Source organism: Trinickia sp. (genome assembly GCF_051953955.1).
Classification (GTDB): domain Bacteria; phylum Pseudomonadota; class Gammaproteobacteria; order Burkholderiales; family Burkholderiaceae; genus Trinickia.
Map to the genome: position 1 here is coordinate 1 of NZ_JBQCIF010000075.1, position 48,533 is coordinate 48,533.

45 protein-coding genes, 1 tRNA gene and 1 riboswitch are annotated in these 48,533 nt (G+C 64.5%); of the genes, 25 read left to right on the plus strand and 21 right to left on the minus strand.

Annotated features, from left to right (window positions below; genetic code table 11):
• Positions 1-1,363, plus strand: a 1,363-nt coding sequence (locus tag ACTHNZ_RS14075) for an efflux RND transporter periplasmic adaptor subunit (RefSeq protein ID WP_440543113.1), incomplete at its 5' end; no start/stop codon positions are given.
• Positions 1,364-1,574: 211 nt separating this feature from the next.
• The gene (locus ACTHNZ_RS14080; protein WP_440543114.1) at positions 1,575-3,140 is read left to right on the plus strand and encodes an integrase; all 1,566 of its coding nucleotides are present in this window, start codon (positions 1,575-1,577) and stop codon (positions 3,138-3,140) included.
• A 276-nt stretch (positions 3,141-3,416) separates the two neighbouring features.
• Here ACTHNZ_RS14080 and ACTHNZ_RS14085 read toward each other — a convergent pair whose 3' ends face one another.
• Entirely contained in the window at positions 3,417-4,652 is a 1,236-nt protein-coding gene (locus ACTHNZ_RS14085) for a multidrug effflux MFS transporter (RefSeq protein WP_440543115.1), read from the minus strand.
• Positions 4,653-4,830: 178 nt separating this feature from the next.
• Between ACTHNZ_RS14085 and ACTHNZ_RS14090 the strand changes: the two genes are divergently transcribed.
• The gene (locus ACTHNZ_RS14090; RefSeq protein ID WP_440543116.1) at positions 4,831-5,757 is read left to right on the plus strand and encodes a LysR substrate-binding domain-containing protein; all 927 of its coding nucleotides are present in this window, start codon (positions 4,831-4,833) and stop codon (positions 5,755-5,757) included.
• Here the strand turns inward: ACTHNZ_RS14090 and ACTHNZ_RS14095 are convergent.
• From ACTHNZ_RS14095 to ybgC, 12 genes are all read right to left on the minus strand, one after another.
• Positions 5,747-6,040, minus strand: coding sequence for a helix-turn-helix domain-containing protein (locus ACTHNZ_RS14095; RefSeq protein ID WP_440543117.1), 294 nt, complete (start codon positions 6,038-6,040; stop codon positions 5,747-5,749). The genes ACTHNZ_RS14090 and ACTHNZ_RS14095 overlap by 11 nt on opposite strands.
• Before the next feature lie 231 nt (positions 6,041-6,271).
• A complete protein-coding gene (locus tag ACTHNZ_RS14100; protein WP_440543118.1) occupies positions 6,272-8,542 on the minus strand; it encodes a multicopper oxidase family protein in 2,271 nt (756 codons plus the stop codon).
• 239 nt (positions 8,543-8,781) lie between these two features.
• The gene (locus tag ACTHNZ_RS14105) at positions 8,782-9,198 is read right to left on the minus strand and encodes a hypothetical protein (protein ID WP_440543119.1); all 417 of its coding nucleotides are present in this window, start codon (positions 9,196-9,198) and stop codon (positions 8,782-8,784) included.
• A gap of 383 nt (positions 9,199-9,581) precedes the next feature.
• A complete protein-coding gene (locus ACTHNZ_RS14110; protein WP_440543120.1) occupies positions 9,582-9,863 on the minus strand; it encodes a hypothetical protein in 282 nt (93 codons plus the stop codon).
• A gap of 252 nt (positions 9,864-10,115) precedes the next feature.
• Positions 10,116-10,191, minus strand: a tRNA-Lys gene (locus ACTHNZ_RS14115).
• A 70-nt stretch (positions 10,192-10,261) separates the two neighbouring features.
• Positions 10,262-11,011 (minus strand): tol-pal system protein YbgF, encoded by a 750-nt coding sequence (ybgF, locus tag ACTHNZ_RS14120; protein WP_440543121.1) that lies wholly within the window; start codon positions 11,009-11,011, stop codon positions 10,262-10,264.
• 22 nt (positions 11,012-11,033) lie between these two features.
• A complete protein-coding gene (pal, locus tag ACTHNZ_RS14125; RefSeq protein WP_440543122.1) occupies positions 11,034-11,537 on the minus strand; it encodes a peptidoglycan-associated lipoprotein Pal in 504 nt (167 codons plus the stop codon).
• Positions 11,538-11,556: 19 nt separating this feature from the next.
• Entirely contained in the window at positions 11,557-12,849 is a 1,293-nt protein-coding gene (gene tolB, locus ACTHNZ_RS14130) for a Tol-Pal system beta propeller repeat protein TolB (RefSeq protein WP_440543123.1), read from the minus strand.
• A 113-nt stretch (positions 12,850-12,962) separates the two neighbouring features.
• Positions 12,963-13,958: a cell envelope integrity protein TolA gene (gene tolA, locus ACTHNZ_RS14135; protein WP_440543124.1), complete on the minus strand. Its 996-nt coding sequence runs from the start codon at positions 13,956-13,958 to the stop codon at positions 12,963-12,965.
• The gene (tolR, locus tag ACTHNZ_RS14140; protein WP_440543125.1) at positions 13,955-14,404 is read right to left on the minus strand and encodes a protein TolR; all 450 of its coding nucleotides are present in this window, start codon (positions 14,402-14,404) and stop codon (positions 13,955-13,957) included. Before tolR ends, tolA begins: the two co-directional genes overlap by 4 nt.
• A gap of 10 nt (positions 14,405-14,414) precedes the next feature.
• A complete protein-coding gene (gene tolQ, locus ACTHNZ_RS14145; RefSeq protein ID WP_440535537.1) occupies positions 14,415-15,092 on the minus strand; it encodes a protein TolQ in 678 nt (225 codons plus the stop codon).
• A 152-nt stretch (positions 15,093-15,244) separates the two neighbouring features.
• Positions 15,245-15,715, minus strand: a complete 471-nt coding sequence (gene ybgC, locus ACTHNZ_RS14150) for a tol-pal system-associated acyl-CoA thioesterase (protein WP_440543126.1) — start codon at positions 15,713-15,715, stop codon at positions 15,245-15,247.
• 189 nt (positions 15,716-15,904) lie between these two features.
• Positions 15,905-16,004: riboswitch (ZMP/ZTP riboswitch) on the plus strand.
• A gap of 159 nt (positions 16,005-16,163) precedes the next feature.
• On the opposite strand from ybgC, the gene glyA reads away from it, so the two are divergent.
• The 7 genes from glyA to ACTHNZ_RS14185 all read left to right on the plus strand — a co-directional run bounded on the left by glyA (position 16,164) and on the right by ACTHNZ_RS14185 (position 21,105).
• Positions 16,164-17,411 carry a serine hydroxymethyltransferase gene (gene glyA, locus ACTHNZ_RS14155; RefSeq protein WP_440543127.1) on the plus strand — a complete coding sequence of 416 codons (1,248 nt, stop codon included), beginning with the start codon at positions 16,164-16,166 and terminating at the stop codon, positions 17,409-17,411.
• 6 nt (positions 17,412-17,417) lie between these two features.
• The gene (gene nrdR, locus ACTHNZ_RS14160) at positions 17,418-17,897 is read left to right on the plus strand and encodes a transcriptional regulator NrdR (protein ID WP_440543128.1); all 480 of its coding nucleotides are present in this window, start codon (positions 17,418-17,420) and stop codon (positions 17,895-17,897) included.
• Positions 17,898-18,055: 158 nt separating this feature from the next.
• Positions 18,056-18,649 (plus strand): GspH/FimT family pseudopilin, encoded by a 594-nt coding sequence (locus tag ACTHNZ_RS14165; RefSeq protein WP_440543129.1) that lies wholly within the window; start codon positions 18,056-18,058, stop codon positions 18,647-18,649.
• Positions 18,646-19,125 (plus strand): type IV pilus modification PilV family protein, encoded by a 480-nt coding sequence (locus tag ACTHNZ_RS14170; protein WP_440543130.1) that lies wholly within the window; start codon positions 18,646-18,648, stop codon positions 19,123-19,125. Before ACTHNZ_RS14165 ends, ACTHNZ_RS14170 begins: the two co-directional genes overlap by 4 nt.
• Positions 19,122-19,991 (plus strand): PilW family protein, encoded by an 870-nt coding sequence (locus ACTHNZ_RS14175; RefSeq protein WP_440543131.1) that lies wholly within the window; start codon positions 19,122-19,124, stop codon positions 19,989-19,991. Before ACTHNZ_RS14170 ends, ACTHNZ_RS14175 begins: the two co-directional genes overlap by 4 nt.
• Before the next feature lie 97 nt (positions 19,992-20,088).
• Entirely contained in the window at positions 20,089-20,628 is a 540-nt protein-coding gene (locus ACTHNZ_RS14180) for a pilus assembly PilX family protein (RefSeq protein ID WP_440543132.1), read from the plus strand.
• Positions 20,629-20,643: 15 nt separating this feature from the next.
• The gene (locus tag ACTHNZ_RS14185) at positions 20,644-21,105 is read left to right on the plus strand and encodes a type IV pilin protein (protein WP_440543133.1); all 462 of its coding nucleotides are present in this window, start codon (positions 20,644-20,646) and stop codon (positions 21,103-21,105) included.
• Positions 21,106-21,203: 98 nt separating this feature from the next.
• Here ACTHNZ_RS14185 and ACTHNZ_RS14190 read toward each other — a convergent pair whose 3' ends face one another.
• From ACTHNZ_RS14190 to ACTHNZ_RS14205, 4 genes are all read right to left on the minus strand, one after another.
• Positions 21,204-21,698, minus strand: coding sequence for a DUF3318 domain-containing protein (locus ACTHNZ_RS14190; RefSeq protein WP_440543134.1), 495 nt, complete (start codon positions 21,696-21,698; stop codon positions 21,204-21,206).
• An 82-nt stretch (positions 21,699-21,780) separates the two neighbouring features.
• Positions 21,781-22,170 (minus strand): phage holin family protein, encoded by a 390-nt coding sequence (locus tag ACTHNZ_RS14195; protein WP_440543135.1) that lies wholly within the window; start codon positions 22,168-22,170, stop codon positions 21,781-21,783.
• Positions 22,171-22,315: 145 nt separating this feature from the next.
• Positions 22,316-22,618, minus strand: a complete 303-nt coding sequence (locus tag ACTHNZ_RS14200) for a DUF883 family protein (RefSeq protein WP_440543136.1) — start codon at positions 22,616-22,618, stop codon at positions 22,316-22,318.
• A 293-nt stretch (positions 22,619-22,911) separates the two neighbouring features.
• Positions 22,912-23,727 carry an EAL domain-containing protein gene (locus tag ACTHNZ_RS14205; RefSeq protein ID WP_440543137.1) on the minus strand — a complete coding sequence of 272 codons (816 nt, stop codon included), beginning with the start codon at positions 23,725-23,727 and terminating at the stop codon, positions 22,912-22,914.
• Between the two features lie 209 nt (positions 23,728-23,936).
• Between ACTHNZ_RS14205 and hmgA the strand changes: the two genes are divergently transcribed.
• Positions 23,937-25,295, plus strand: a complete 1,359-nt coding sequence (gene hmgA / locus ACTHNZ_RS14210) for a homogentisate 1,2-dioxygenase (protein ID WP_440543138.1) — start codon at positions 23,937-23,939, stop codon at positions 25,293-25,295.
• 17 nt (positions 25,296-25,312) lie between these two features.
• Positions 25,313-26,635, plus strand: a complete 1,323-nt coding sequence (gene fahA / locus ACTHNZ_RS14215; RefSeq protein WP_440543154.1) for a fumarylacetoacetase — start codon at positions 25,313-25,315, stop codon at positions 26,633-26,635.
• Between the two features lie 83 nt (positions 26,636-26,718).
• Here the strand turns inward: fahA and ACTHNZ_RS14220 are convergent, their stop codons facing one another.
• On the minus strand, positions 26,719-27,537 hold the full coding sequence (locus tag ACTHNZ_RS14220) for a crotonase/enoyl-CoA hydratase family protein (RefSeq protein WP_440543139.1): 819 nt from the start codon (positions 27,535-27,537) through the stop codon (positions 26,719-26,721).
• A 172-nt stretch (positions 27,538-27,709) separates the two neighbouring features.
• Between ACTHNZ_RS14220 and ACTHNZ_RS14225 the strand changes: the two genes are divergently transcribed.
• Positions 27,710-28,261: a plasmid fertility inhibition factor family protein gene (locus tag ACTHNZ_RS14225; RefSeq protein WP_440543140.1), complete on the plus strand. Its 552-nt coding sequence runs from the start codon at positions 27,710-27,712 to the stop codon at positions 28,259-28,261.
• Positions 28,262-28,510: 249 nt separating this feature from the next.
• Positions 28,511-29,728 (plus strand): pyridoxal-phosphate-dependent aminotransferase family protein, encoded by a 1,218-nt coding sequence (locus tag ACTHNZ_RS14230; RefSeq protein WP_440543141.1) that lies wholly within the window; start codon positions 28,511-28,513, stop codon positions 29,726-29,728.
• A gap of 71 nt (positions 29,729-29,799) precedes the next feature.
• Here the strand turns inward: ACTHNZ_RS14230 and ACTHNZ_RS14235 are convergent, their stop codons facing one another.
• The 3 genes from ACTHNZ_RS14235 to ACTHNZ_RS14245 all read right to left on the minus strand — a co-directional run bounded on the left by ACTHNZ_RS14235 (position 29,800) and on the right by ACTHNZ_RS14245 (position 33,382).
• Positions 29,800-30,441, minus strand: coding sequence for a hypothetical protein (locus ACTHNZ_RS14235; protein ID WP_440543142.1), 642 nt, complete (start codon positions 30,439-30,441; stop codon positions 29,800-29,802).
• 106 nt (positions 30,442-30,547) lie between these two features.
• Entirely contained in the window at positions 30,548-31,942 is a 1,395-nt protein-coding gene (locus ACTHNZ_RS14240) for a selenium-binding family protein (protein WP_440543143.1), read from the minus strand.
• A gap of 231 nt (positions 31,943-32,173) precedes the next feature.
• On the minus strand, positions 32,174-33,382 hold the full coding sequence (locus ACTHNZ_RS14245; RefSeq protein ID WP_440543144.1) for an MFS transporter: 1,209 nt from the start codon (positions 33,380-33,382) through the stop codon (positions 32,174-32,176).
• A 294-nt stretch (positions 33,383-33,676) separates the two neighbouring features.
• Between ACTHNZ_RS14245 and xdhA the strand changes: the two genes are divergently transcribed.
• From xdhA to ACTHNZ_RS14300, 11 genes are all read left to right on the plus strand, one after another.
• Entirely contained in the window at positions 33,677-35,206 is a 1,530-nt protein-coding gene (gene xdhA / locus ACTHNZ_RS14250) for a xanthine dehydrogenase small subunit (RefSeq protein ID WP_440543145.1), read from the plus strand.
• A 99-nt stretch (positions 35,207-35,305) separates the two neighbouring features.
• Entirely contained in the window at positions 35,306-37,720 is a 2,415-nt protein-coding gene (gene xdhB, locus ACTHNZ_RS14255) for a xanthine dehydrogenase molybdopterin binding subunit (RefSeq protein WP_440543146.1), read from the plus strand.
• On the plus strand, positions 37,717-38,271 hold the full coding sequence (gene xdhC, locus ACTHNZ_RS14260; protein WP_440543147.1) for a xanthine dehydrogenase accessory protein XdhC: 555 nt from the start codon (positions 37,717-37,719) through the stop codon (positions 38,269-38,271). Before xdhB ends, xdhC begins: the two co-directional genes overlap by 4 nt.
• A gap of 283 nt (positions 38,272-38,554) precedes the next feature.
• Entirely contained in the window at positions 38,555-39,670 is a 1,116-nt protein-coding gene (locus tag ACTHNZ_RS14265; RefSeq protein WP_440543148.1) for an NADH:flavin oxidoreductase/NADH oxidase, read from the plus strand.
• A 122-nt stretch (positions 39,671-39,792) separates the two neighbouring features.
• Positions 39,793-41,352 (plus strand): TAXI family TRAP transporter solute-binding subunit, encoded by a 1,560-nt coding sequence (locus ACTHNZ_RS14270; protein WP_440543155.1) that lies wholly within the window; start codon positions 39,793-39,795, stop codon positions 41,350-41,352.
• Positions 41,353-41,418: 66 nt separating this feature from the next.
• A complete protein-coding gene (locus ACTHNZ_RS14275) occupies positions 41,419-42,060 on the plus strand; it encodes a 2-hydroxychromene-2-carboxylate isomerase (RefSeq protein WP_440543149.1) in 642 nt (213 codons plus the stop codon).
• Between the two features lie 35 nt (positions 42,061-42,095).
• Positions 42,096-43,043, plus strand: a complete 948-nt coding sequence (locus ACTHNZ_RS14280; RefSeq protein ID WP_440543156.1) for a LysR family transcriptional regulator — start codon at positions 42,096-42,098, stop codon at positions 43,041-43,043.
• 319 nt (positions 43,044-43,362) lie between these two features.
• Positions 43,363-43,845 carry a type VI secretion system baseplate subunit TssE gene (gene tssE / locus ACTHNZ_RS14285; RefSeq protein WP_440543150.1) on the plus strand — a complete coding sequence of 161 codons (483 nt, stop codon included), beginning with the start codon at positions 43,363-43,365 and terminating at the stop codon, positions 43,843-43,845.
• Positions 43,846-43,903: 58 nt separating this feature from the next.
• Positions 43,904-45,754: a type VI secretion system baseplate subunit TssF gene (tssF, locus tag ACTHNZ_RS14290; protein ID WP_440543151.1), complete on the plus strand. Its 1,851-nt coding sequence runs from the start codon at positions 43,904-43,906 to the stop codon at positions 45,752-45,754.
• Between the two features lie 22 nt (positions 45,755-45,776).
• The gene (gene tssF / locus ACTHNZ_RS14295) at positions 45,777-47,639 is read left to right on the plus strand and encodes a type VI secretion system baseplate subunit TssF (protein WP_440543152.1); all 1,863 of its coding nucleotides are present in this window, start codon (positions 45,777-45,779) and stop codon (positions 47,637-47,639) included.
• Between the two features lie 181 nt (positions 47,640-47,820).
• Positions 47,821-48,533, plus strand: a 713-nt coding sequence (locus tag ACTHNZ_RS14300) for a type VI secretion system Vgr family protein (protein WP_440543153.1), incomplete at its 3' end; no start/stop codon positions are given.

The following is a 48,533-nucleotide window of genomic DNA, read 5'->3' on the forward strand; positions in this document are numbered from 1 at the left end:
GCTGACCGAACTGACGCTGGCCGCGTTCGCTACGTTGGCGTGGAGCCTATTGCCGGACGGGCCGGTGCGCGCGGGTGCGTTCCTACTGGCAACGACGACGTGGATCGGCACGCTGACGATCAATGCCAGTCCGTTCATGCGTTTCGACGGCTACTTCCTGCTGTCCGATTGGCTCGACATGCCGAATCTGCACGACCGCGCTTTTGCCTTCGGCCGGTGGTGGATGCGCGAGCGGCTGTTCGGTCTGCGCGATCCGCAGCCCGAGCCGTGTGCGCCGCGGCGCCGGCGCTTCTTGATCGGGTTCTCGTTTGCGACTTGGCTCTATCGGCTCGTGGTGTTCTTCTCGATCGCCCTGGTCGTTTATCACACGTTTTTCAAGGCGCTGGGACTGGCGCTGTTTTGCGTCGAGTTCGGGTGGTTCATCGCGCGGCCGATCGTGCGTGAAGTGACGGCGTCCTGGCAGCACCGCACCGCGTTGCGCTGGTGCCGCGAGACGCGGCGCACCGCGGCGGTGGGCGCAATGTTGCTCGCGTTCGTCGTGCTGCCGTGGCACGGTGGGGTCGGCGCGCCGGCCGTGCTCGGACCGTTGCACGCGCAAGGGCTCTATGTGCCGGAAGGCGCATACCTCACCGACGCGCCGATTGCGCGCGACGGGCAGCGAGCGCGTGCGGGTGACGTGCTGGCCGTGCTGGCGTCGCCTGATCTCGTACATAAGCTGAAGGCGGCGCAAGCCGATGAAGCATTGCTGCGCTGGGAAGTCGAGCAGCAGGCGTTCGATCAGCGGCTGCTCGAGCAGGGCGTGGCGCTGCATCGCCGCTGGGATGCGGCTCGGCAAACGGTCGCGGGGCTCGAGGCGGAAGTCGCGCAATTGACGCTGCGCGCGCCGTTCGACGGCCTCGTGCAAACCGATGAAGCGCTGGCCCCCGGCACTTGGCTGCCGCGTGGCGAGCACATATTCGACGTCGTCGGGGCTAAGGGCGTGAAAGGCGAAGCGTTCATCGGCGAGAACGATGCGGCGCGTGTCGCGCCCGGTGACCGCGTGACGTTCGTTGCCTCGTTGCCTGAAACGGGCGCAGTCGATTGCGTGGTGACGGCAGTGGATCGCGTCAACCTCGGTACGCTCGATGTGCCTTCGCTCGCGAGCGTCTATGGCGGGCCGCTGCCGGTCCAGCAGCAGCCGGGTACGCACCAACTCGTGCCGTTGGCGGCAACCTATCGCGTGCGAATCGGCGAGTGCCCGGCGGGCAACGCGTGGCCGCGCGAGATCACCGGTACGGCGACGATCGGCGGCGCACGGCAAAGCTTCGCTTGGCGTGGACTCAAATGGCTTGCGTCGGTGTTCGAACGCGAGGGTGGGGCTTGACAGTGACAGGGGATAGAGGGCGGCGTGCCGACTATCTGTCCAATCCAAGTGCGCAAGAATAAAGGCCCTGCGTATGCAGGGCCCTCAAGAATTGGGGGCTTGAGCCGATGGGATGCAGCAAATGTGCTACCACACCCGTACGGGTCGCGCCCCACGTAGACTGTGGATCAACGCTAGTTTGCCCGTTGACCGAACGCTAATACTATCTCGTATGCTCACAGTCGTCAATTCGCTGGAGAAAACCGCTGTTGTAAGGCTTTTAGAGTTTCTTTCGGACCGAAAGCCCTGGTATCGGTGCTTATGGGGCATCGACGTCGTGTTAGCCATGGATGAGCTGTACGAGGCCTGTGCTGTTGTGAGACAAGGCCATCTCAGTGAAGCGGCAATTAGGCGGATGGCGTCTTCGATCCAGAAACGAGTTGGGGTGCATCCTGCCTTTACCGAATCGGAAAAGCAGTTTCTGCGTCAGCAAATGCAGCAAGTGCCGCGCGCTGACAGCGCGGCTCACTTCGGGATTCGAGAGCTTTCCGTTCGCGTCGCAGCCGATTACCTCGCGCGATGGGGGAGGGCAGTCGCTGCAGGGAAGTTCACGGTCGAGCGCTTCGCTCGCAGCGTTGCCGCTCATCTGCTCGATTCAGGGTTTGCGGGTCAATATCTACACGACATCATTAAGGCTAGGCTCGCTGCGCCGGAGCCCATCACGCTGCCAGAGCTTTGCGATGCGCTGCAGGAGGAGATGTCGGCAAACCCTTTGCGGGAGTTCGACGTGTTGCTGGCCTTTGCCACTATTCCGCAACTGCCCAACGGCGTGCCCTCCTCATGGCTGCAGGGCGCGGCCGTCACGGCGTGGCTGAGAGAACAGGGCTTCGACACAGCCGGAGTCCGATCCCCGGTAGCGATGGTCGTCAAGGTGCAGGCCAGAGATGACATTGGCGCCGCGCAAGCCGCGCGCGACGAGGCTGACCGCTACGCCGCTCGCGCTCTTATTGCTACAGGGGAGCCATTGAACCGCATCCCGATGCTTTGGGTCAAAGGGAGTGCCGCCCCGGTCTTCATGAAAAGGGACTCCAGAGGCGTGGGGGTAAAGGAGCTGTTTCGAGAGGACCGCGTTTTTTCGGCCGATGCGAGCCAGAGTGTGGATGCTGCGCTGGAGCTGCTGGCGCATCTGGAAGGCAGTTCTCCGCCGGCCGCGGTGGCCGGCGGTTGGGGCGCGATCGAAGGGTTACTCGCCGACCCGAGTGACCGCGCCACCGCGGCGGACAATCTTGCCACGCTCGTCACGTGTTCTTTTCCGCGTGCTGAACTCACGGCGTTGTCTTATCGTGCGCAGTATCGGCACCCTGACCAGTGCGCAGAGCTCGAGAGCAGCCAGACAAATCGCGAGCGCTCCCGCATCGTGGCCAAGATGATCATCGACGGACGGATGCCGGAGATGCCGGGGGTTTCGGACCAGGCGGCCGTGGCTCGATTGAAGAAGCTGTTTGCGAATCCCGGCCATGAGTTGCAGACCATTCGCGAAGCGATCGGGGAGTCGTTTCACCGGCTTTATCGGCAGCGTAACTTGATCCTTCACGGCGCTCGCCTCGATAGCGTGGCGCTTACCGCTAGTCTTCGCACAGTAGCGAAGCTCGTCGGTGCCGGAATGGATCGCATCACGCACGGACACTATGTTCAAAATTTGAGGCCACTCGAGTTGGTCGCCAAGGCCAACCTGGCGCTCGCGCTCGTCAGTCGAGAGTCGCCATTGGCCTGCGTAGACTTGCTGGAAGTCAATTGATCCGGCACCAGTGGTCTTTTGTCTTCATAGCGGCCTATGCAGAGCTCGGTTTCCCCGTAAAAGCCGAAATCGGTCTGTCGACCGTCCGCTTCAATCCCGCCGAGAACGCCTTCATCCCTTCGATGAGCGATCAACGCCGTGACCCACTACGTTTGGCCCGGGCGGGCCGTGCGCGAGCGGGGATTCAGCGTGCGGCATACCGTGTTCGGTTTAGCGATGCATCAAGCCGCAGCCGTTTTCTGGGCATTGTGCCAACTAGTGAACCGCCGTCAGCCGTTACGCGGTGCTCTTGGCGGAGCAAACGATCGTCGCGCTCCGACGCGGCATCCGCGACCAGCGCAGCAAGAGCGGAAACCCGACGCATCCGATAGCGGCGACGGCGGTGACGAACGCGGCGAGGGAAGCGACGGTGCCCGGCAGCGCCGCGACGAGGTAAATGGCGAGCGAGCCCGCGATCATGTGCATCGCGCCCATGAGCCCCGAGGCGGCTCCCGCGTTGTCGGGAAAGCTCGTGACGCCGCCCGCGAACGAGAGCGGCAGCATGAAGCCATTCGCCAATGCCACGACCGACATCGCAAGAATCATCGGCACCGGTGTCGTCCCATGGAGCGCACCGGCGAGGAGCAGGCACAGCGCGCCGGCCGCGAGTATCGCGAGCCCGACGCCGATCAGCCGGTCGATGCCGTACGTCTTGGCGAGTCGCCGAGAGATCAGATTGCCGGCGATATACGTGACCGACAGGCTCATGTAGCAGTAGCTGATCGTCTTCGTCGATAACCCCATGCCGACGAGAATCACCGGTGAGGCCGCCAGATATCCGAGATAGACGGCATAGCCGACGCACAGATTGAGCGCGTACTGCCAGAACTGCGGCTTGACGAGCAGCATCGGATAGCTGAGGAACGTGCGCGCCACGTTGCTGTGGCGTGCCGTCTTCGGCACCGTCTCGGGGATATAGGCGATGAGCAGCAGCGCGGCGATGACGCCAAGCGCGGCCGTGAAGAGGAACGGCGCACGCCACGACACGTAGGCCGTGATGTAGCCGCCGACGAGCGGAGAGAGCGCCGGCGAAGCACCGACGATCGGCATGATCGTCGTGAACGTGTGAGCGGCCTTCTTCGTATCGAAGATGTCGCTGACGATCGCTCGGCCGATCACCATGCCGGCGCCCGCGCCGAGCGCCTGGATCACGCGTGCGAGCCCGAATGCCTCGACGTTCGGGGCGAGGGCGCAGCCGATCGAGGCCGCCGCATAGAGCAACATGCCGCCGATGACGAGACGGCGCCGTCCATAGGCATCGGAGAGCGGCCCGTAGAGCGCCTGCGCGAGCGCGAGGCCGACGATGTAGACGCTGAACGTGTGCTGCAGCGACGAGATCGGCGCGCCGAAGGCGTGCGCGGCGAGCGGCATCCCGGGCAGGTTGATGTCGGAGGCGACGAGTCCGCTCGCGCTCAGCAGCACGAGCGTGACGAGCAGCACGCCTTGAGGGATGGCGATACGAGACGGGTTCATGGCAATGGTTCCTTTTCTTGCGATCTTGCCGGCTGTGGAGGAGCGCCAGTCGTGGAGGACGGGGGCGAAGCTCGCGTGCGCGGGCCGAATGCATCGGGTACAGGATCGAAGCTTAATGAGGGGATATAATGCAGTCCAAGACTTAATGCGTCAGACTTGATGCAAAAAAGGACATAACATGGAACTGCAGCAGCTCCGGTATTTCGTGGCGGTGGCGGAAAGCGAGCACGTCGCGCGTGCCGCCGAGCGGCTTCATATTTCGCAATCGCCGCTCTCCCGCCAGATCCGTCAACTCGAGGATCATCTCGGGCTGCAACTGTTCGAGCGCGTCAAGCAACGCGTGCGGCTGACGCCGGCCGGGCGCGACTTCCTGGAGCAGGCGCGTGATCTGTTGAGTCGCGCCGAGCGGATGGAGGACCGGGCACGGCAGGTCGGCAAGGGCGAGGCCTGCTCGCTGTCGATCGGCTATTGCGAAGGCATCATCCACAACGGGCGGCTGCCGGCCGCGCTGCGCCATTTCCGCTCGGCGCACCCGCGCGTGAGCCTGAAGTTGGCCGCCATGCGCTCGGGCGAGCAGATCGATGCGCTCGAGCGCGCGCTGATCGACATCGCTTTCGTCTACAACTTGCCGAAGCCGAGCGAATCGCTGGCGAGCCGCCTCTTGACGAGCGAGCCGTTCGTCCTCGCGCTGGCCGACGACCACCCATTGGCGAAGAAGAGCATGATCGCGCCGAGCGATCTCGACGGCATGCCGTGGATCGCACTGCCGAAATCGATCAACCCGGCAGCGCGCGAGCGCTTTCTCGACGCCTGCGCGGCCAGCGGCTTCACGCCCGATATCCAATTCGAAGTCGCGCAGGTGTCGACGACGCTCGGGCTCGTCAGCGCGCGGCTCGGCGCAGCGGTCATGCAGGCGAGCATGCGGCGGATGAGCCCGCCCGGCGTCGTATTCAAGCCGATCGATTGGCTGCCGCTCTCTGTCCACATTCACATACTGTGGCGCGCCCGGGCACAAACGGCAGGCATGCGCCATTTCATGCGAGCGCTCGAAGAGACGGATGGGCAGACGAGCGAGGGAAGCGGCATGAGCGCCGTCAGCGCTTGATTAGGTTGTTCGAATAGGCGAGCGCTACCGCATGGCTGCGGCTCGATGCGCTTAGTTTCGTGCGGATGTTCGCGACGTGAAATTTGACCGTGCGTTCGCTGATGCCGAGAATCGCCGCGATCTCCCAGTTGGTCTTGCCTTCCTTCAACCAATCGAGCACCGTGCACTCACGATCGGTCAGCGGCGCGAATCCGGCAGGCGGCGCGCTCGCGATATCGATACGGACATCGGCGTCGCGCGGGGGGAACGAGACCGGGCGGTGCGGCCCTTCGACATTGCTCATCGCTCATCACTCCTCCGTATGCTTGGAAGCAGCATATAGCGGAGGAACCCGTTCACGCCATCGGCGGGCTCACATGGAGGCTATGTGCGATTTGCGATGCTGCTCGTCGCGCCGTGTCGTGTCGTGTCGTGTCGAAGACGCGGGCGCATCGCAAGACGGCAGCGACCCGAAGGCCGGCGCCGATTTGCCGATGACCCCAATGCTCCTCGGCCCATGCCCTCCATGCCGCCGTCACTTCGCCACGATCGTTTCAGCGTCGTTGTTGCCGGCTCCGCAGATCGGCGCCGAGAGCGCGAGCTGCGTCGAGGGGCGCCTGCCGTAGCGCAGCGCGTCCACGAACCCGGCGACGTCCGCCTTCGCTCTCGCGAGTGGCGTGGCAATGCGCGAGATGAACGCCTGGGAGGGCGTAATGATCTGAACGTTGCCCATCATCCCCGCATCCTCATGGTCGAGCACATGGCAGTGCATGACGAACTCGCCTGTGAAATCCTTGTACTGCGTGCGCATGACGACCGTGTACCCGGGCTTGATGAAGACGGTGTCCAGAAACACGCCGTGCAGCGAACAGTATTGCCGATCGCCCGTGGCAAGCTCCGCAGCCGTGCAATTGCCGCTCGAATCGTAGATCGAGACGCCGTGCGGGTCGAGAATATCGACGACCTCGAACGGATTGACGTGAATGTGGAAGACGTGACCGCCGTTGGCGCCGGCCGTCAGGTGCCACTCGTCAGTCGTGCCCAATACGCCGGTGTAGTCGATGCGCGACGGATCGTAGGTCTGGCCGTTCATCGTGAATTGCGGTGCGCCGCCCGCGAAGCCGACGTTCATGACCATCGGCACTTGCTTATCGATCGGTCCGACGAGCGGCTTTTCCGGCGCGAAGACATGGGTGTCGAGCGTGCGCAGATCGGCGAGCACGTCGGCCGGCAGATCGCGATTTGCGTCGACGAGACGATTGCGCACGTATTGCCAGTACTTCGAATGGCCAAGGCCATCGGGCGCGTAGTCGGGAATGTCGTTGCCCGGGCCGACGCGCAGGAAGGCGAGCAGGCGCCGATCTTTCACTTTGCTCGCGCCGGCCTGATAGGCGATCGTGGTGGCGGCATCGGCCGCTTCGTCGAGCACGCAGTAGAGGCCAGGCCTCGGAAACGCCGTCAGCACGTCGCGGCGATAGCCGGGATTGAGCGTCGTCACGTCTTGTTCGACCATCGCGCTGCGCGTCAAGCCGTCGTCGGCGATGTCGATCTGCTTCACGACTTCGCCGCTGCACAACTGATCGAGCGTCGTTACGCGTTGTGCGGGGCTGCGCTGGCCGGAGAGAAGCGCGCTGGCCGCTTGCGTAGCTTCGTTGACGTCTTGCGCATTGGCCGCCGCCGCATTGGTGCGGCCCAGTGCGGCGAGGTTCGCTTGGACGACCTTCAGGTTGATCGTATCGCGAGCGCCGCCGTGAACGAGTCGCCAACGCTGGATTTGGCCTGCTGGCAAGAATCCGTTGGCGGACGGGAACAGCGGCTGCACGACGCCGTTGATCTGCGTATAGCGGCCCGAGATCGCCCACGTCGAATTGTGCTGCCCCGCGTGATCCGCGCGCGGATCGGCGACGAAATTCAACTGCCCCGTGTAGTTGCGCAACTCGCCGACGCTCCCGGACGGGCAGAGCCATTCGAAGGTCGTGGGATCGGCGAGGGGCACGGTGGCTTGTGCGTTGGCGAAACAGCCGTATTCGATTTGCTGGAACAGGAAAACGTGCTCGGGGAACGACGTTCCCCAGCGTTCGTGAAGGATCGTGTCGATGTCGGCCATGCCGCCGTTCGCGGCACGACGCGCCGCCGTGCGATGACCGCGGACGATCAGCACGCCTTCCATGCCGCTCGCGGCGTCGATGGCGACCGAGCCGTGATGGTGCGAGTGATACCAGAACGTCCCGGCCGGATGATCGGCCGGGATCTGATAGACGTAGTTGGCCGAATCGCCTGGCGGCACGCTGATGAACACGTTGTCGCTATTGCCCGACGGCGAGACGTGCAGACCGTGCGTGTGCAGGTTGACCGTGTTGAAGCAGTGCGGCGTGTCGTGGGCGGCGTTGGGCGGGCAGGTCGTAGCCGATTCGGGCGGCAGCGTGTTGTTGAGCCGCACCTTGAGCGTTTGCCCTGGAACGACGTTGATCGTCGGGCCTGTGGGGCAGCCGTTGTAGCCACGCACCCTGACCTGATCGTAGGCGTTCGTCGACGGGTTGTAGATGCTGTACGACGAGTAGCTTGCATCGAGCGTAACCGTGCGGGAAGTGTCGGCGACGTAGCCAGGGCCGCTGCAGCGTGCCGGGATGGCCGTTGGCTGGGTACTCGCGCGCATGAGCGGCTGCGCTGAAGCGGGGGCGGCGCCCGGTGCGCCCTCCAAATCGACGAACGAGCGAGCCGAACTGGGCGCTGCCGATGCGAGCGTGGCGAGCGACAACGACGCGCAGGCCGCCACCGCGGCAATGACCCGAGTGAGTGACCGCATGAATAAACTCCGCGTAGCGATTTCTTGTGGGGAGTGTTGCAAGCGCGGTGTGCGGGAAATGCGATTGCCGCCGCGGTTACCACCGATTGCTCGGCAGGAAGGCTAGCAACCCGGTCATCGAAAAAAAATGGATGTACTTAAAAGCAATATTTGTTGTCCGAAAAATGCGCTTTTGTTTGGGCGACTAGGGCGACTAGGGCGCGGGCGAAGAAGGCCCCGCCAGGGTGGCCGGGTCGTCGTTAGGCGCCGGGGAAGTAGAGCTTGACGAGTGCGAGGGCGACGCCAAGCAATCCTGCTCCCTCGATCATGGGAATCCAGCGCGTTTGGAGGTTCAGCTTGCGCGTTTCGGATTCGAGCTTCGACTTTTCGGCGTCGGCCTTCAGCTTTTCGGATTCGAGCTTCGACTTTTCGGTGTCGAGCTTCGACTTTTCGGTGTCGAGCTTAGACTTTTCGGTGTCGAGCTTAGACTTTTCGGCATCGGCCTTCAGCTTCTCGGATTCGAGCTTCGATTTCTCGGTGTCGAGCTTCAGCTTTTCGGCATCGGCCTTTAGCCTCTCGGCGACGAGCTTCATGGTTTCCACCTGCAGCTTGTGGATGTCCGCGTGGAGCCTTGCGATCTCTGGGTCGGCCATCGGCCTGTCCATCGTGGTGTCCATGTTCGTCCTTCAAAAATTGGCGGGGCGCGGACGCGAAACTTCTCGGGCGTCGTGCTCGGCGCTATGGGTGCCGGACTCTGCGATCGAGTAGTCCGGTAGCGCCAAGCAGTGTGACGCAACGGGAGGAGAAGCGGCTATGGTGGACGTTTTTTCGGACGAAGTGACGTGGTCAAGCGCTTCGATTCTTGACGGGATGTCCTTATGCTCGCAATACAGTCGTGACCGATGACCGCCTTGCGAAACCAGGCTGGATCAGGACGCGGTTACTCGGGATGCCAGAGAGGCCGTATGTGGCCGCGGCATAGTCTCTACTTCTGGCTCGCGTTAAAAGCGGGAGGATTACCGAGTAACCCGCGGTATGAGATGGGGGAGGTATTCCAGCATCAGTTGCTGAACGACCTCGGCCTGTAATGGACCGTGAAGCGCTCTAGTGTGTTCTCTGTATCAGTCGAGCGCGGCCCGAGACTCTTCTGAGCATTTGAGGCAGTTTGGCGAATGAGGTACTCGCGGCCCGATTGTTGGCGCCAGAACATCGATCCGCTCACGCTGCTTGCTTCTTTTCGCGTGCGCTCTCGCTCGACGAAGACCGACTGCGCATCGATGTACTGGCGTCGCGCATCTTCCTCGATATCGGTGATCAGGTACTTTTTCAGTAAAGTTTCCATGTTTTTGAACTTATGCTGAAAACGTAAAATAATCAAATGGATGGGCTAGCCGGTGGCGCTGGAAACGATACCTTGGGTATGCTGGCCGAGGCCATGCGTCGCGGAAAATGGGATACGGCGGAGATCGAGGCGACCACGAACATTGGCAACTGAGCTGGGACACCGGCTCGCCGGTGCGTCAATGCGGTTGACACTTCATTGACAGTCGGAAAAGAAAAAGGGGTTGCGCTCACACGCAACCCCTCGACTTCTTGGTAGGCCGTACTGGATTCGAACCAGTGACCAACGGATTAAAAGTCCGCTGCTCTACCAGCTGAGCTAACGACCCAAAGAGGCGAGATTATATCGGCCCCGACTGGGCTCGTCAACATCGAACCCGGAGCCGCGACCCTCTGCCACTACTTGGTCTGCGCGAGCTTTTGCTGCGCCGCTTGCGCGACGTCCGATCCGCTGTACTCCGACAGGATCTGCTGCAACGTCCTGCGAGCCGCGGCCTTTTGCCCCTGCTCGAGTTGGTTGTTCGCAATCGCCAGCAGTGCCTCCGGCGCCCGCGGATGCTGCGGATAGTTCTTCACGATGCCCTGCCAAATGGCCGTCGAGCCCTTGTAGTCGTGCAGCGCATACAGCGCGTTGCCGAGCCAGTACTGCGCGGTCGGCTGATAAGGGCTCTGCGGATATTTGGCGATGAAGCTGCGGAATGCCGCCGCCGCACCTTTGAAATCGCCGCTGCGAAACTGCTGCGAGGCCGCGTTGAACGCATCCGTTTCACCAGGCTGCACCGTGCCTTGGACGCCGTCGACCGTCTGCGTCTGCGGCTCGAGCTTCTTGAGCCGCCCATCCAGATCGGTGTAGTAGTCCTTTTGCTGCTTCTGCAAGGTCGCGACCTGGTTCGCCAGATCCTCATTTTGTCCCCGCAGCGTCGCGATCTGCTGATTGAGCTGATCGAGGCGCCCCTGCTGATCGATCAGGGTGCGCTGTGCCGCGGAAAGCTGAGTCGTGAGGTTATCCGTCTTCGCGCGCAAGTCGAGAATGGCTTGGCGCGCCTGGTCATCGTCGAACAGACCGGCGTGGGCCGGCCCCGCGACAAACGCCGAGGCGGCCACGCATGCGGCTGCGGTACCGCGCAGCCAGGAGAAACGGTGCGTCATACGCGTTGTCACCCGTTACGAATTACTGATAGATGATATCCGCACGGCGGTTTTGCGCCCACGAAGCTTCATCATGACCGAGCGCCACCGGCTTTTCCTTGCCGAGGCTCACGGCTTCGATTTGCGACGCAGGCACGCCGTCGGCTTCCAGCGCTTGCGCCACGGCTTGCGCACGCTTCTGACCCAGCGCGAGGTTGTACTCGGCCGTGCCGCGCTCATCCGTGTTGCCTTGGATCAGGATGTGGCGTGCCGGGTGGCTCGTCAGGTAATGAGCATGCGCTTGCAGCAGCGACTGGTATTCGTCCTTGACCGAGTAGCTGTCGAAGTCGAAGTACACGCTGCGCTTGGCCAGCGGGCTGTTCGGGTTGTTCAGTTCGTCAACCGTCACGGGCGCGACCGCGTTCGGGTTCGGTTGCGTGCTGACCGCGCCTTGCGTCGGGTTCTCGTTCAGCTTCGTGCCCGAGTGGCAAGCTGCCAATGCGCTAACGAGTGCCACGGCAAACGCGATACGAAGTTTGGACTTCATTTTTTACTCTCCTTGTGTGTCATTGCATAAAAGGACCCCAAGACGGCTCGGTCACAGTGCCGCCCCGAACGGACAAGATCTGCCGCGTTCGACCATCGGTCGAAACAGCGGCCAACACGCCACGGCCGTTCACCTGAGTGGCGTAAAGAATGTACTGACCATTCGCCGCGAAGCTCGGCGATTCGTCATGTGTCGTATCGGTCAGCGCCGTGGCGACGCCGGTCTCCAGGTCCTGGACATATAGCTTGAACGCCCCGCCCACGCGCGAAATATAGGCGAGTTCCTTGCCGTCCGGGCTCACGCGCGGGCTCGTATTGTAGTTGCCCGTGAACGTCACGCGCTGCGCCGCGCCGGCGCTTTCGCCTTGCGCGGGCATCTTGTAGATCTGCGGCTGGCCGCCCCGGTCGCTCGTGAAGTAGATCCACTGGCCGTCGGGCGAGTAGAACGGCTCCGTATCGATCGACGTGCTGTGCGACAGGCGCCGCAGGCCCGTCCCGTTCGCATTGACCGCGTAGATCTGCGTGTTGCCCGTCAGCGTCAATGCAACGGCGACCGTCTTGCCGTCCGGCGACCAGGCGGGCGCGCTGTTGCTGCCCTTCTGATCGGAGATGATCACGCGGCGCCCCGTCGGCAGATCGTGAATGTAGACGATCGGCTTGCGCTTTTCGAACGAGACGTAGGCCACCTTCGTGCCGTCGGGCGACCAGGCCGGCGAGATGATCGGCTCGGGGCTCGAGAGTGCGATATGCGCGTCTTGGCCGTCCGAGTCGGAAATCTGCAGTTGATAACGGTTGCCGACTTTGACGACGTACGACAGCCGCGTCGCAAAGACGCCGCGCGTGCCGAGCAGCTTCTGATAAATGTAATCGGCGATCTTGTGCGCGGTCAGTCGCATGCTGTCCGCGGGCGTCGTGAACGACAGGCCGCCGAGGCTCTGCCCCTTGACCGTGTCGTACAGCCGGAATCGCACGTCGTACTGGCCGTTCGCATTGCGCTGCACGCTGCCCGCGACGAACGCGTTGGCGCCCTTGGCCTTCCAGGCGCCCAAATCGACGGAATCGGTTTCGGAGACGGGCGTGGAGCCGGCATCGACGATCGAAAACTTGCCGCTGCGCTGCAAGTCCTGACGCACGATTTCACTGATGGATTGCGGCGCACCCGTTTCGCCCGCGAAGTTGGCCGTCGCGATCGGATACTGCGTGGAGCCGACGCCCGTGACGAGAACGTTCAGTTGGGCGTGCGCCGCACCGGCCGCCGCGATCAGGCACGATGCCAACAAAGTCCTCAAGCCTAGCTTCGTCATCAAACTCATGCTGGAAATCCCAAAAAACGAAAAAATGGCACGACAGCAAAGAGACTACGCAATGCAGGAATCGTTCCTGACGGGGTCGGGTTCGTCGAGTCCGCCGGCATGGGGCTTGCCGCTCAGCCCGCCGGCCGCAACGTGATCAGGAACGACGCCGGCGCTTTCCCGTTGACGTCGAGCGGCATCGGGTTGGACGCGTTCACGGCGTTCAGCGCGGCCTGATCCCACTGCGGATTGCCGCTGCCTTTCTGGATCGAGGCCGACAACAACTGCCCGTCTGGCGCGCAGTGGACCGAGACGACAGTCTCGAGGCCCGCCGTTTCGCCCGCCCAAATGATGTTGGGCCGCACGCGCCGCCGCACCTTGTCGGAATAGCCGGGCGAAGCGGCCGTGCCGCCCGACCCGCTGCCAGTTCCGCTCTTCGCGAGGCCATTGCCCCCTTCGGTTTGGCCGGCCATGCCCTGCAATTGCGCGAGCCGTGCGCGCCGCTCCTGCTCGAGCTGCTGCTTCTGTTTGGCTTGCTGCTGGGCCAATGCCTTCGCCTTCGCGGCTTTTTCGGCGGCAGCCTTTTCCGCCTCGGCCTTTTTCTGCGCTTCCAACTGCTGCTGTTTCAGTTGCGCCTGCTTTTGCTGCTCCTGCTGCTCGCGTTGCTTCTCGGCCTGCGCCTGCTGCTGCTTGAGCTTTTCCGCCGCGGCCTTTTGCGCCGCGAGTTGCGCGGCTTGCTGGCGGGCGAGCGCTTCCTGACGTTTGGCTTGCTCCTGCTGCTCTTGCAGCGCCTTTTGACGCTGCTCCTCGGCCAGCTGAGCGGCGCGTTGCGCTTCCTGCTCTTTGCGCTTCTTCTCCTGCAACGCGATATCGGCTTGCTCTTGGTCGACGGGCGGCGCCGGTTGCACGCGTACGGGCGGAGCGGGGGGAGGGGGTGGCTGCGTCGGCGTGGGGGTGACGTCGGTCCAAAGCTCCGCCTCGGCACCGGCCGGCGTGCTGTTTTGCCACTGGATGCCGTGGTAGAGGAAGAGCCCGAGCAACACGTGCATCACGAGCGCCAGCGCGAATGCGCGCCAGGTGCCGCGCTCGCGAGGCGGTTGAAGCGGATAAGTGGACTTCTTGCGGTTCATTGCGATTTGACGAGCAGGCCCACGCGTTTGACGCCGCGCGCCTTCAAGTCGGACATCACGTTCATGACCGCGTCGTACTGCACGGTCTTGTCGGCGGCGATCACGACCGGTTGGTCGGGATGCGAAGCCTGTCGCTCGGTGACGAACGCGTTCAGATCGGCGCGCGTCATTTGTTGCTCCTCGGAGCCGCCCGAGTCGTCCTTGTAGCGCACGCTCATCTTGCCGTCGGCACGGATATCGACGACGACGGGGGGCGTTTGCTGCTGGGGCGCGGCGCCGCCGACCGTGGGCAGATTCACGATCGAGGGCGCGACGAGCGGCGCCGTCACCATGAAGATGACGAGCAGCACCAGCATGACGTCGATGTACGGAACGACGTTGATGTCGGCCATCGCGCGGCGCGAACGGCCGCTGCGCATGCTGGATCGGTTGGTGGTGCCGGCCATCGCGTGCTCCTTAGTGCGCCTGGCGCTGCAAGATGTTCGAGAACTCTTCGATGAACGTTTCGAAGCGAATCGCGAGGCGATCGATGTCGTGCGCGTAGCGGTTGTACGCGACGACGGCCGGAATCGCCGCAAAGAGGCCAATGGCGGTGGCCGTCAGCGCTTCGGCGATGCCGGGGGCGACGTTGGCGAGCGTGGCCTGCTGCACGTTCGCCAGACCGCGGAACGCGTTCATGATGCCCCACACAGTACCGAACAGACCGATATAGGGGCTCACGGAGCCGACCGACGCGAGGAACGCGAGGTTGGCCTCGAGCACGTCCATCTCGCGCTGGAAGGCGGCGCGCATCGCACGGCGCGCGCCGTCGAGGATTGCGCCCGGATCGTTGATCCGTCTTTCCTTGCCTTTCAAGAACTCGCGCATGCCCGATTCGAAGATTCGCTCGAGCCCGCCGATCGTGTGGCGATTGTTGGCCGCGCTTTGATAGAGCGCCTGCAAATCCCCGCCCGACCAGAAATCGCGCTCGAATTGCTCAGTTTGCGCCCGCGCGCGCCGGATGGCAAACCACTTGCGGAAGATGAACGTCCACGACATCAGCGACAGCAAGAGCAGCAGCCCCATTACCGCTTGCGCGAGCACGCTCGCGTTGAGGACGAGAGTAACGATCGACAAATCTTGTGCGTTGTTCATAAATGTATGCTTATGCGTCAGAACGGCGAGGGTCGCTGCAAGCTGCGTAAAGGGTATTGGTTGGCTGCTTGAAAGCCTTGTCGCATCAGGGCGGAGCCCGGCTCGGTATCGACCGGCACGATACTAGTTCATGACGTAGTCCTCAACGGAATTCAGGCGTTTGCCGTTGACACGCCCTCGATAAATGCATTGGGATCGCGGCGCAGTGCCTCCGAAACCGATACGGGCAGGGCGACCGGCTTGAGCGTGGCGAGATCGACGCAGCCGACGCGGATCTTGCCGACGGCAAGTAGCTCGCTGCCGCGCCGCGCTTCTTGGACGAACTCGACGCTGGCCTTTCCGAGGCGCTCGATGCGGCTCGTGATCGTCAGGGTGTCGTCCAGCCGCGCTGGCGCACGATATTGCACGGCCGTTTCGCTGACGATGAAGACGATGCCGTTGCCCTCGGCCAGCCTGCGCTGATCGACGCCGCACGCCCGAAGCCATTCCGTGCGTGCTCGCTCGAAGAACTTCAGATAGTTCACGAAAAAGACGATGCCGCCCGCATCGGTGTCTTCGTAGTAGACGCGGATCGGCCAATCGAAGCTGAATTGCACGCCGCGATGGTGGGTTGGCTGGTTCATGGCGCGGTATTTTACCGGATGCGCGGGTTGGCCTCGAAATTGCGTGAGGCGACGCGGCCAAGACGCGGCTAGGCGCCCCCTGGGCTACCCGAGCTAGGTGCCCGGAGCTACGAGCCCCGAGCTACGCGCCCCGAGCTACGCGCCCCGAGCCAATTGCCTATTGGTTGCGCTTCACATACACTAACGCGCTCATCCCTGCGTGACTGGCGATAAAACCCTCCGGGGTCAAGGTGGAGCGACCCACCGTGAAGCGCAGGGTGCCGTTTTGCCGTTCGCCTGGGCAGCCGAGTCATGGGGCGCCGACGTTCGCGTCGCCCGCGGTTGTCTTGCCCGCGCAACGGAATCATCCGCCACGTCCGGGCTGGCCTTCCGCCAGCCGCGCAAGCGTACGGCCTGTACGTATTCCGCGCACGATTCGGCCAACCTGTTCACCCTTAACGGAACGCGTATGTTTGACAGAGCCCAAAGCACCATCGCCAATGTCGATCCTGAACTCTGGAACACCATCCAGCAGGAAAACCACCGCCAAGAAGAGCACATCGAGCTCATCGCGTCGGAAAACTACACGAGCCCGGCCGTGATGGCCGCGCAAGGCTCGCAATTGACGAATAAATACGCCGAGGGCTATCCGGGCAAGCGCTATTACGGCGGCTGCGAATACGTCGACGTAGTGGAGCAGCTCGCGATCGATCGCGTGAAGGCGCTGTTCGGCGCCGAGGCGGCGAACGTGCAGCCGAACTCGGGCTCGCAGGCCAATCAGGGCGTGTTCTTCGCGATGCTCAAGCCCGGCGATACGATCATGGGCATGAGCCTCGCGGAAGGCGGTCATCTGACGCACGGCTCGCCCGTGAACATGTCGGGCAAGTGGTTCAACGTCGTGAGCTATGGCCTGAACGCGGCGGAAGACATCGACTACGACAAGGCCGAGGCATTGGCGAACGAGCACAAGCCGAAGCTGATCGTGGCCGGCGCGTCGGCGTTCGCGCTGCGGATCGATTTCGAGCGCCTCGCTAAGATCGCGAAGTCGGTCGGTGCCTATCTGATGGTCGACATGGCGCACTACGCGGGCCTGATCGCGGCTGGCGTGTACCCGAACCCGGTGCCGCACGCGGATTTCGTCACGACGACGACGCACAAGAGCCTGCGCGGCCCGCGCGGCGGCGTCATCCTCATGAAGGCCGAATTCGAAAAGCAGATCAACTCGGCGATCTTCCCGGGCATTCAAGGCGGCCCGCTCATGCACGTCATTGCCGGCAAGGCCGTCGCGTTCAAGGAAGCGCTCTCGCCCGAGTTCAAGACGTACCAGCAGCAAGTGGTGGAGAACGCGCGCGTGCTTGCCGAGACGCTCGTGAAGCGCGGCCTGCGCATCGTCTCGGGCCGTACGGAAAGCCATGTGATGCTCGTCGATCTGCGCGCCAAGAAAATTACGGGCAAGGCGGCGGAAGCCGCGCTCGGTGCGGCGCACATCACGGTCAACAAGAACGCGATTCCGAACGATCCGGAAAAGCCGTTCGTGACGAGCGGCATTCGCCTGGGCTCGCCCGCGATGACGACGCGCGGCTTCGGCACGAAGGAAGCCGAGCAAGTGGGCAACTTGATCGCCGACGTGCTCGAGAATCCGGAAGACGCCGCCACGATCGAGCGCGTGCGCGCGCAAGTGGCCGAGCTCACGAAGCGGTTCCCCGTTTATCGCTGATCGCCCATGCGCTGCCCCTTCTGCCGGCACGAAGATACGCAAGTCATCGACTCACGCGTATCGGAGGACGGCGCCGCGATTCGGCGGCGCCGCCGCTGCCCCGCCTGCGACAAGCGTTTCACGACGTACGAGCGGGTGGAGCTCACGCTGCCGGCCGTCGTCAAGAAGGATGGCAGCCGCAGCGAGTTCGACCGCCGCAAGATCGCCGCGAGCATGCGGCTTGCGCTGCGCAAGCGGCCTGTGTCCGCCGAGGCGATCGATGCGGCGGTGGCTCGCATCGAATACCAACTGCTCGGCAGCGGGGAGCGCGAAGTTCGCAGCGAGCGGCTCGGCGAGCTCGTAATGAACGAGTTGCTCCAACTCGACAAGATCGCCTACGTGCGTTTTGCTTCCGTGTACCGGCGCTTCGAAGACGTGTCCGAATTCGAGGACGTGATCGAGGAGTTTCGCCGGCCCAAGCAAGAGAAGGCCGCGCGTAAGCGGTAGTTCGTATCCGTAAGCGGGCGCCCAAAAGATTGATGCAATCAATCGATGCACCATTCTCGGCCGCACGCGCACTCGCGCGCTACTAGGCCGAACGGAGGATGGTGCCGTGTGCGTACTCCCGATAGATTGGCGACATGCCGATGCGGGAGTGATGCAACATGCAACAACGATTCAAGGGAGGCTGTGGCGGCGGGCCTTGGCGTAAGCGGTCGCGTTGCCGCGGGTTCTCGCTCGTCGAACTGCTGATCGTCACTGTGCTCGCGGCATCCGCAGCGGTGTTGGCGGGTCCGATGTTCTCCGAGTGGCAGGCGCGTGATCGTGTGGACGGTGCGGCCAGGGCGCTGCTCGCGAGCCTGACGTTCGCTCGCGGCGAGGCCATCGCCCGCGGAACACCCGTGTTCGTATGTCCAATCGGCAGCGTGGCGCGCTGTCCGACAGTGGGGCACGCTTGCGCTCGCAATGCGCCGCCGTGGTCGTGCGGATGGGCTGTGATCGCGGAGCAGGCGGGCGTCGGCAAAGCGTTGCGCGTTCATCCACGCTTGACCGGGGTTTCGATCGCCGCGGCGCGAAGTGCAGTTGCATTCACGCCGCCTGCCGGCCAAGTGATCGGCGGCTTTCGCCACTTTGAATTCACGGCGGTAGGCGTTCGCGTCAGAGGCAGCGAGGCTCGATTGCGCCGATGCATTCGCATTGCAGCGGGTGGGCGCACGAGGCTCGCACAAGGCACTTGCAAGGAGCCGGCCGGAGCATGAGTGCGGTCCGAGCGAATGGCTTCCGTGCGACGGCTCTTCCCCCGCGAGTCGTCGGCGCCCGAGGGGGCCCGTGCACAGGTGCCTCGCTGCTCGAAGTGCTCGTTGCCATTTCGTTGCTCGCGATCTCTCTTCTTGGCCTCGCGGCGGCTCAACTCGCGGCGCTGCGCGACGCCGATGCGCAGTCCGAGCGCGAGCGTGCCGTTTGGATCGCGGTGTCGATTGCCGAAGCGAAAGACTCATCCGTGCGCCCCGCGGCCATTCCAGGGCGCTGGCATGCGCACGCGGCTCAGGTGTTGCCCGCTGCGCGCGTTTCGATCGTCGAAGATACGAAGGATATCGGTGCGGTCGTCGTGCATTGGGAAAACGCCGTCAGGGCATCTGAGCAAGCATGGTCATCGAATGGCGGTGCTTGCGCGCGTTTAGAGGGACACGCGTTTGCGAATTGCATCGCATTGCCGTTCGCGAGAGGCGAATGATGGCGCCCGTCGCGAATGCCAACGGGAATGCGACTGCGACTGCCGCCGCTGAACCGAGGCAGCGGCGTCAGGCGGGGTATCTGCTGCTCGAATGGCTGATCGCGGCAGCGCTAGGGCTCGTCGTCCTCGCCGGCGCGCTGACGCTGTATCGCATGCAGCATGAGTCGTTCATGCGTGCTGCTGACGCTGCCCGGATGCGCGAAGCGGGTGCTGCCGCGCTGACGCTCGTTGGGCAACAGATCCAAATGGCCGGGTATGCGCCTCTTGATCAGCCGGCGCTTCGTGTGCGCGTGACGCCGGGCCTCATCGGCTGTCAGTCCGCGTTGCCTGCTGTCGGCATGACTCACGAGAACGTTGGCTGCATGAGCGAGTCGTCGGATGGCGCCGGCTCCGATGCAGCGATCGTGCGCTATGCGGACGACGGGGTGGCCACCTGGCCCGACGCGTCCGGTGAACCGACCGATTGTTTGGGCCAGGGCGTGCCGCGCCACGGTGGCCACGCTGTGATCGTCAATCGGTTCTATGTCGGGCGGCCCAATCGGCGAGCCGAACCCGAGCTCTATTGCGTGGGCAACGGAAGCGCGCGCGGTCCGCAACCCATCGTCGAGGGCGTCGATCGCATGGAGCTGCGCTATTGGTTGCGCGGCGCGGACGAGCCGGTACGAGCAGACGCCGTTGCGTCCATGCAGTGGGCCGACGTCGTGGCGGTCGATCTGTGCGTCGTCGTGCGCGGGCGGCGAACAAGCGCGGCTCGCGGTTTCATCGATTGCCGGGGGAGGCAGGTGCCAAGCTGGGACGGGCGCGAAAGGCTCGCGTTGTCGCGACATCTTGCCCTCCGTAATCCAGCAGGGGGCGCAGCGCCATGAATCGGCCGAAAAGACATCGGCCAGAGGGCGGCGCGCCGTGAGCGCGCGGAGACGAGCGGTGCGCCGACGATGGCGGGCGGACGCTGACCAAGGCGCAATGCCACCGCAGGCTGCCGCTATCGCCGGCCAGCGTGTGCGCGTTTGCCGGCAACATCGAGGCGTCGCGTTGCCCGGCGCATTGCTGCTTGCCTCGATGATGCTGACGACGTCGGCCGTCTGGCTCGAAGCGTCGATCGCTCACAGGGGTCACGGCATCAACGTGCATGAGCACCTGCGCGCGACGCAGGCGGCAAACGGCGCGTTGACCCTCTGCGCGCGCGACTTGCACGCGGGCGTCGCCCCCGTCGTGCCCGCGCGCAGCGGTGCGCCCATGCAATGGAGGCACGCCGAAATATTCGGGAGCTCATGGGCGTACGAGCCGGTGCAGTCGTGGCCTGGGTCGGCTCGCGCTCCACAGTGCGTCATCGAAGCGGCGCGGGTGGAAGGCGATCCGGATGCGCGCGCCTATTGGATTACCGCGCGCGGATTCGGCGCGGCGCGCTCCTCGCAGGCATGGCTCCAACTGATGATCGTGCATCAGGGCGGCCGGGAGCGGCGAGCGTGGCGGCGCATCGTGGTGGCCCCGATCGTGGGTTGAACAGCAAGGAGGCGCATGGAGCCGAGCAAATCGTCGAGCGGTTTTTCGTTGCTCGAACTCATCATCGCGCTTGCCATGGCCGCGGTGCTGGCGGCCTATGCCGTGCCGTCGTATCAGACTTATGCGGCGCGCGGCCATCGGGTCGACGCGGTCGTTGCGCTCCATCGAGCCGCGCAGTATGTGGCGGCGATGGCCAACGGCGGCGCGAGCGGCGTTGGCATCGGGCCGGTGCCCGCTCTGCCGCCCGGTTTGGACCGGGCACCGGCACTCGGGCGTGTCGCTTATCGGCTGGAGCTGGTGCCTGCCTCACCGCTCAACGGCGGTTACGAGTTGCGCGCGGTCCCAACGGACGATGGCCCGATGCGCGGCGACGCGTGCGGCACGTTTGTGCTCGATGGGCTCGGCACGCGGTCCAATTCGAGCCCGGCGGCAAACGCTCGAAGCGTCGAAAGATGTTGGTCGGGTCGCGCCGCATGAGCGGCCGCTGCTGCGCTGCCCGGTCTTGTAGCAAAGCAGCAAAGCAGCAAAGCAGCAAAGCAGAAAGGGAAGTCTGCTGTTCGAGCAGGGCCGTGCCGTTAAGACGCGCCGCCAGGGGCATCCTCGTCCGCTTGCTGCGGCGCCTCCTCGCGCTGCTCGCCGCCCTTACGAGAGAAGTAGCTCACCGCGCGCAGTCCCGCCCAAGCGGCGGCGCCCACGGCTCCCCACTTGAGCACGGGTTTCGCGCCTGCCGCGACGGTGGCGACCGTCGCGCGCAGCGGCTTGCCTAGCGCGATCGAAACGAGTGAGCTGACGAGCGGATGCTGAAAGACCCAGTCGCTGAGCGTCGCATTCACGCCCTGTCGCGAGCGCTTGCTGCGCATGACGCCGAGGCCTGGCACGAGCAGCTTGAGCCAGCCGAGGTTCGAGAATTTTCGATGAAGCTCCGCGCGCGCCTGCACGAACTCCGCACGTTCGACTTCCGCGCGCAGCAGCAGCAACTCTTTGCGGACCGCGCGCATTTGCGGCGTGCTCGCGTCCCGAATCGGGGAGCGCTGGCGATGGGCCGAGTTGGGCGAGGTGGATTCGTTCATGGGAGGAGGGAGCAGTCGAGCAAAAGGGCCGAGAGCCGAGGCGGTCCGCGCAGCGCGATCTGCTTCGCGGGCCGGCCTGTGCTCACGGTTCGCGGAACATGTCGCGGTCCTTCTCGAATTCGCGCAACGTGGCTTCAAAGACGATCGGCGCGGCATGCAAGCCGGCGCGCGCTCGGATGGCGCAAATCACCGCCCCTAGCGCGTAGACGGCCGTAATGCCGGCCAGCACTTGCCAGCGATAGGTGTCCCAGAAGGCGGCGGCGATCAAGGCGGTCAAGCTGATGAGCGCCATCATCGCGAAGATGGCGGCAACGAGCCCGAGGAAGATCACGGCGATGAGCCGTTCGCGCTCCTCGGCCAGCTCGATGCCGATCAACTCGAGCCGCGCGTGGAACAACGCGACGACCGATGCGATCATGCGGCGCAACGGCCCGTGGCCGGCATGCTGCTGTGAATGCGTATCGTTTGGCATGGATGGGCGAAAAAGCGTGCTATGCGACGGCCGCGCACAGCGGCGGCATCAGCCGGGCATTCGCTGCCCGGCGCCGTCCGCGGCTCGGCGAGAACGCGAAGAGAGGCAAAGGCGCGAGCCACCCTCTCTTCGCGCGCGAGCGCGGTTACTTGCGGTTGATCAGCAGGCCGACGACGACGCCGACACCGGCCGCGATGCCGATGGCCGTCCATGGATGTTCATGGACGTAGTCGTCCGTGGCGCGCACCGCCTTTTTGCCTTTTTCGACGACGACGACTTGGACGTCCGCCGCTTTTTCCCTCGCTTGCTTCAAGCGGCTCAGCGCCGTTTCGCGCAGCTCGGAGGCACGTTCGCCCGTCGCGCTCGCGGCTTGCTTCAACAGATCCTCGGCGTCCGCGAGGACGTTTCTGATATCGGACATCAATCTCTCCTTGTTGACTTCTGACATAAGTGCCCCCTTGTACCTTTCACGCGAGCATCGTACCAAAGATAGGCCTGCGACTGCGCCACCACAGCGATTGGTTTGCGATGTGCATGAATCGTTCCCGTCGGCGAACGCGTGGCATGTCCGCAGCTTGCGCATGGTGTGCGGCAATGGCCGAGACATCGAGCAGTGTCGCGCGATCGCGGCGAAATTACAAAGGGGAGATGGCGGAAGGGACGGTGGACAACCGCTGAGACCGAGGCGAAACGAAGGCGTTCGCGCGTCGGCCGTGTGCGATGCCGGCCGCCGGGGCGGGCTCAACGCTCGACGCAGGCCTTCTTCGGCTCGAACAGCGGGCCTTGAACGAAGCGGGCCCCGAACTGGGCCAGCGCGTCGAACTGCATTTCCGTGGCGACGCGATCGAAAATGAGCGGAATGCCGAGCCGGTTGGCGTAAGCGATCAGCGGCTTGGCCATGGCGTCGCGCAGCACGGCCCCGCCGTCGATCTTGATGAAATCGAGCCGGGCCATGTCGGATACCGACAAGATATGCCCGGCATTGGGCAGATTGCCGGCGACCTTGAAGCCGTAGCGCTGATAGCTGTTCGCGAGATAGCCGAGGAACGTGCGGTGCGCGACGGCCGCGCTGGGCAATTCGATGATCACCCGCCCGGGATTGAGCCCGAACCCGATCAGCACCGAGGAGAAGTGCTGCCCGTGATCGTATTTCACGCTCTTGAGCAGCCGCTCGTGCACGCGCAGGAACAGCATTCCGTGACGCTGCGCGCCGAAGAAATTGATCGCATGGAGCGTGCGCGCCAGGCGGTCCAGCGCGACGAGGTCGCGGTCGTCGCCGGCGGCGTCGAACGGATCGAACGGTAGGCCGTCGGCGCGTTCGGTCAGCGCCTGGAAGCCGAGTTCGTCGCCGAAGCGGTCCGCCTGCCCGGGCGAGCTCCAAAGCGTCTGCATGCCGCTCATGCTGACGTCGAAGATCGGCTGATAAACGCTTTGCAGCCGCACGTCCCGAAAACGCGCGAACGCCACCGCCTCGCGTTCGTCGAGCGATACGTGCTCGCGCAAAGTGGGGTGTTCGGCGGCTCGCGCAACGAGCGCGGGAATGGTCGGCGGGATCATCGGAGAAATGGAAGCGCAGCTTCGATAGTACCAGGCCGCGCGTCATCGGCATCAGCCAAATACTTATATCGACAGTACCGGCCATTGTTCCATCGGGGTTTACGTTTATTTAACAATACGTAATCCGTTTTACTATTCGTAAATTGTGCGCGCGCCCGCTAAAGCGAAGGCCTGAGCAGCGCTTCATCGTTTCAACGGAGAACTCAATCATGCAGGACGCCTCTCGCCGCGATACCCGAGCCGGCTATCAGTCGGGCTTCGCCAACGAATTCGCTACCGAAGCGCTGCCGGGCGCGCTGCCGGCCGGCCGCAACTCGCCGCAGCGTGTGCCTTATGGCCTCTATGCGGAGCAGCTCTCGGGCACGGCTTTCACGGCGCCGCGCGCGCACAACCGTCGCTCGTGGCTCTATCGGATTCGGCCGGCCGCCGTCCATCGGCCATTCGTGCCGTTCGAGGCGCAGGGTAGCGGAGCGCCCGGTGCGAGCGCGGGCCAGCCTCGACTCATCGCCAATTTCGCGGATATGCCCGCGACGCCGCCCAATCAACTGCGCTGGGACCCGCTGCCCATGCCCGCGCAACCGACGGACTTCGTCGAAGGACTCGTCACGATGGCGGGCAACGGTGCGGCCGAGGCGATGTCGGGCTGCGCGATCCATCTGTACGCGGCAAATCGGTCGATGCACGATCGCTTCTTCTACACCGCGGACGGCGAACTGCTGATCGTTCCGCAGGAAGGGCGCCTGCGCATCGCAACCGAGATGGGCGTGCTCGACGTGGAGCCTTGCGAGATCGCCGTCGTGCCGCGCGGCATTCGCTTCGCCGTCGCGCTCGTCGACGGAGAAGCGCGTGGCTACGTCTGCGAGAACTTCGGCGCGCTCTTGCGTCTGCCGGATCTCGGGCCGATCGGCTCGAACGGCCTCGCCAATCCGCGCGATTTCCTGACGCCGCACGCGTCCTACGAGGACCGCGAAGGCGCGTTCGAGCTCATTGCCAAATTGAACGGGTGCCTATGGCGTGCCGACATCGGCCATTCGCCGCTCGACGTCGTCGCCTGGCATGGCAACTACGCGCCCTACAAGTACGATTTGCGGCTGTTCAACACGATCGGCTCGATCAGCCACGATCATCCCGATCCCTCGATCTTTCTCGTGCTGCAGGCGCAAAGCGATACGCCGGGCGTCGACACGCTCGACTTCGTCATTTTTCCACCGCGCTGGCTCGTCGGCGAAGACACGTTCCGTCCGCCCTGGTTCCACCGCAACGTCGCCAGTGAGTTCATGGGGCTCGTGCACGGTGTCTACGACGCCAAGGCCGAAGGCTTCCAGCCGGGCGGCGCGAGCCTGCACAACTGCATGTCGGGCCACGGTCCCGATGCCGCCACGTTCGAGAAGGCATCGAGCGCCGATACGTCGCAGCCCCAAAAGGTCGGCGATACGCTCGCATTCATGTTCGAGACGCGCACGCTGCTCAAGCCGACGCGGTTCGCGCTCGGCAGCGCACAGCTGCAAGCGCATTACTTCGAGTGCTGGCAAGGATTGAAAAAGCATTTCAACGCGGAGCGGCCGTGAGCATGAGCATGGGCATGATGAGCGATTTTTCGAAGGAGCTGGCGGCGACGCGCGATCCCGCCAAGCGCAGTTGGCTCGCGTCGGCGAACGTGCCGACGTGCGACTTCCCGATTCAAAACCTGCCGTTCGGCATCTTCAGCGAAGCGCGCGATGCGAGGCCCCGGGTGGGCGTCGCGATCGGCGATGCGATCGTCGATCTCGCCGCGTTGCGCGCGGCGGGGCACCTTGAGCTCGATGGCGGCATCGATGCCGATGAACGCGAAGACGTCTTCGCGCGTGCATCGCTCAACGCGTTCATCACGCTGGGCCGCGACGCATGGCGCGGCGTCCGCATGCAACTGAGCATGCTGCTCGATGCGGCGAATCCGGCCTTGCGCGACGATGCGGCGCTGCGCGAGCGCGTGCTCGTGCCGATGCAAAGCGCGACGATGCATTTGCCGGTCGACATCCCCGGCTATACCGATTTCTATTCGTCTAAGGAACATGCGACGAACGTCGGTTCGATGTTCCGCGATCCGAAGAATGCGCTGCTGCCGAATTGGTCGGAGATGCCGATCGGCTACAACGGGCGCGCGTCGTCGGTCGTCGTCAGCGGCACGAGCGTGCGCCGGCCGATGGGGCAATTGAAGCTGCCCGATCACGAGCGCCCGATCTATGGTGCGTGCCGCAAGCTCGACATCGAGCTCGAGACGGGCTTCATCGTCGGACGCGGCAACGCGCTCGGCGAGCCGATCGCCTGCGACGACGCGCAGGACCATATCTTCGGGATGGTGCTGCTCAACGATTGGAGCGCGCGCGATATCCAGCAATGGGAGTATGTCCCGCTAGGTCCGTTCAACGCGAAGTCGTTTGCGACGACGATCTCGCCCTGGATCGTGACGCTCGACGCGCTCGAGCCGTTCCGCGTCGCCCAGCCGGAGCAGACGCCGGAGCCGTTGCCGTATCTGCGGCACGCGGGCCAGCATGCGTTCGACGTCGCACTCGAAGTGCGGTTGCGGCCCGACGGCACCGACTGTGCGACGACGATCGCGCGCACGAACTTCAGGCACATGTACTGGACGATGGCGCAGCAGCTCGCGCATCACACCGTCTCCGGCTGCAACACCCGCGTGGGCGACCTGATGGGCTCGGGTACGATCAGCGGGCCGACGCCCGATTCGTTCGGCTCGCTGTTGGAGCTCACGTGGAACGGCGCGCGGCCGATCGAGCTCGACAGCGGGGGCACGCGCACGTTCATCGTCGATGGCGACGAATTGACGCTCGCCGGCTGGTGTCAGGGCGACGGTTATCGCGTCGGCTTCGGAACGTGCGTCGGCAAGATCTTGCCGGCCCGGGGTTGATCGCGTGCAGCAGGCAGCCGCCGTCGTCGGACGGTCCATCGACATAGCTTAGAGACGGGCATCGGCCACCGCCACCGCTGCATCTACGGCCGGCCGCTCCCGGTGTCCTTCACCGGCTGCCCGTGGCGCCCCGCACCGGCGGCGAATCGTGCCGCACCCGCGATGCCCTCGTCGAGCACGGCCCGATAGCCGCCGGCGCCTTCTCGGCGCAGCGCCTCGGCGATGTCATCCAGCATGCTGTTCTCGACGGCCGATCGGCGATCGGCCAGCAGAGCCGCTTGCGGAAACGCGGCGAGCTGCGCGGCCAATGCTTCGGCGGCTGTTCTTGCCTCGCCGTTCGGTACGATTCGATTGGCGAGCCCGATCGCGAGCGCTTCTTCCGCATCGACGGCACGTCCCGTCAGAATCAAGTCGAGCGCGCGCGAAAGGCCGATCAGCCGCGGCAGCCGGATCGTCCCGCCGTCGATGAGCGGCACACCGAACCGCCTGCAAAAGACGCCGAGCACGGCGTCTTTTTCCACCACGCGCAAATCGCACATCGCCGCGAGTTCGAGGCCGCCCGCGACGGCGTGGCCCGCGATGGCCGCGACGACGGGCTTGGCGAGCATCATCCGCGTAGGCCCCATCGGGCCGGCGCCGCTGCCGTCGGGGCGCAGCGCGTGGCGGCGCTTCTCGTTGCCCACGGCCGTCAAATCGGCCCCCGCACAGAACGTCCCGCCGGCACCGAACAGCACCGCTGCACGCCATTGCGGCTCGGCCTCGAAGCGCGCGAATGCGCTGGCGAGTGCGGACGCCGTCGGCCCATCGACGGCGTTCTTGCAGTCCGGCCGGTCGAGCACGATAGTTGCTACATTGTTAGCGGACGCCTCGATTCGGACGTAGGGGCCAAAGCTTTCTTGCATTTCTCGTCTCCCATGGACCGCACGCTCGATCGCGCAAAGTTCAGAAGGAATGATTCGATTTGTCACGGTACTGTCATGACCTGGCGATAGCCTTCGCGTTTTTCCTCGGCGACGTGAACGCCGATGGGCTTGGCGTAGCCGCGCCAGGGATTCCAACAATCATACGTTCGTCATGTCCACGTCCGCATCGCTCCATGCGGTTGCTCTCGCACCTTCTGCCGGCCCGGGCTCGGTTTGGCTCGTCCCGCTTCCCCGTCATCCCTACTACGACCACGTTCGCCTAAAGCGCGTCTTCGAGGACGACCAAAGCCGCCATCGCGTCGTCGTCGTCGATGCGCACAAGCTGCTCGAATGCGCCGCGCGCGACGATACGGACTACGTGCTGCCTCCCGTCGGCAACTGGCACAGCGGGAAGGTCAAGGGTATCCGCGGCTATCTCGATCCCGACAACGAAAGCATTCCCGCCATGCCGTACGTGACGATCGCGGCACGTCGCGTGCGCGGGGTGCTCGGGTGGCTCGGGCTCCAGCGCGAAGGGGTCGTCGCGTTCCGCAACGGCCAGCACCGGGCGCGCTATCTGGCCGATGCGGGCGCCGCGGCGTTTCCCGTCGAGGTGCACGAGCGCGAGGCGGCTTTGCTCGAGAGTTGGTGCGGGTATGTGGCACCGGCCATGCCGGCACCCACCGCGGATACGGTGCAGGGACTCCACCTTGGCGATCTTTGACGACGGCGCGGTGGTTCGTTGCGGCGGTTGACCGCCGCGACCCCTCGACCAACGCTTCGGCTCGGCCGAAAGTACTTGCGGATGGGCGAAAATGGGGCAATCATCGGCTTCCCCTTCGCCGCATTGCACTATTCCGGTACGGGCGCAACTCACTGTGCGCCAGAGCAGCCAAGCAAATGTCGAGACGCTGAGACGGTGAGCGCGGCGGGGCGGAAACCCTTCTTCCTCGAACCGCCTTCACGCGCAGCCATGACAATCACCGAGTCCTCGATCCCATGCCCCGACGTCGTGTCGCTCGACGCGATCCTCCCCGAAGAACCGTTGTTGATGATGGGCGCCGGCCCCGTGCCGATTCCAGCCGCCGTGGCCAAGGCGAATGCGATCGTCATCAATCACCTGGGGGCGACGATGTCGAAGGTGATCGGGCAAGTGAAGGCGATGGCGCGCTACGTGTTCCAGACGCGCTCGAAATGGGTCTTGGGGGTGGCTGGTCCTGGCTCCGCGGCGATGGAGATGGCGATCTCCAATCTGGCATGGCCCGGCACCCGCGTGCTCTCGATCAAGAACGGCTTTTTCAGCGCGCGCATGGCCGAGATGGCCAAGCGCTGCGGCGCGCAAGTGGCGACGCTCGACGTGGCCGACGGCGCCGTGGCCAGCCTCGACGACGTCCGGCAGGCCCTTGTGCGGGAGCGTCCCGAGATCGTGACGATCGTTCAAGGCGAAACGTCGAACACGGTTTGGAACCATCAGCTCAAAGAGATCGCGGCGCTGGCGAAGGCGGCGGGCGCGCTCGTCATCGTCGATGCGGTCTGCACGCTGAGCACGATGCCGCTCGAGATGGATGCTTGGGGCATCGACGCCGTCATCACGGGCGGTCAAAAGGGCTTGTCGTCGATCCCCGGTGTCTCGCTGATCGCGTTTTCGGATGCGGCATGGGCGCGTATGAAGTCGCGCGAACAGCCGAACGCGCACTGGTGCCTCGATGCGTCGCTGGCCGAGAACTTCTGGCACAACGCCGGCTATCACTACACGGCACCCGTCTCGGGCGTGCTCGCTTTGCACGAAGCGCTGCGGCTCGTGTGCGCGGAAACCCTCGAAAAGCGCTTCGCGCGCCATCTGAAGTGCTCGCTGGCACTGCAGGCGGGCGTTTCGGCGATGGGGCTTGCGCTGTTCGCGCCCGAGCCCTGCCGTCTGAACTCGGTGGTCGGCATATCGACGCCGGCGGGCTTGAGCCCGGCCGATGTCTGCGGCCATATCTCGAGCCATCACCAGGTCGAAATCGCGGGGTCGTTCGGATTGCCGATCGTGCGCATCGGCCAGATGGGCGAGCAATGCCGCGAGCACAACTTGTTTCGCACGCTGCACGCGCTCGGCCGGACGATGCTCGAACTCGGCGCGCGCGTGGATTTGCCGGCCGGCGTTGCGGCGCTCGAGCAGTCGCTGTCGGAAAACGCGCGAGGACGTTGAATCACGCGGTCGCCGTCCGCAGGCTCACGTGAGGAGCCCATGCCGGCGCCAGCCCGCGCTCCCGGCATAGCTCATGCGAGCGCCAGCAACGCGGCGCCCGTCAGCGCGAGCGCGCCCGACCAGATCCAATCGAAGTTGATCCAGCCTCGCCGCAGCATGCTGAGGCCGAGGTACTCGTAAGCCGCGAACGCGATCGCCGCACTCGTGGCCGTTGCCACGAGCGTGTGCACGAGCGTGACGAGCGCGGCGGGGCCGAGCGCACCGGCGAGACCGGCCGTGGCCGCGGCGCCGCAGATCGGCATGAGGGCCGGCACGAGCATGAGCCCCGCGCCGTGCACGGTGGCCGTGGCCGCCGACCAAATCGCGAGCCCGGCGGCGCCGTCCGTCATGCCCACGCGCACGCTATGCCGGTGGCCATAGAGCAGGTGATAGGCGGCCCATCCGAGCAAGATGATCCCGGCACCGCGCTCGAGCGTGGCGGCGTGCAGCGCGAGCCCGAGCACGAGCGCCGACGACGTGACGGCAAAGATCGACGCGGCGTGGCCGAGCGCGAGCGGCGGCAAGGCCGCTGCCAATGCCCGGCGGCTGTTGCGCTGCAGGCCGAGCGCGGTAGCGAACAGCCAGCCCATCGCCGGATTGACGCCATGAAAGACGCCGCTGCCGACGACGGCTAGCCAGCCCATCGCGGCGTCGGCGTGCGAGAAGAGGCTCATCGGTGCCGTCCTGCCGTGGCCAAGGCGACGGCGGCTGCGGTAGCCCTAGCGTTCGCCCCCGCCGCTGCCTGCCTCGCATTATCGAAGACCGCTCGCATGAGCGCGTTCACGGATAGCAGTACGAATCGGACGACGCATCGCCGCCTTCGAGCCTGATCTGATGCGGGCGATGGGTGTCCGGCCATTCCAGAAAGAACTCGCGGTCGAACGCGAGGCCGCTACCGTCGGGCACGTCGAGCTTGACCATCCAGCCGTCGATGCCGTCGGGGTAGAACTGCTCGTCGATGGCGCCGTACAGCGAGTTCGTGAAATAGACGCGGCGGCCGTCGCGGCTCACCTCGACCATCTGCGGCCCGCCGTTCAACGGTCGATTGCCGCCGTTCGGATGGGGCGTGCGTCCGGCGATGCCGCCGATCCGCACCGCGCCGACGAGCTCGGGATGGTGCGGATCGGAAACGTCGTAGCGGCGCATTTCACCGGTGCCCCAGCAGGCGACGTACAGGAAGCGATCGTCGAGCGAGAGCGCGATGTCGGTCACGAGCGGCGGCACCGCGCCGAAGCGCTTGAGCATCGGCGGCAGCAGCGCCGGATCGGCGGGCTCGGCGGGGATTTCGATGACCTTGCGCGCCGCCCATCGATCGCCGTCGCGATACCAGGTCCAGATCGACGCCGACAAGTCCTTCAAGCTGATGACGGAGTTGACGAAGCCGTGCGCTCGAGTGGGATCGTGCGCGGGGCGCAACTCGAAGACGAGCTGGTTTTCTTCACCGAAGTCGATCGTCTGTTTGTGCTTGCGCGTGTTGAGATCCCAGAAGTGCAGTTGATGCCCGTACTTGCCGCCGAGCAGGATTTCCGGCACGAGGCCGCTTTCGAACGTCGCGGGTAGCCCCCATTCGCTCGAAACGAGCGTATCGAAGCCCAAATGCCACCAGGCGTCGTAGGCGAGCCGCTGGGGGCCGCGATCGATCTCCCACTGGCCGCGAATGTCGAACGTGTCGTGGTCCATGAGAAAAATGCCGCCGGGCGCGTCGCCCTCGGCGTTCGCGAGCGAGACGACGAAGATGCCTTGCGGGCCGCAATGGACGGTATGCGGACGCGTGTAGCCGGACTTGCGTGCTACTTCCTCGGGCTCGAGCACACGCACGATGCGTGGACGGCGCGGATGGGGCTTGGTGTCGAGGACGTGGATGCGCGAACTGCGCAAGCCGGGCACGATCAGATAGCGGCGTTCGGAATGCGGATGCGGTGCATTGGGACAAAGATGCGAACTGCATGCATTCCAGCCGAAATGATGCAATTCATCGCCGGTATTGGGCATGGCGACGCGTTCCACGATTTTCCCGTAATCGGGCGAGCCGGCATCGAGATCGACGACGGCGAGCTCGTCCGGAACGCGGCGCGTCGGATCGAAGCTGGCGACATAGGCGAGCGTCTCCTTGGGGGCCTCTGCGGCTAGGCGCGCGGAAGGGTAGAACGTCGGATCGGGTTTCCAGGACGACATGAGCCTCTTCCTCTTTTTATGGAGCGAGGCAGATATCGTAGGATTTGCTCGTGCTGGAAAGCAAGAAACGAAATGGAATAAGAATAAAAGAACCAGAGGCGGATATTTTTTTATTCGTTTTTGCCTATCGGTTCTGCGGGTTGTTAATTAGCGCTCGGTATGGATCGGTTCCGAGCGCTAATTCGTATTTCGAATGAAGCAAGAATGCCGGGCCGAAGGCAGGCCGCCGCACTAGACCGCTGCGGCCATGCCTGCCCCGCGAGCGTGCCGCAAATGGAGCGCGAGCGAGAGCAGTGCGGCCGCGGCTGCCGCGACGGCCGAGACGAAGAACACCGACGGGTAGCCGAACGCGCCGGCCACATAGCCGGCCAGCGGGCCCATGATGCCGAGCGAGAGATCGAAAAACACCGAGTAGGCCGCGAGCGCCGCGCCGCGGCTGGCCGGCGGGACGAGCTCGACCGCTTCGACGCCCAGCGACGGAAACACGAGCGCGAAGCCGAAACCAGTCACGGCCGCCCCGATCAGCGCGGTATGGGGAGCGCCGGCGAGCCATAGCGTCACGAGGCCGGCGCATTCGAGCGCGAGCGAGACGAGCGCCACGCGAAAGCCGCCGTAGGTGCGAATGGCGTTGGAGAACAGCAGGCGGGCGCAGATGAAGAACACGCCGAACAAGGTCAGCGCGAGCGCCGCGTGCGACCAGCCGCGCGCCTCGTAGTAGAGGGCGATGAACGTTGCAATCGAGCCGAAGCCTGCCGCGCCCAATGCCAGGCCGACGCCGTGCGGCAGCACGCGCATGAACACGCTCGCGTAGCCCATGCGTTCGCCGTGGACGAGCGGCACGGCTTGCAAGCGCCGCGCGAGCCCATAACCGATGGCGGCGAGGGCGATCGTCACGGCGCCGAGCGCCCAGGGTCCGATCGAATGGTCGAGCGTGGCGCCGATGGGGGCGCCGAGTGCCAAGCCGCCATACGTGGCGACCCCGTTCCACGAGATGACGCGCGCATTGTGCACGTTCCCGACCCGGCCGATGCCCCAGAGAATCGCGCCGGTGCCGACGCAGCTCTCGCCGAAGCCGAGCGCGAACCGGCTAGCGACCATGATCGCCAGGCTCACGACGGGCCACGCATGGCAGGCCATGGCCAGTGCGAGCAATGCTCCGCTCGCGCCGCAGGCGACGAGGCCGATCGCGACCGTGCGCTTGGGTCCCAGCGTGTCGGAAAAGCGTCCCGCATAGGTGCGCGAAAACAGCGTCGCCGCGTACTGGACGCTGACCGCCGCGCCGGCCAGCACCGAACCGAGGCCGAGCTGGCTCTGCACGAAGCCGGGCAGCACGGGCAGCGGCAGGCCGATGACGAGGTAGCAGATGAACGTGAAGAAGACGATCGGGACGATTTGCGCCGTGGCGGCGCGATCGGACAAAGCAGGCGAGGGGGCGGACATGGGCAGACGGAATAACGGTGCGGCGGCGATGGTAAGGGAAAACCAGACTTGAAGCCAGGCCGACTCTATGGCGAGAGTCGTTATTGTGACATGGAACCGGTTTCTTTGCAGTGCAGCACGAATCGGCCGCGATCAAATGGGGCCAGTAGTCGTGGCGCTACAGGCTCTCCATATCGGCGCAAGAATATGAGCGGCATGCGACGCCGCCTATGGGTTGCGGATATTGGCAGTGTTAGTTTTCGATCAAACGATGAACGAACGTGTTTTCCGGTTTTCCAGCCTTCTCCCACGACCATGAGCCAATCGATCCGCTTTTATCATCGCAATGCCATCCGTGAAGTCAGCGGCGTGCCCGTCACGCGCACGGTCTTGCAATACCTGCGCGAAGACGTGCGCTGCACCGGCACGAAAGAGGGCTGCGCCGAGGGCGATTGCGGCGCTTGCACGGTCGTCGTGGCCGAGCCGGACGGCGCGGGAAGCCTGCGGTTCTCCGCAGTCAACGCCTGCATTCAGTTCTTGCCGACGCTTGACGGCAAGGCGTTGTTCACGGTCGAGGATCTGCGCCAGCCGGACGGCTCGCTGCATCCCGTGCAGCAAGCGATGGTCGACTGTCACGGCTCGCAGTGCGGCTTTTGCACGCCGGGGTTCGTCATGTCGATGTGGGCGCTCTATCGCAAGCACGGCGGCGAAGGCGCGGTGCCGGGTGAAGCAAGCGGCTGCGCCTGCACGCCTTCGCGAGCCGAAATCGCCGATGCGTTGACGGGCAACCTGTGCCGCTGCACCGGCTATCGCCCGATCATCGACGCCGGCGAACGGATGTTCGCGTTGCCGACCCCGAAGGCGCCCATCGACGTGGCCGCGCTCGCGCGCACGCTCGCCGCGATTCAGCGGGGCGATACATTCCACTACGAAGACGGCGGTGACGCGTTTTACGCGCCCCGCACGCTCGATGCGCTGGCCGTGCTCAAGGCCGAGCGGCCTCATGCGCGCCTGCTCGCGGGCAGCACCGACATGGGCCTGTGGGTGACCAAGCAGTTGCGCGCCCTCGGCGATCTCATCTATGTCGGCCGCGTGGCCGAACTGCAGCAGGTCAGCACATCGGCGGACTGGATCGAGATCGGCGCCGGCGTTTCGGTCGAGCGTGCGTATGCCGAGCTCGTGCGCCACTATCCCGAACTGACGGAAATGTGGAAGCGCTTCGCCTCGCTGCCGATCCGCAACGCGGGCACGCTCGGCGGCAACGTCGCGAACGGCTCGCCGATCGGCGATTCGATGCCGGGGCTGATCGCACTCGGCGCGCGCGTGGTATTGCGCGGCGGCGAACTCGAGCGCGAGCTGGCGCTCGAGGATCTCTACCTCGCCTATCAGAAGAAGGACATGGCCGAGCACGAATTCGTGGCCGCGCTGAAGGTGCCGGCGCGCACGGGGGAGCGCGAGGCGCTGCGCTTTAGGACTTACAAGTTGTCCAAGCGCTTCGATTCCGACATCTCGGCCGTGTGCGCCGCCTTCTCGTACATCGCGGACGGCGATGCAATCCGCTCGCCGCGCATTGCGTTCGGCGGCATGGCGGCCACGCCGAAGCGCGCTTCGCACGCGGAAGCCGTGCTGGCCGGCGCGACCTGGCACGAAGCGACGGCGCAGGCGGCGATGCAGGCCTTGACCAAGGACTATGCACCGCTCTCGGACATGCGTGCGACGAGCGATTATCGACTGCAGACCGCGCAGAATCTGCTGTACCGCTTCTGGCTCGAAACGCGTCCGCACGATCCGCTGCCGGCCGAGGCGCTGAACGTCCGGCTGGCCGAACTCGATACGCCCGCCTGACGTCAGCCGGCCCTAGCCGCTCGGCGCCGCGCCGCCGGGTGCCGTGCACCGGCCGAACCGCATACGAGAGCCCAAAAAAGCCCGCAAGAGAGACAGACGATGAACCAGCAAGCCGAACCGTTCTTGACCGACCTCGCCCGTGAAGAGCGCGAGCGCTCCGCCTTTCGCCAAGTGCACGTGTCGCGCCCGCATGAATCCGCGCACCTGCACGTCAGCGGCCGCGCCACTTACACGGACGACATCCCGGTCGTCGAGGGCACGCTGCACGCGGCGCTCGGCATGTCGCCGAAGGCCCACGCGAAAATCGTGTCGATGAACCTCGATGCCGTGCGCGCGACGCCGGGCGTCGTCGCCGTCTTCACGGCCGACGATATCCCCGGCGGCAACGACTGCGGGCCGATCGTCCACGACGATCCGATCCTGGCCGAGGGCATCGTTCAGTACGTCGGACAGCCGATGTTCATCGTCGTCGCGACGTCGCACGATACGGCGCGCCTCGCCGCACGCCGCGCCCAGATCGAATGGGACGAGCTGCCGGCCGTGTTGACGGCCCAAGCGGCACGCGCGGCCAATCAGTCGGTCTTGCCGCCGATGAAGCTCACGCGCGGCGAGCCGGTCGCCGAGATGGCGCGTGCGCCGCATCGCGATGCCGGCGAAATCTCGCTCGGCGGCCAAGAACAGTTCTACCTCGAAGGGCAAATCGCCTACGCGGTTCCGAAAGACGACGACGGCATGCACGTCTGGTGCTCGACGCAGCACCCTTCCGAGATGCAGCACCTCGTCGCGCACGCGCTGGGCGTCCCTTCGCACAACGTGCTGATCGAATGCCGGCGCATGGGCGGCGGCTTCGGGGGCAAGGAATCGCAGTCGGGACTGTTCGCCTGTTGCGTGGCGATCGCGGCTTGGAAGCTGCTGCGCCCGATCAAGCTGCGCCCCGATCGCGACGACGACATGATGATCACGGGCAAGCGTCACGACTTTCATTTCAAGTACGAGGTCGGCTACAGCGACGAAGGCTTGATCGACGGCGTCAGCGTCGACATGACGTCGCGCTGCGGTTTCTCGGCCGACTTGTCCGGCCCCGTGATGACGCGCGCACTCTGTCATTTCGACAACGCCTACTGGCTGCCGAACGTCGGCATCGCGGGCTTTTGCGGCAAGACGAACACGCAGTCGAACACGGCGTTCCGCGGCTTCGGCGGGCCGCAAGGCGCGTTCGCGATCGAATACATCATCGACAACGTGGCACGCTCGTTGAAGCTCGATCCGCTCGAAGTGCGCCGGCGCAACTTCTACGGCAAGGCCGAGCGCAATGTGACGCCCTACGGACAGACGATCGAGGACAATGTGATCCACGAGCTCGTCGACGAACTGGTCGCGACGAGCGACTACCACCGTCGCCGTGAGCAAGTGCGCGCGTTCAACGCCGCGAGCCCCGTCTTGAAGAAGGGCATTGCGCTCACGCCCGTGAAGTTCGGGATCGCGTTCAACGTCACGCACTTCAACCAGGCCGGTGCGCTCGTGCACATCTATACGGACGGCTCGGTGCTCGTGAATCACGGCGGGACCGAAATGGGTCAGGGGCTCAACACGAAGGTGGCGCAAGTCGTGGCCCACGAGCTCGGCATCGCCTTCGGGCGTGTGCGGGTAACGGCGACCGATACGAGCAAAGTGGCGAACACGTCCGCGACGGCGGCGTCGACGGGCTCCGACCTGAACGGAAAGGCCGCGCAAGACGCGGCTCGCCAGTTGCGCGAGCGGCTGTCCACGTTCGCGGCGGACCGGTTCGGCGCGGGCACGGTGAAGCCGAGCGACGTCGTATTCGAAAACGATACGGTCCATGTCGGCGATGTTTCGATGGCTTTCGAAGACGTGATCGCCAAGGCATATCTCGCACGCGTGCAGTTGTGGTCGGACGGTTTCTATGCGACGCCGAAGCTGTACTGGGATCAGGCCAAGCTGCAGGGCCGGCCGTTCTACTACTACGCATACGGTGCGGCGGTGTCGGAAGTGGTGATCGATACGCTGACGGGCGAAATGCGCGTGGTGCGTGCCGACGCGCTGCACGATGTCGGGGCGTCGATCAATCCGGCGCTGGACGTCGGGCAGGTTGAAGGCGGCTTCATACAAGGGATGGGCTGGCTCACGACCGAAGAGCTCTGGTGGAACGCCGACGGCAAGCTCATGACGCATGCGCCTTCGACGTACAAGATTCCGACCGTCAACGATTGCCCGCCCGATCTGCGCGTGCGGCTGTTCGAGAACCGCAACGCCGAGGACAGCATTCATCGATCGAAAGCCGTTGGCGAGCCGCCGCTGCTGCTGCCGTTCTCGGTCTTCTTCGCGATTCGCGATGCGATAGCGGCCGTCGGCAACGACGAGATCAACCCGCCGCTGAGCGCGCCGGCGACGGCCGAAGCGATTCTGAAGGCCGTCATGGCCGTGCGGGCGGCGGCCCGAACGGATGCGCAAGCCGGCGCCGGCACGCGGCCCGCCGTGGAGGTCACCGCATGAAACCGTGCTCGTTCGCGCCGAGTGCGAGTGTGCCGCCGCTGCACGTCGTGCTGTTCGGCGCCGGGCACGTCGGCCATGCGCTCGTGACGTTGCTCGCGGCGCTGCCGTGCGTCGTCGAGTGGGTCGATGCGCGCGACGAGTGTTTTCCCGACGAAGTGCCGGCGAACGTGCAAATCGAAGCCACCGATACCCCCGAGGCCGTGATCGATGCCGCGCCCGCGGGGGCCTGTTTTCTCGTCATGACGCACAACCATGCGCTCGACTTCGCGCTGGCTTTGCACATCATGCGGCGCAACGATTTCGCCTACTTCGGCATGATCGGCTCCAAGACCAAGCGCGTGAAATTCGAGCGCCGTCTGATCGAGCGCGGGGTCGAGCCGGAGCGGCTGCAGGAGATGGTCTGCCCGATCGGCGTGCCGGGCATCGTCGACAAGGCGCCGTCTTCGATTGCCGTGGCCGTTTGCGCGCAGTTGATGCAGGTTCGGGTGCGCGCGCATGTGTCCGCTTCGACGTCCGGCATGCCGTCACCTTTCGTGCCGGCGCACGTCTAGCCGGCCTGCGGCGCTCGGCCTAGTCGCCGGCGGCCCGCGCAAACCTTGGGCGGGCGTGGCCTGTGCGGCGCGCTCCTACATCGGCGCCCGCGCGGCATTCCCGGCACGACTCATCGGTGCCGTCCGAGCGCCGGTGCAGCATTTTCCCCCGGTATCCCTTATGCTGCACGGCGATACGCTGCGCGGCTCGGCGTTGCCCCGCGCCCGGCTCGAAGCCGGGCCGTCACGCCCGCTCGAGTCCCGCCAGCCGCCTGCCATGGGCGCCAACCGATGAGGAACCGCCATGAGCCGTTTATTCGAGCCGATGACCCTCGGCAAGCTTACGTTGTCCAACCGCATCGTCATTGCCCCGATGTGCCAATACTCGGCCGAAGGCGGCTCCGCCACCGATTGGCACATGATTCACCTCGGACATCTCGCGCTCTCCGGTGCCGGCATGCTGATTCTCGAGGCCACCGCCGTCTCGCCCGAGGGCCGCATTTCCCCGGGCGACCTCGGCCTCTACTCGGACGAAAACGAAACGGCGCTGGCGCGCGTGCTGAAGGCCGTGCGCACGTATTCCCCGATCGCCGTAGCCGTGCAGCTCGCCCATGCGGGGCGCAAGGGGTCGAGCCGTTCGCCGTGGGACGGCGGCGCTCAGATCCGCTCCGACGAGCCGCTCGGCTGGAAGACGGTCGCACCCTCGGCCGTGCCGCACGCCAAGGAGGAAGAAGCGCCTGCCATGCTCGATCGCGCCGGCCTCGACACAGTGCGCGACGATTTCGTGGCCGCGGCCAAGCGGGCGGCTCGGCTCGGTATCGACGGCATCGAAATCCACGCGGCCCACGGCTATTTGCTGCACCAGTTTCTCTCGCCGATCGCCAATCATCGCGACGACGAATACGGCGGCAGCTTGGAAAACCGCATGCGCTTTCCGATCGAGGTGTTCGAGGCGGTACGTGCGGCGTTTCCGGCCGATCGCCCGGTATGGGCGCGGATTTCGGCCACGGATTGGGTACCGGGGGGATGGGACGTCGAAGGCACCGTCGCGCTCTCGCAAGCATTGAAGGTGCGCGGCTGCGCCGCCATTCATGTGACGACGGGCGGTGTCTCGCCCGAGCAGGCGATCAAGCTCGGCCCCGGCTATCAAGTGCCGTACGCCCAGCGCGTGAAAGCCGAGGTAGGCCTGCCGACGATCGCCGTCGGTCTCATCACCGAACCGGAACAGGCTGAAGCGATCATCGCGAACGGCGAGGCCGACGCTGTTTCGCTCGCTCGCGCCATGCTCTACGATCCGCGCTGGCCGTGGCACGCCGCGGCAAAGCTCGGCGCGCAGGTGCACGCGCCCAAGCAATACTGGCGCTCGCAGCCGCGCGAGCACAAGGATCTGTTTCTCGGAGCCGGGTTCGGTCAGCGATGACGATGTCGGATAACCACGAGCACCCCAATCACAACCCCGATCACGACGGGCAGAGGAAGTCGAGGCTGCCGCGCATGCCCAGAGTACCGCGCATGCTGCGTCCGCCGCGGCCTCCGCGTTTCATGGCGCGCGTGATCGCCGTTTCCTGGCGCGATCTCGCCGTCTCCATGGGGCCGATCGTTCTGATCTCCGCCGCGGCGATCTGGCTCGCCATTCGTCTGATCCAACCGGCGCCGCCCAGTACGTTGACGATTTCGGCGGGCCCGCCGGGCAGCTCGTTCTGGAACGCGGCCCAGCGCTACAAGACGATTCTCGCGCGCAACGGCATCACGGTGAAGGTGTTGCCGTCGGCGGGGTCGCTGCAAAACCTCGAACGATTGTCCGATCCCGAGGCGGACGTCGACGTCGGCTTCGTCCAGAGCGGCGTGACGCTCGTGGCCCGAGCCGCGGCGGGGGCGAGCGCGGCGGAGGCGCCCGTGGCCAGCGGGCCGGTAGGCACGGCGGCAGACGGTGCGACGGCGTCGGGGCCAGCGGCTTCGACGCAACGGGCGGGAGAGGCGGACGGGGCAAGCGGCGCAAGCGGCGCCGGCGTGGCGAACGCGCCCAGCGAAACGGACGCATCCGCTGCATTGGGCGCATCGAGTACGAGTTCGTCACAGCCGTCGACCGAGCACCTGGTCTCCCTCGGCAGCGTCTCCTACGTGCCGCTCGTCATCTTTTACGAAGGGCGCGAGCGCTCGCGCTTGTCGGCGTTCGCGGGAGAGCGGATCGCAATCGGCCCCGAGGGCAGCGGGACGCGCGCATTGGCGCTCGCGCTCTTGAAGGCCAACGGCATCGTGCCCGGGGACGGCACGACGCTGCTGCCGCTGACGGGAGAAGCGGCCGCCCATGCCCTGACGACGCATCGGATCGATGCGGCGTTCCTGGCCGGCGATTCGGCGCAGCCGCCCGTCATGGCGGCGCTGCTGCGCACGCCGGGCGTGCGGTTGTTCTCGTTTTCGCAGGCGCAGGCCTACGCGCGCCGCTTCCCGTATTTGACCGACATTGCGTTGCCGATGGGGGCTTTCGATCTCGGCAAGAATCTGCCGCCCGCGCCCGTGCACACGATCGCGCCGACGGCCGAGCTCGTCGCGCGCGATTCGCTGCATCCGGCGCTGTCCGATCTGCTGATCGAAGCGGCCAAGGAGGTGCACGGCCGCGCGAACCTGCTGCAGAACGCGGGCGAATTCCCGTCGCCGGTCATGCATGATTTTCCGATCAGCGACGATGCCGCGCGCTACTACAAATCGGGCAAAAGCTTCCTGTACCGGCTGCTGCCGTTCTGGCTGGCGAGTCTCGTCGACCGCTTGATCGTGCTGATCGTGCCGATCGTCGTCGTGCTGATCCCCGGGGCGAGGCTGATCCCGTCCCTTTACGCCTGGCGCGTAAAGTCGCGCATCTATCGCTGGTACGGCGCACTGATTGCTATCGAGCGTTCGGCACTGGACGAAACGGCGAGCGAGGATGAACGCGCGGCTTCGATGGTCAAGCTCGTCGAGATCGAAGCGGCCGTGAACCGGCTCAAGATGCCGCTTGCCTACGCCGACCAGTTCTACGTGCTGCGGCAACATATCGGATTCGTGCGGGCGAGGCTGGCCCAAGCCTATGACGAGCGCACCCACGCGGAGGCGGGCGGCGCGTAAGATGCTTGTATGCGGGCGGAGAGCCTCGGCAGCGACGAGCAGCAACCGGATCCACCGGAGAATGTCATGAACGCATCGATCGACGCGGCGTCGCCGCTCTGGCTTTACGATTTCGTGTCGCCGTTTTCGTATCTGCTGCTCGAGCAGCACGACAAGTGGCCGAGCATGCCGTTCTCGCTCATCCCGATCTCGGTCTACGCGCTCTATCGGCATTGGGGCCAGCGTCCGACGAACGAAGTGCCGCAAAAGCGGATGTTCGTCCACCGTCACGCGCTCTTTCGCGCCGAGCAGCTCGGCATTCCGTTCAAGATGCCGCCGGCGCATCCGTTCGATTCGACGAAGGCGCTGCTGCTGGCCACCGCGATCGACGCCGACGTTCATACCGTCTGCGCGATGTTCCGTTTCATCTGGCGCGACGGGCGCGATCCGTCGACCCCCGACGGCTTTGCCGATCTGTGCCAGCTCTTGAATTTGCCGCATGGCGAGCGGCTCATCGAGCATCCCGATACGAAAGCCCGGCTGCAGCGCAATTTCGACGATGCGGTTGCGCTGGGGGTGTTCGGTGTGCCGACTTTCCGGCTGCATCGGCAACTCTTCTGGGGCGAGGACGCGTTGCCGATGGTGCTCTATTGCGCGCGCTCGCCGGGCTGGCTCGAATCGCCCGAGATCAAGCGCATCGGCGCGTTGCCGAGCGGGTTGACCTCGTGACGCTGCCGACTCGCCGCGAAGCGGGTGAAGGGTCGCTGCCCGACGCGGGCCGCGGCGCCGACGGGCTCGATATCTGGCTGCTGCGCGTGCTGCGCACGCTCTTGACCGAGCGCAGCGTGACGCAAGCGGCGTTGCGTTTGAACCAAACGCAGCCGGCGATCAGCACGGCGCTGCGCAAGCTGCGCGAGATGCTGAACGATCCCATCCTCGTGCGCGGCAAGTCGGGCATGGTGCCGACCGAATTCGGCGCCTCGCTGCTCGGGCCGACGCAGCGCGCGCTGCGCGAGGTCGACTTCGTTGCGACGCCGCACGGCCACTTCGATCCGTCGGGCACGCGGCGCACCTTTCGCGTGGCTGCTCCCGATTATCTGAACGACTTCTTCATGCCGACGCTGGTCGCGCGTTTTCGCGAGGCGGCGCCGCAAGCGCGGCTCGAAATCGATTCGCTCAATCCCGCGCTCGATCATGGGGCGGCGCTCGATGCGGGCGAGCTCGATCTCGTCGTCGGCAATTGGCCCAAGCCCGAGCCCCGCTTCGAGCGCAGCGATCTGTTCAGCGATACGGTCGTGTGCATGATGCGCGCCGACCATCCGCTTGCGGGCGAACCGCTTACGGTCGAGGCCTACGTGGCTGCGGCGCATCTTGCGCCTACGCCGTACAGCGGGGCGCGGCGCAACGCGATCGAGATCGGTCTTGCACGGGCCGGTATCGCTCGGCGCATCGTCACGACGCTGCCGTACTTCGGCCTCGTGCCGCAGGTGCTGCTGCATTCCGATCTGATCTTCACGACGACGCGCCGCTTCGCGACGCACTATGCGCGCATGTTGCCGCTGGCCGTTCGCGATGCGCCCATTCCGTTCCCCCGCATCAAGTGTTATCAGATGTGGCATCCGCAGCCGGACCGGCCGGATGATATTGCCTGGCTACGCGCGCTCGTCGAAGACGTGTCGGGGCGGTTGACCGTTCGCGCGCGCCGTGACTAAAGCACGGGTTGCCTTCCATCCCAGCCGGGAATGCCGTAACGGGTAGGCTTTCAACGCTCGACTCTCTTCCTTGATAGGGTCGTTGCGGTCGAATTCGCGGCTACGATTGCTTGGCTGCTATTGCTATCCGCCATGCCGCCCGTCGTGTGAAGTCGTCATGCATTTTCCGTGCTTCGATTCAATGCGAGCGACGACCATTTCGGGTTTTTCTTATTTATCGTCAGCAGCATCGGTATTCCGACAGAGATGGGAGTCGGTCCTGTATCATACGGCCCGCACGTGAGAGCGTGTGTCACTACCGATTCTTTCAAATAATTAAATGACCCGTTTCGAACCTGGTTTGCTCGATAAATTATTCGGGGATGGCGCGCATCAGCCAGCGTCAGCCGTCGTGCGGCAATTGTCGCTGGACGAACTCAAAGGCACGGTCGCGCGCCATATCGAGTCTCTTCTGAATGCTCGAATTACATTCACCGACGAACGCCTTGCAGGGTTCGACGAATGCCAGCGGTCGGTGCTGACTTACGGGCTGAACGATTTCACGGGGCTCAGCCTTGCCAGTCACGATGACCGGGAAACCATCTGCAAGTCGATTCGAAGCGCGATCGAACGCCACGAGCGCAGACTCCAGCAGGTCGATGTCAAACTGGAAGTGAACGCACAGTCCACGAACGTGCTGTGCTTCGCCATCAAGGCGATGCTCGTCGTGCATCCGACTGCGGAGCCAGTCAGCTTCGACGCGATGCTGCAACCGTCCACGCTGCAATATTCGGTCACGCGGGCGCGCCCCAAGCGGTCTTGAAGGAAGCCCTGCGCACCGGTTTGTGCCTCCAACGATATAACAAGATTCCGAGAGATAGATGGACGAATTGCTGCCGTACTACGAGCGCGAACTATCGCATTTGCGCGAATATTCCGAGGACTTCGCGCAGCGCTTTCCCAAGATTGCGGGGCATCTTTTGCCGGCGGATGAGCACGTTGACGATCCGGCCATCGAGCAATTCGTCCAGGCCATCGCGCTGCTCGATGCGAGAATCGCCAAGAAGCTCGAGGACGATTACGTGCAGTGTGTCGAGGCGCTCTTGGACGTGATGCATCCGCACTATCTGCGACCGTTCCCGGCATGCACGATCGCGCAGTTTTCCATGACGAGCGCAACGGAAGGTGGGCCGAACTCCCTTAGGCTTGCACGAGGCACCGAATTGGTCAGCCGGTCGATCAACGGCGTCCAATGCCGATTCAGGACGGCCTACGACGTGACGCTCGCACCGCTTGCGATCAGCGAGGCGCACTACATGCCGTCGGCTGTCGCCCCCGTCGTTTTGCCCTTGAAGGCGGCTGGGATCGTTTCGATTACCTTCGAATCGACGGCGCCGCAGCTGGATTTGCGATCGCTCGGGCTGCGTACTGTCCGCACGTATTTGAACGGTGAAGCCTCGTTCATTGCGGCGCTCGCCGATGGCCTGTTCATCCACGCGATGGCAGGCTATGTGGAAGCTGAGGGCGATGGCCTTTGGAAGCCGTTGCCGACCGTACCCGTTGCGCAGGCCGGTTTCGACCGCGACGATGCATTGCTCGACTATCCATGGAAATCGAACCCGGCATACCGTCCCCTGGCCGAATATTTCGGCTTCCCGGAGAAACACGATTTCGCCGACTTCGATCTCGGGGCGATGCTCGATACGGCGGGGGCGTGCCGGCGCATGACGCTTCACGTGGTCCTGAAGGAGGGCCACGGTAACCCGCACGCTGCACGGCTGTTGGATGCCTTGTCGGCCACACACTTTCGCCTGTTCGCTGCACCTGTCGTCAACTTATTTCGCCGGCCCGGCGAACCGATTCACGTGACGCATCGCGAGGTCGCGTATCCGGTCGTGGCCGATGCCGGCCACGCGGCTGCTTACGACATCCATTCGATCGATTCGGTCCACCTCGTGCGCCGAACGCAAACGCATAGCCGCGTCATCGAATTTCGGCCGATTTTCTCGCAGCGCCATGGCGACGACCCACGTTCCGTACATTATTGGTTCGCGCGTCGCGACCCGTTGGTGGCTTCGGCGAGCCCCGGCTATGAGACGGCGATTTCGGTGATCGAGACGGATTTCGATCCGATGGCATCGCAAACGGATACGTTGAGTCTCGAATTGACCTGCACGAACCGGGATTTGCCGTCGAGGCTCGCCGTCGGGCTCGAGGGCGGCGACCTGTTCTTAGGGGACCGCTACGACAACGACAACCATGATCTGTCGATCAGCGCCGCCATGCTGCGCCGTCCCATCCAGACGCTGCGCTTCGAGCGCACCGACGCGTTGCGTATGCGGCTTGCTTCGCATCTGACGCTCGATCAGCTTTCGCTCGCGGATATGGATATCGAAGCGCTCAAGGCGGCGTTGGTGTTATACGACGTGCGCCGTTCCCCCGTGACATTGCGTCATATCGAAGGGATCGTAGGCCTCGAAGTGCGCGACGCGGTTATCGAATTGCCGGGTCGCCCATTCATGACGGCCGTGCACGGCGACGAATTGCGAATGACCCTCGACGAGAAGCATTTCGCCGGCGCCAGCATCGCCACGTTCGTCGGCGCGGTCGATGCGTTTCTCGGCGACTGCGTGGAATTGAACCGCTTCGTTCAGCTGGTCGTCGTCTCGAAACATACGGGCGAACCGATCGTGCGATGCAAGCCGCGCAACTGCCACCTGATTCTCGGGTGATCGAGGAAGGAGACTCGAGCCGATGACGACCCACCACGACGCATTCGACGACGATCGACTTCGCCACTATTACGAGCGAGAACTGGAAATCTTGCGTCGGGACTTGCGCGCGTTCGCTCAGCGCAATCCCGAGGCGGCTACGCGACTGTCGATCAATAGCGATGGGCGTTCGGACGATGCAGGCGTGGAGCGCATGGTGCAATCGACCGCCATTCTGAACGCTCGCCACAGCGCGAAGATCGACGACGATTATCCCGAGTTGTCCGAGGCGCTGATCGAACGCACGTTTCCGCAGTACCTCCGGCCGTTCCCGTCATACTCCGTCGCGCAATTCGACGTGGCGGCGATGTTCGGTAGTCTGACGGAGCCCGTCCGTATTGCGCGCGGGACGCAGGTGAAGACGACGGAGGGAGGGTGCCTGTTCCGAACGACGTATGACGTCATGCTGGCGCCGGTGGAAATCGTGCGTGCCCAGTACGCGTCCACGCCAACGGCTCCGCTCAGCGTCGAGCTGCCGCCCGATGCTAGCGGCATACTCTCCGTGGCCTTTCGCTCGGCCAAGTTCGGCGAGCGTCTCGATGCGGTTGCCCCGGCTTCGCTACGTGTCCATCTCGCCGGTCAACCGTCCGTGGTCGCAACGTTGATGGATACGCTGCTGCTGCACACGGCGAGGGCGTATGTCGAAGACAGCGAGGGGCGCTGGACTCGGCTGCCGACGATTGCCGTTGCCCCGGTGGGGTTCGGTTCGAACGATTGGCTGGTCACCGATGCAAAGGAGCCGGGCCAGCCGTTCGGGCTGCTTGCAGAATATTTCGCGTATGCCGAGCGCTTCCATTTTGTCGACGTCGACTTTGCGTCGGCGTGTGCAGCCGCGCTGGGCGAACCGGCGGGCGAACTGCGCGGCGAACGACTGACGCTGCATTGGGTGGTGACGGGCGTGCCGCCGAATTCGCGCGCCGCTCAGCAGCTCGCGCATTTATCGGCGGATTACCTGAGGTTGTCCTGTACGCCGGTCGTCAATCTATTTGAAAGGAAAAACGTCTCGCTCAAGTACGATCGGCAAAGCGGTGTGTGGCCGATTCAGGCGCAGGTCAAGAACGACGCACACACCGAGGTTTGGTCGGTCGATCAGGTTTGCACCGAGCAAGGCAATCGGCTTCGCTCATCGGCTGCCCTGATGACCCGTCACGTGGACGATGCACACCCGCTATGGACATTCATACAGCGTAGCGGCCCCGCCTCGCTTGATGCCGGACCCGCTGCGGCGTTGCGTCTTGACGGCGCCGACGGTCCAGCGAGGAGAGGGCCGTCGTTCGACGCGCTGGTAGCCGATGTGACATGCTCCAATGGAGACCTACCGCACTCGTTGCCGTTCGGCGCATCGGGTGGCGACATGCTGCTGGCAGCCAAGAAGTCTTCGACGGAGCAGATCGCGTTGTTGCACGCGCCGACGGCGGTCGTTCAGCTACCGCGGACCAACGGCGCACTGTGGCGGCTGATCGGGCAGCAGACCCCTCACGCAGTGCGATTGATCCAAGCCGGGTTGCCGCCCCTGAAGCAACTGTTTCAGCAATTCGCGCAAGCTTCGCCTGTTCAGGCGCAGCACATCGACGGCATCAGGGGCCTAAAGCACCGGTCGGTCATGACGCTCATGGCGCGAGCACCGCAGCCGGCGATGGTGCGTGGAATCGAGGTCACGCTGGAAATCGACGAGCAACGCTTCGCCGCGCACAGCGTGGCCGTGTTCGCCCGCGTCATGGAGCGCTTCTTTGCGCCGTACGCGCCATCCAACAGTTTCGTTCAATTGGTCATCGGCTCGAGTAGCGATATCGGCACGGTGTTATGGCGGGGCGAACCGGTGAAAGGCGGAACCGCACGATGGTAAAGATCGGCGCTGTAAATGGGAAATTTTTGCCGTAATTCATCAGTGATCCGGAAATATTTGCCTTGCGAACGATTCGCCAGTCCTAACAATGCTTTGAGGTGTTTGGCTTGAAGAAAATCTATGTAAAATCGCCCGCCTCTGAATGCCGATTTCTTCGTCAGGCTTGCCAATGAATACGAACTTGTCTGTTCAAGATCTGCGAAAGATCGCCACGGGGATGCAGCACAACCGGCTATTGACGCTGTCGTTCCCGGATGACAATGCCCCGTACGAGATCCTATTGGTGAATCGCCTCGAAGGCGAGGAATCGCTTTCGCGCGATTTCCGATTCGTGATCGAGATTCTGTCGGATAACGTCAAGCTCGATCCGAATGAGTTCGTCGGCAAGCTCATGACGGTGAAATTGCTGCGCAACGACGGCAGCTGTCGCTATTTCAACGGACACATCTTCTCGTTCAGGCTCGTGCGAACCGACGGAGGCATCGTCTTTTACGAAGCGGAGATGGGCCCGTGGACCCGGTATCTGACGCTGCGCAAGAACAACCGGCTGTTCTTGGATGAGAGCATCGGTGGCCAAACCGCCACGATCTTCGCCGATTACGGCACGCTGGCGGTCTGGCAGTGGAAGGTCCGACAGAAGGACCCTTCGATGACGATGGCGTGCCAATTCGACGAGCACGACCATAACTACGTCCATCGCCGCTGGGAGCACATGGGGCTGTGCTACTGGTACGAGCACACGGCGACGCAGCACACGCTGATCATCTCCGATCCGGCGCGCCTGGAGCCGGTCATCGATGGCGAAAGCCCCAAGATTCCCTACCAGGACAAAGCCGGTTCGCAGGAGGCGGACGGGGTCCGCTCGTGGTCGTTCATTCAACGAGTGACGTCCAC

Coding starts and splice junctions, on each gene's coding strand:
- ACTHNZ_RS14080 (WP_440543114.1), top strand. CDS start 1,575: ATGCTCACAGTCGTCAATTCGCTGGAGAAAACCGCTGTTGTAAGGCTT.
- ACTHNZ_RS14085 (WP_440543115.1), bottom strand. CDS start 4,652: ATGAACCCGTCTCGTATCGCCATCCCTCAAGGCGTGCTGCTCGTCACG.
- ACTHNZ_RS14090 (WP_440543116.1), top strand. CDS start 4,831: ATGGAACTGCAGCAGCTCCGGTATTTCGTGGCGGTGGCGGAAAGCGAG.
- ACTHNZ_RS14095 (WP_440543117.1), bottom strand. CDS start 6,040: ATGAGCAATGTCGAAGGGCCGCACCGCCCGGTCTCGTTCCCCCCGCGC.
- ACTHNZ_RS14100 (WP_440543118.1), bottom strand. CDS start 8,542: ATGCGGTCACTCACTCGGGTCATTGCCGCGGTGGCGGCCTGCGCGTCG.
- ACTHNZ_RS14105 (WP_440543119.1), bottom strand. CDS start 9,198: ATGGACACCACGATGGACAGGCCGATGGCCGACCCAGAGATCGCAAGG.
- ACTHNZ_RS14110 (WP_440543120.1), bottom strand. CDS start 9,863: ATGGAAACTTTACTGAAAAAGTACCTGATCACCGATATCGAGGAAGAT.
- ybgF (WP_440543121.1), bottom strand. CDS start 11,011: ATGACGCACCGTTTCTCCTGGCTGCGCGGTACCGCAGCCGCATGCGTG.
- pal (WP_440543122.1), bottom strand. CDS start 11,537: ATGAAGTCCAAACTTCGTATCGCGTTTGCCGTGGCACTCGTTAGCGCA.
- tolB (WP_440543123.1), bottom strand. CDS start 12,849: ATGAGTTTGATGACGAAGCTAGGCTTGAGGACTTTGTTGGCATCGTGC.
- tolA (WP_440543124.1), bottom strand. CDS start 13,958: ATGAACCGCAAGAAGTCCACTTATCCGCTTCAACCGCCTCGCGAGCGC.
- tolR (WP_440543125.1), bottom strand. CDS start 14,404: ATGGCCGGCACCACCAACCGATCCAGCATGCGCAGCGGCCGTTCGCGC.
- tolQ (WP_440535537.1), bottom strand. CDS start 15,092: ATGAACAACGCACAAGATTTGTCGATCGTTACTCTCGTCCTCAACGCG.
- ybgC (WP_440543126.1), bottom strand. CDS start 15,715: ATGAACCAGCCAACCCACCATCGCGGCGTGCAATTCAGCTTCGATTGG.
- glyA (WP_440543127.1), top strand. CDS start 16,164: ATGTTTGACAGAGCCCAAAGCACCATCGCCAATGTCGATCCTGAACTC.
- nrdR (WP_440543128.1), top strand. CDS start 17,418: ATGCGCTGCCCCTTCTGCCGGCACGAAGATACGCAAGTCATCGACTCA.
- ACTHNZ_RS14165 (WP_440543129.1), top strand. CDS start 18,056: ATGCAACAACGATTCAAGGGAGGCTGTGGCGGCGGGCCTTGGCGTAAG.
- ACTHNZ_RS14170 (WP_440543130.1), top strand. CDS start 18,646: ATGAGTGCGGTCCGAGCGAATGGCTTCCGTGCGACGGCTCTTCCCCCG.
- ACTHNZ_RS14175 (WP_440543131.1), top strand. CDS start 19,122: ATGATGGCGCCCGTCGCGAATGCCAACGGGAATGCGACTGCGACTGCC.
- ACTHNZ_RS14180 (WP_440543132.1), top strand. CDS start 20,089: ATGCCACCGCAGGCTGCCGCTATCGCCGGCCAGCGTGTGCGCGTTTGC.
- ACTHNZ_RS14185 (WP_440543133.1), top strand. CDS start 20,644: ATGGAGCCGAGCAAATCGTCGAGCGGTTTTTCGTTGCTCGAACTCATC.
- ACTHNZ_RS14190 (WP_440543134.1), bottom strand. CDS start 21,698: ATGAACGAATCCACCTCGCCCAACTCGGCCCATCGCCAGCGCTCCCCG.
- ACTHNZ_RS14195 (WP_440543135.1), bottom strand. CDS start 22,170: ATGCCAAACGATACGCATTCACAGCAGCATGCCGGCCACGGGCCGTTG.
- ACTHNZ_RS14200 (WP_440543136.1), bottom strand. CDS start 22,618: ATGTCAGAAGTCAACAAGGAGAGATTGATGTCCGATATCAGAAACGTC.
- ACTHNZ_RS14205 (WP_440543137.1), bottom strand. CDS start 23,727: ATGATCCCGCCGACCATTCCCGCGCTCGTTGCGCGAGCCGCCGAACAC.
- hmgA (WP_440543138.1), top strand. CDS start 23,937: ATGCAGGACGCCTCTCGCCGCGATACCCGAGCCGGCTATCAGTCGGGC.
- fahA (WP_440543154.1), top strand. CDS start 25,313: ATGAGCGATTTTTCGAAGGAGCTGGCGGCGACGCGCGATCCCGCCAAG.
- ACTHNZ_RS14220 (WP_440543139.1), bottom strand. CDS start 27,537: ATGCAAGAAAGCTTTGGCCCCTACGTCCGAATCGAGGCGTCCGCTAAC.
- ACTHNZ_RS14225 (WP_440543140.1), top strand. CDS start 27,710: ATGTCCACGTCCGCATCGCTCCATGCGGTTGCTCTCGCACCTTCTGCC.
- ACTHNZ_RS14230 (WP_440543141.1), top strand. CDS start 28,511: ATGACAATCACCGAGTCCTCGATCCCATGCCCCGACGTCGTGTCGCTC.
- ACTHNZ_RS14235 (WP_440543142.1), bottom strand. CDS start 30,441: ATGAGCCTCTTCTCGCACGCCGACGCCGCGATGGGCTGGCTAGCCGTC.
- ACTHNZ_RS14240 (WP_440543143.1), bottom strand. CDS start 31,942: ATGTCGTCCTGGAAACCCGATCCGACGTTCTACCCTTCCGCGCGCCTA.
- ACTHNZ_RS14245 (WP_440543144.1), bottom strand. CDS start 33,382: ATGTCCGCCCCCTCGCCTGCTTTGTCCGATCGCGCCGCCACGGCGCAA.
- xdhA (WP_440543145.1), top strand. CDS start 33,677: ATGAGCCAATCGATCCGCTTTTATCATCGCAATGCCATCCGTGAAGTC.
- xdhB (WP_440543146.1), top strand. CDS start 35,306: ATGAACCAGCAAGCCGAACCGTTCTTGACCGACCTCGCCCGTGAAGAG.
- xdhC (WP_440543147.1), top strand. CDS start 37,717: ATGAAACCGTGCTCGTTCGCGCCGAGTGCGAGTGTGCCGCCGCTGCAC.
- ACTHNZ_RS14265 (WP_440543148.1), top strand. CDS start 38,555: ATGAGCCGTTTATTCGAGCCGATGACCCTCGGCAAGCTTACGTTGTCC.
- ACTHNZ_RS14270 (WP_440543155.1), top strand. CDS start 39,793: ATGGCGCGCGTGATCGCCGTTTCCTGGCGCGATCTCGCCGTCTCCATG.
- ACTHNZ_RS14275 (WP_440543149.1), top strand. CDS start 41,419: ATGAACGCATCGATCGACGCGGCGTCGCCGCTCTGGCTTTACGATTTC.
- tssE (WP_440543150.1), top strand. CDS start 43,363: ATGACCCGTTTCGAACCTGGTTTGCTCGATAAATTATTCGGGGATGGC.
- tssF (WP_440543151.1), top strand. CDS start 43,904: ATGGACGAATTGCTGCCGTACTACGAGCGCGAACTATCGCATTTGCGC.
- tssF (WP_440543152.1), top strand. CDS start 45,777: ATGACGACCCACCACGACGCATTCGACGACGATCGACTTCGCCACTAT.